The organism is Burkholderia sp. NRF60-BP8, assembly GCF_001522585.2.
Lineage (GTDB): Bacteria > Pseudomonadota > Gammaproteobacteria > Burkholderiales > Burkholderiaceae > Burkholderia.
Genome location: NZ_CP013372.1, coordinates 1 through 55,473 on the forward strand (window position 1 = coordinate 1; position 55,473 = coordinate 55,473).

57 protein-coding genes (1 of these 57 only partly in view) are annotated in these 55,473 nt (G+C 66.3%); 25 read left to right on the forward strand and 32 right to left on the reverse strand.

The features are described 5' to 3' along the window. Positions 1-1,368 carry a replication initiation protein gene (locus tag WS54_RS00005; RefSeq protein ID WP_034205810.1) on the reverse strand — a complete coding sequence of 456 codons (1,368 nt, stop codon included), beginning with the start codon at positions 1,366-1,368 and terminating at the stop codon, positions 1-3. A gap of 1,818 nt (positions 1,369-3,186) precedes the next feature. Between WS54_RS00005 and WS54_RS00010 the strand changes: the two genes are divergently transcribed. Beyond that, a complete protein-coding gene (locus WS54_RS00010; RefSeq protein WP_059786249.1) occupies positions 3,187-4,368 on the forward strand; it encodes a DNA-binding protein in 1,182 nt (393 codons plus the stop codon). A gap of 135 nt (positions 4,369-4,503) precedes the next feature. Here WS54_RS00010 and WS54_RS00015 read toward each other — a convergent pair whose 3' ends face one another. The 3 genes from WS54_RS00015 to WS54_RS00025 all read right to left on the reverse strand — a co-directional run bounded on the left by WS54_RS00015 (position 4,504) and on the right by WS54_RS00025 (position 6,756). Further along, positions 4,504-5,523, reverse strand: coding sequence for a tyrosine-type recombinase/integrase (locus WS54_RS00015; protein ID WP_034205809.1), 1,020 nt, complete (start codon positions 5,521-5,523; stop codon positions 4,504-4,506). A gap of 102 nt (positions 5,524-5,625) precedes the next feature. Beyond that, positions 5,626-6,003: a DUF2471 family protein gene (locus WS54_RS00020; RefSeq protein ID WP_034205808.1), complete on the reverse strand. Its 378-nt coding sequence runs from the start codon at positions 6,001-6,003 to the stop codon at positions 5,626-5,628. A 141-nt stretch (positions 6,004-6,144) separates the two neighbouring features. After that, positions 6,145-6,756, reverse strand: coding sequence for a helix-turn-helix domain-containing protein (locus tag WS54_RS00025; protein WP_034205807.1), 612 nt, complete (start codon positions 6,754-6,756; stop codon positions 6,145-6,147). Between the two features lie 158 nt (positions 6,757-6,914). On the opposite strand from WS54_RS00025, the gene WS54_RS00030 reads away from it, so the two are divergent. From WS54_RS00030 to WS54_RS00050, 4 genes are all read left to right on the forward strand, one after another. Next, positions 6,915-8,114, forward strand: a complete 1,200-nt coding sequence (locus WS54_RS00030) for a glycine C-acetyltransferase (RefSeq protein WP_059786251.1) — start codon at positions 6,915-6,917, stop codon at positions 8,112-8,114. 13 nt (positions 8,115-8,127) lie between these two features. Continuing rightward, the gene (gene tdh / locus WS54_RS00035; protein WP_059786253.1) at positions 8,128-9,156 is read left to right on the forward strand and encodes an L-threonine 3-dehydrogenase; all 1,029 of its coding nucleotides are present in this window, start codon (positions 8,128-8,130) and stop codon (positions 9,154-9,156) included. A 552-nt stretch (positions 9,157-9,708) separates the two neighbouring features. Continuing rightward, on the forward strand, positions 9,709-10,314 hold the full coding sequence (locus WS54_RS00045) for a TetR/AcrR family transcriptional regulator (RefSeq protein ID WP_034205804.1): 606 nt from the start codon (positions 9,709-9,711) through the stop codon (positions 10,312-10,314). Positions 10,315-10,377: 63 nt separating this feature from the next. Beyond that, positions 10,378-10,857, forward strand: a complete 480-nt coding sequence (locus WS54_RS00050; protein ID WP_034205803.1) for a nuclear transport factor 2 family protein — start codon at positions 10,378-10,380, stop codon at positions 10,855-10,857. Positions 10,858-11,335: 478 nt separating this feature from the next. Here WS54_RS00050 and WS54_RS00060 read toward each other — a convergent pair whose 3' ends face one another. Continuing rightward, positions 11,336-12,421 carry a tartrate dehydrogenase gene (locus WS54_RS00060; RefSeq protein WP_059786257.1) on the reverse strand — a complete coding sequence of 362 codons (1,086 nt, stop codon included), beginning with the start codon at positions 12,419-12,421 and terminating at the stop codon, positions 11,336-11,338. Between the two features lie 115 nt (positions 12,422-12,536). Between WS54_RS00060 and WS54_RS00065 the strand changes: the two genes are divergently transcribed. Beyond that, positions 12,537-13,460: a LysR substrate-binding domain-containing protein gene (locus WS54_RS00065; RefSeq protein WP_034205801.1), complete on the forward strand. Its 924-nt coding sequence runs from the start codon at positions 12,537-12,539 to the stop codon at positions 13,458-13,460. A 65-nt stretch (positions 13,461-13,525) separates the two neighbouring features. On the opposite strand, the gene argC is transcribed toward WS54_RS00065, so the two are convergent. Next, positions 13,526-14,467, reverse strand: coding sequence for an N-acetyl-gamma-glutamyl-phosphate reductase (gene argC / locus WS54_RS00070; RefSeq protein WP_034205800.1), 942 nt, complete (start codon positions 14,465-14,467; stop codon positions 13,526-13,528). Between the two features lie 121 nt (positions 14,468-14,588). On the opposite strand from argC, the gene WS54_RS00075 reads away from it, so the two are divergent. Beyond that, positions 14,589-15,473 carry a LysR family transcriptional regulator gene (locus WS54_RS00075; RefSeq protein ID WP_034205799.1) on the forward strand — a complete coding sequence of 295 codons (885 nt, stop codon included), beginning with the start codon at positions 14,589-14,591 and terminating at the stop codon, positions 15,471-15,473. Positions 15,474-15,514: 41 nt separating this feature from the next. Here the strand turns inward: WS54_RS00075 and WS54_RS00080 are convergent, their stop codons facing one another. The 4 genes from WS54_RS00080 to WS54_RS00095 all read right to left on the reverse strand — a co-directional run bounded on the left by WS54_RS00080 (position 15,515) and on the right by WS54_RS00095 (position 18,961). Then, on the reverse strand, positions 15,515-15,979 hold the full coding sequence (locus WS54_RS00080; RefSeq protein ID WP_059786260.1) for a hypothetical protein: 465 nt from the start codon (positions 15,977-15,979) through the stop codon (positions 15,515-15,517). Between the two features lie 60 nt (positions 15,980-16,039). Next, positions 16,040-17,257, reverse strand: coding sequence for a patatin-like phospholipase family protein (locus WS54_RS00085; RefSeq protein ID WP_034205797.1), 1,218 nt, complete (start codon positions 17,255-17,257; stop codon positions 16,040-16,042). A gap of 126 nt (positions 17,258-17,383) precedes the next feature. Beyond that, positions 17,384-18,169, reverse strand: a complete 786-nt coding sequence (locus WS54_RS00090; RefSeq protein ID WP_059786261.1) for a 3-hydroxybutyrate dehydrogenase — start codon at positions 18,167-18,169, stop codon at positions 17,384-17,386. 51 nt (positions 18,170-18,220) lie between these two features. After that, positions 18,221-18,961, reverse strand: coding sequence for an acetoacetate decarboxylase (locus tag WS54_RS00095; RefSeq protein ID WP_006485181.1), 741 nt, complete (start codon positions 18,959-18,961; stop codon positions 18,221-18,223). A gap of 433 nt (positions 18,962-19,394) precedes the next feature. Here WS54_RS00095 and WS54_RS00105 point away from each other — a divergent pair, with 433 nt between their 5' ends. Next, a complete protein-coding gene (locus WS54_RS00105) occupies positions 19,395-19,976 on the forward strand; it encodes an undecaprenyl-diphosphatase (RefSeq protein ID WP_059786264.1) in 582 nt (193 codons plus the stop codon). A 24-nt stretch (positions 19,977-20,000) separates the two neighbouring features. On the opposite strand, the gene WS54_RS00110 is transcribed toward WS54_RS00105, so the two are convergent. From WS54_RS00110 to WS54_RS00125, 4 genes are all read right to left on the reverse strand, one after another. Further along, entirely contained in the window at positions 20,001-20,234 is a 234-nt protein-coding gene (locus WS54_RS00110; RefSeq protein WP_034205794.1) for a hypothetical protein, read from the reverse strand. A gap of 154 nt (positions 20,235-20,388) precedes the next feature. Further along, complete coding sequence (locus WS54_RS00115) at positions 20,389-21,210, reverse strand: siderophore-interacting protein (RefSeq protein WP_059786602.1); 822 nt, start codon at positions 21,208-21,210, stop codon at positions 20,389-20,391. Between the two features lie 38 nt (positions 21,211-21,248). Then, positions 21,249-21,959, reverse strand: a complete 711-nt coding sequence (locus WS54_RS00120; RefSeq protein WP_059786269.1) for a PadR family transcriptional regulator — start codon at positions 21,957-21,959, stop codon at positions 21,249-21,251. A 383-nt stretch (positions 21,960-22,342) separates the two neighbouring features. Beyond that, positions 22,343-23,299 (reverse strand): LysR family transcriptional regulator, encoded by a 957-nt coding sequence (locus tag WS54_RS00125; RefSeq protein WP_059786273.1) that lies wholly within the window; start codon positions 23,297-23,299, stop codon positions 22,343-22,345. A gap of 258 nt (positions 23,300-23,557) precedes the next feature. Between WS54_RS00125 and WS54_RS00130 the strand changes: the two genes are divergently transcribed. The 3 genes from WS54_RS00130 to WS54_RS00140 all read left to right on the forward strand — a co-directional run bounded on the left by WS54_RS00130 (position 23,558) and on the right by WS54_RS00140 (position 26,020). Continuing rightward, on the forward strand, positions 23,558-24,469 hold the full coding sequence (locus WS54_RS00130; RefSeq protein ID WP_059786274.1) for a DMT family transporter: 912 nt from the start codon (positions 23,558-23,560) through the stop codon (positions 24,467-24,469). Positions 24,470-24,531: 62 nt separating this feature from the next. After that, a complete protein-coding gene (locus WS54_RS00135) occupies positions 24,532-25,557 on the forward strand; it encodes an alpha/beta fold hydrolase (RefSeq protein WP_059786279.1) in 1,026 nt (341 codons plus the stop codon). A 100-nt stretch (positions 25,558-25,657) separates the two neighbouring features. Beyond that, positions 25,658-26,020, forward strand: coding sequence for a hypothetical protein (locus WS54_RS00140; RefSeq protein WP_059786283.1), 363 nt, complete (start codon positions 25,658-25,660; stop codon positions 26,018-26,020). A gap of 105 nt (positions 26,021-26,125) precedes the next feature. Here the strand turns inward: WS54_RS00140 and WS54_RS00145 are convergent, their stop codons facing one another. Both WS54_RS00145 and WS54_RS00150 read right to left on the reverse strand, forming a co-directional pair. Continuing rightward, a complete protein-coding gene (locus tag WS54_RS00145) occupies positions 26,126-26,647 on the reverse strand; it encodes a DUF2867 domain-containing protein (RefSeq protein ID WP_059786604.1) in 522 nt (173 codons plus the stop codon). Positions 26,648-26,787: 140 nt separating this feature from the next. After that, the gene (locus WS54_RS00150) at positions 26,788-27,369 is read right to left on the reverse strand and encodes a TetR/AcrR family transcriptional regulator (protein WP_059786287.1); all 582 of its coding nucleotides are present in this window, start codon (positions 27,367-27,369) and stop codon (positions 26,788-26,790) included. Between the two features lie 255 nt (positions 27,370-27,624). On the opposite strand from WS54_RS00150, the gene WS54_RS00155 reads away from it, so the two are divergent. After that, the gene (locus tag WS54_RS00155) at positions 27,625-28,755 is read left to right on the forward strand and encodes an alpha/beta fold hydrolase (protein ID WP_059786291.1); all 1,131 of its coding nucleotides are present in this window, start codon (positions 27,625-27,627) and stop codon (positions 28,753-28,755) included. A 158-nt stretch (positions 28,756-28,913) separates the two neighbouring features. On the opposite strand, the gene WS54_RS00160 is transcribed toward WS54_RS00155, so the two are convergent. The 5 genes from WS54_RS00160 to WS54_RS00180 form a co-directional block, all read right to left on the reverse strand. Further along, the gene (locus WS54_RS00160) at positions 28,914-30,005 is read right to left on the reverse strand and encodes a porin (protein ID WP_059786294.1); all 1,092 of its coding nucleotides are present in this window, start codon (positions 30,003-30,005) and stop codon (positions 28,914-28,916) included. 161 nt (positions 30,006-30,166) lie between these two features. Further along, positions 30,167-30,889 (reverse strand): SDR family NAD(P)-dependent oxidoreductase, encoded by a 723-nt coding sequence (locus tag WS54_RS00165; protein WP_059786298.1) that lies wholly within the window; start codon positions 30,887-30,889, stop codon positions 30,167-30,169. Continuing rightward, positions 30,867-31,988 carry a 2,3-butanediol dehydrogenase gene (locus WS54_RS00170; RefSeq protein ID WP_059786300.1) on the reverse strand — a complete coding sequence of 374 codons (1,122 nt, stop codon included), beginning with the start codon at positions 31,986-31,988 and terminating at the stop codon, positions 30,867-30,869. Before WS54_RS00170 ends, WS54_RS00165 begins: the two co-directional genes overlap by 23 nt. 1 nt (position 31,989) lies before the next feature. Beyond that, the gene (locus tag WS54_RS00175; RefSeq protein WP_059786303.1) at positions 31,990-33,294 is read right to left on the reverse strand and encodes an MFS transporter; all 1,305 of its coding nucleotides are present in this window, start codon (positions 33,292-33,294) and stop codon (positions 31,990-31,992) included. 18 nt (positions 33,295-33,312) lie between these two features. Then, complete coding sequence (locus tag WS54_RS00180) at positions 33,313-33,846, reverse strand: 2,4'-dihydroxyacetophenone dioxygenase family protein (RefSeq protein WP_034205782.1); 534 nt, start codon at positions 33,844-33,846, stop codon at positions 33,313-33,315. Between the two features lie 177 nt (positions 33,847-34,023). Here WS54_RS00180 and WS54_RS00185 point away from each other — a divergent pair, with 177 nt between their 5' ends. Next, positions 34,024-35,004 carry a helix-turn-helix domain-containing protein gene (locus tag WS54_RS00185; RefSeq protein WP_059786307.1) on the forward strand — a complete coding sequence of 327 codons (981 nt, stop codon included), beginning with the start codon at positions 34,024-34,026 and terminating at the stop codon, positions 35,002-35,004. Positions 35,005-35,142: 138 nt separating this feature from the next. Here WS54_RS00185 and WS54_RS00190 read toward each other — a convergent pair whose 3' ends face one another. Next, positions 35,143-36,090 carry an aldo/keto reductase gene (locus WS54_RS00190; protein WP_059786311.1) on the reverse strand — a complete coding sequence of 316 codons (948 nt, stop codon included), beginning with the start codon at positions 36,088-36,090 and terminating at the stop codon, positions 35,143-35,145. 327 nt (positions 36,091-36,417) lie between these two features. On the opposite strand from WS54_RS00190, the gene WS54_RS00200 reads away from it, so the two are divergent. After that, positions 36,418-36,696, forward strand: coding sequence for a hypothetical protein (locus WS54_RS00200; RefSeq protein ID WP_236872721.1), 279 nt, complete (start codon positions 36,418-36,420; stop codon positions 36,694-36,696). A gap of 207 nt (positions 36,697-36,903) precedes the next feature. On the opposite strand, the gene WS54_RS00205 is transcribed toward WS54_RS00200, so the two are convergent. Beyond that, on the reverse strand, positions 36,904-37,524 hold the full coding sequence (locus tag WS54_RS00205; RefSeq protein ID WP_034205778.1) for a LysE/ArgO family amino acid transporter: 621 nt from the start codon (positions 37,522-37,524) through the stop codon (positions 36,904-36,906). Positions 37,525-37,635: 111 nt separating this feature from the next. Here WS54_RS00205 and WS54_RS00210 point away from each other — a divergent pair, with 111 nt between their 5' ends. After that, positions 37,636-38,529 carry a LysR family transcriptional regulator ArgP gene (locus tag WS54_RS00210; protein WP_034205777.1) on the forward strand — a complete coding sequence of 298 codons (894 nt, stop codon included), beginning with the start codon at positions 37,636-37,638 and terminating at the stop codon, positions 38,527-38,529. A gap of 37 nt (positions 38,530-38,566) precedes the next feature. Here WS54_RS00210 and fnr read toward each other — a convergent pair whose 3' ends face one another. From fnr to WS54_RS00230, 3 genes are all read right to left on the reverse strand, one after another. Then, complete coding sequence (gene fnr / locus WS54_RS00215; protein WP_027809557.1) at positions 38,567-39,313, reverse strand: fumarate/nitrate reduction transcriptional regulator Fnr; 747 nt, start codon at positions 39,311-39,313, stop codon at positions 38,567-38,569. A gap of 103 nt (positions 39,314-39,416) precedes the next feature. Continuing rightward, positions 39,417-39,884 carry a universal stress protein gene (locus tag WS54_RS00220; RefSeq protein ID WP_059786319.1) on the reverse strand — a complete coding sequence of 156 codons (468 nt, stop codon included), beginning with the start codon at positions 39,882-39,884 and terminating at the stop codon, positions 39,417-39,419. A gap of 502 nt (positions 39,885-40,386) precedes the next feature. Then, positions 40,387-40,794 (reverse strand): DUF3005 domain-containing protein, encoded by a 408-nt coding sequence (locus tag WS54_RS00230; RefSeq protein WP_059786321.1) that lies wholly within the window; start codon positions 40,792-40,794, stop codon positions 40,387-40,389. Between the two features lie 278 nt (positions 40,795-41,072). Here WS54_RS00230 and WS54_RS00235 point away from each other — a divergent pair, with 278 nt between their 5' ends. Next, entirely contained in the window at positions 41,073-41,306 is a 234-nt protein-coding gene (locus WS54_RS00235; protein ID WP_006480138.1) for a hypothetical protein, read from the forward strand. Positions 41,307-41,443: 137 nt separating this feature from the next. After that, positions 41,444-42,364 (forward strand): serine O-acetyltransferase EpsC, encoded by a 921-nt coding sequence (gene epsC, locus WS54_RS00240; protein WP_059786325.1) that lies wholly within the window; start codon positions 41,444-41,446, stop codon positions 42,362-42,364. Between the two features lie 49 nt (positions 42,365-42,413). On the opposite strand, the gene WS54_RS00245 is transcribed toward epsC, so the two are convergent. The 3 genes from WS54_RS00245 to WS54_RS00255 all read right to left on the reverse strand — a co-directional run bounded on the left by WS54_RS00245 (position 42,414) and on the right by WS54_RS00255 (position 44,874). Further along, positions 42,414-43,217 (reverse strand): SDR family oxidoreductase, encoded by an 804-nt coding sequence (locus WS54_RS00245; RefSeq protein WP_059786327.1) that lies wholly within the window; start codon positions 43,215-43,217, stop codon positions 42,414-42,416. Next, the gene (gene folE, locus WS54_RS00250; RefSeq protein ID WP_034205773.1) at positions 43,217-43,852 is read right to left on the reverse strand and encodes a GTP cyclohydrolase I FolE; all 636 of its coding nucleotides are present in this window, start codon (positions 43,850-43,852) and stop codon (positions 43,217-43,219) included. The genes WS54_RS00245 and folE overlap by 1 nt, the downstream gene beginning before the upstream one ends. A gap of 95 nt (positions 43,853-43,947) precedes the next feature. Further along, positions 43,948-44,874 (reverse strand): LysR family transcriptional regulator, encoded by a 927-nt coding sequence (locus WS54_RS00255; RefSeq protein WP_034205772.1) that lies wholly within the window; start codon positions 44,872-44,874, stop codon positions 43,948-43,950. 163 nt (positions 44,875-45,037) lie between these two features. On the opposite strand from WS54_RS00255, the gene pobA reads away from it, so the two are divergent. The 7 genes from pobA to WS54_RS00295 all read left to right on the forward strand — a co-directional run bounded on the left by pobA (position 45,038) and on the right by WS54_RS00295 (position 52,002). Beyond that, positions 45,038-46,270 (forward strand): 4-hydroxybenzoate 3-monooxygenase, encoded by a 1,233-nt coding sequence (gene pobA / locus WS54_RS00260; RefSeq protein WP_034205771.1) that lies wholly within the window; start codon positions 45,038-45,040, stop codon positions 46,268-46,270. Positions 46,271-46,414: 144 nt separating this feature from the next. Further along, positions 46,415-47,131, forward strand: coding sequence for a 3-oxoacid CoA-transferase subunit A (locus tag WS54_RS00270; RefSeq protein ID WP_034205770.1), 717 nt, complete (start codon positions 46,415-46,417; stop codon positions 47,129-47,131). 19 nt (positions 47,132-47,150) lie between these two features. Next, positions 47,151-47,807, forward strand: a complete 657-nt coding sequence (locus WS54_RS00275; RefSeq protein ID WP_059786330.1) for a CoA transferase subunit B — start codon at positions 47,151-47,153, stop codon at positions 47,805-47,807. Positions 47,808-47,895: 88 nt separating this feature from the next. Beyond that, complete coding sequence (locus tag WS54_RS00280) at positions 47,896-49,269, forward strand: 3-carboxy-cis,cis-muconate cycloisomerase (RefSeq protein ID WP_059786333.1); 1,374 nt, start codon at positions 47,896-47,898, stop codon at positions 49,267-49,269. Next, entirely contained in the window at positions 49,269-50,054 is a 786-nt protein-coding gene (gene pcaD, locus WS54_RS00285) for a 3-oxoadipate enol-lactonase (RefSeq protein WP_059786336.1), read from the forward strand. The genes WS54_RS00280 and pcaD overlap by 1 nt, the downstream gene beginning before the upstream one ends. A gap of 10 nt (positions 50,055-50,064) precedes the next feature. After that, a complete protein-coding gene (gene pcaC, locus WS54_RS00290) occupies positions 50,065-50,451 on the forward strand; it encodes a 4-carboxymuconolactone decarboxylase (RefSeq protein ID WP_006480129.1) in 387 nt (128 codons plus the stop codon). A gap of 192 nt (positions 50,452-50,643) precedes the next feature. Next, complete coding sequence (locus tag WS54_RS00295) at positions 50,644-52,002, forward strand: MFS transporter (RefSeq protein WP_034205766.1); 1,359 nt, start codon at positions 50,644-50,646, stop codon at positions 52,000-52,002. A gap of 131 nt (positions 52,003-52,133) precedes the next feature. Here WS54_RS00295 and WS54_RS00300 read toward each other — a convergent pair whose 3' ends face one another. From WS54_RS00300 to WS54_RS00310, 3 genes are all read right to left on the reverse strand, one after another. Continuing rightward, a complete protein-coding gene (locus tag WS54_RS00300) occupies positions 52,134-52,382 on the reverse strand; it encodes a hypothetical protein (RefSeq protein WP_034205765.1) in 249 nt (82 codons plus the stop codon). A gap of 110 nt (positions 52,383-52,492) precedes the next feature. After that, positions 52,493-53,110 (reverse strand): LysE family translocator, encoded by a 618-nt coding sequence (locus WS54_RS00305; RefSeq protein WP_034205764.1) that lies wholly within the window; start codon positions 53,108-53,110, stop codon positions 52,493-52,495. A 164-nt stretch (positions 53,111-53,274) separates the two neighbouring features. Next, positions 53,275-54,057 carry a TetR/AcrR family transcriptional regulator gene (locus tag WS54_RS00310; protein WP_082725200.1) on the reverse strand — a complete coding sequence of 261 codons (783 nt, stop codon included), beginning with the start codon at positions 54,055-54,057 and terminating at the stop codon, positions 53,275-53,277. A gap of 118 nt (positions 54,058-54,175) precedes the next feature. Between WS54_RS00310 and WS54_RS00315 the strand changes: the two genes are divergently transcribed. Beyond that, positions 54,176-55,473, forward strand: the 5' portion of a protein-coding gene (locus WS54_RS00315; protein ID WP_059786341.1) for a bifunctional 3-(3-hydroxy-phenyl)propionate/3-hydroxycinnamic acid hydroxylase. Its footprint extends 397 nt past the window's final position; the window shows 1,298 of its 1,695 coding nt (coding positions 1-1,298); the start codon lies at positions 54,176-54,178; its stop codon lies beyond the right edge, outside the window.

Genomic DNA, 55,473 nt, shown 5'->3' on the forward strand with positions numbered 1-55,473 from the left:
TCAAGCGGCCCGCGACTGGTTCAGCGTGAACGACAGCAGATCGCCATCCGTCGGCTCGCCCCAGGTCTTCTGCGCCAGCCAGTCGAAAAAGGCCGTCTCGGCCAGCTTGGAATCGAGGCCGCGCTTGCGCCAGTCGTCGCGCAGATGCGAGCCCATCGTCGGCAATGCCTCCGACTCGAACGACTCGCGCGCCACTTCACGCTCCGCGTCGCCCTGCTCTTCGTACAGCACCTTCGCTTCCTTGCGACGGAACGCCGCGAACTCGCTCAGCAAGCGGGCCTTCAGATCGTCCGGTTGCGCCGCCGCGACCTTCGCGGACGGCATGCCGGCCGGCAGCGCGTCGACCGACTCGACCGGCGGCGCATACCCCTTCTTCAGCGCATCCTTGAACAGCGCCGGCGCGCTGCGTACCGGCGGCAGCGTCGTGCTGCGCATCCGCTGCTCGGTCATCTGCAGTGCGGCGCGAATCCGGTTTTCCTCGCTGTCCGCATAGAGCGTCTGCGCTTCCTTCAGCGGAATCCCGAGCTTCACCATCCGGTCGACCAGCGTGCTGTCGAACACGTTCGGGTGTTCGTCGAGCGCGAGCATCGGCTGCTTGCGCTCGGTCACGCGGAACTGGATCTCGGCAACCCGACGCCCTTCGCGATGCTCGATCAGCTCGACGAAGATGTTGGTGACCGCGTTGACTTCCGCGATCGCGGGCCGCAGGTAGTCGCGCTTGAAGTACTTGTACTCGCGCTTCGCTTCGTCGCCGGCTTCCGTGTCGGGCGTGCCCGACAGGATCGGCCGCCACCATTCCCACGGCTCGCGCATCGTCAGGTGGCTCGGGTTCGTCAGGTAGCGCACGCAGATCTCGTACAGCGCGAGACCGGCGCTGCTGCGCAGCTGGCTCTGGAACTGCAGGCTCAGGCGCGCATACTGGACCGGGTCGAGCAGTTTCTTCTTGATCTTCGGTGCGAACGAAAATTCGACCCACACGCGGCGGGTCGTCGGATCCTCGAGAATTTCCGCATCGGCGATCAGCGTGGAGATCCCCCACTTGCGGCCCGGCTTCTGGCTCGAGGTGCCTGTGCTCCATTCGACCTGCACCGACACCATGCGGCGCAGGTGTTCCTTCACCAACGCGGTGTCGTTCGAATCGAAAGCGGAGTTGGCGACGATGTCCGACAGCAGCGCGCGATACGTGTCGCCCGAGTCGTCGGCCTGCTGCGCGACGGCCAGCAGGACATTGAACAACTTGCGAGTGAGGAGCGTGATCTTGCCGCTCTTCGGCTGAATGGCGATCGCCTCGACGGCCTTTCGCAATTCGGCTGAACTGGCACTCACCACATCCACATCGGTTTTCTTGGCGCGCTTCGTCGTGGCCATACGTCGGGTCGGAGGAGAAGTTTCCCGGAAGGATAGCGCCTGCGGTGATGTGCGTCCAGAACGACATGCTCACCATAGCCGGTGAAGCGCGCCGGCAAAACGGCGCTCACCCGAAGCGCTCCCGAAAAGGCTCACCGGTCCGCCAGTGCGGCGTTCCGGACTCTTCCAGACGTGCCGCGGCATGCGCCGATTCACAGAATTTCACCTGTGCGCGACACGTGCGAAATTGGCTCCCGTATCGGCTCACCTTTCGATTTGTCGTAATTTTGCGACTTCACAGCCGTGAGTCCGACACGGGGTCGCAATTGCACAGCCGTTCCTCGCCTCGCGTCGCACATCGGCCTGTATGCATGTACAGGCGCGGCTCCCCGGAAGACCGGTTCGGCTTCGACACGCGCAAAACCGCCGGCGAAACCGGCACGTGCGGTCCGATCGGCGGGCGCTCGGCCGGTCCGGGCGCGCATTGTACAGTGCCGAATCGTGTCCGGTCCCGAAAATGCTCACCTCAGGCACAGTCTGTTGATTCGACCGGATGCCGACGAAGGCCCGACACACGCGGGACTGGCTGCCAACCGCTCCCGAAAACGCTCACCTTTCGGAGAAAATGCGGCACAGCAGCGGGCACGGAAATGGCTCCCGAAAAACCTCACCGTAACCGGCGCGGTATCAAAAACCCCAATCGGTTCCGATACTTATGCATGGAAGGCATTTGGCTGTGCAGCGCAGGGTTCCCCCGAAAAGCCTCACCTTTCGACCAAGATCCTTCATACGACAACCGTATGTCGGCCCCCGAAAAATCTCACCTGTGCCAAAAGGTGGCGCAGCAAAAACGGGATTTCTTCCAGTCCTGGCGGGCTTTTCGGCGAATTCGGCCGGTCACGGCTCCCGAAAAGCCTCACCTTTGACCATTTTTTCAGCAAATCCGGCTCCTGAAAAATCTCACCTGTGAGTCGAGTCGCAGCCTGTGGTCCATGCCCCGAAAAAGCTCACCTTAAGGAGATCGGAGCAGGAAAACCCGCATTTCCCTCCCGAAAAACCTCACCTTTGGGGCATCACAGGCTCTGGAGCGCACTTTTGCTGTGCAAAATGGCGTTCGCGTCCCGGAAATCCTCACAGCAAATTCCCGTGGAGTCCCGTGAAACCTCACCTTTCGCCAAATCTGCCCAAAAGATGGGCAGAATCGGGGCGCGAAGCAGGTCCTGCAAATTCTCACCTATGTCTGCACAGGCAGAAAACTGTGCCGACAGACGCCGCGCGGGTTTCGTGGCTGTGTGGCCCCGAAAACCCTCACCTGTGGGAAAACTCGTGTTTTACTGTGATCCCGAATCCGCTCACGATCTTTCCTGCAACGCCTCACGCAGCTCCCTGAACCCCATCACGTCAGCTCCCGCAGAAGATCACCTTGGCTCCCGTAAAACTTCACCTTGTCGGCCGGAAAGCCTTGCCCCATAAGGCTGTGCCGTGGCGTTAACGTTTTTAACTAAGGGTTCAAGGGTGTTTACTTCTAATACTCTCAAGACATCGGCCGACGAGTTTTCCACAGACACCCCAACCCCTGAACACCCACGGGCAACCGGATCCGTCGTCATGTGAAACAAATGCCCAAATTGGGGGCCCGCCGGAAATTGCTTGTAGAACAAGGGGTTGGCCGACTTTCTTCGCTTTGTTTCACGGAATCCCGGCCTCCTTCAGCAAGATGGGCTCGCAAACCCGATTTCTGTGCAAAGCGACGTAAATTCACAACGGACCCTCGAAACAAGTATCAATAAATACGTATTTCGTTATGATTGCCACATTTCATTGTCTGTGAGTGTGACCATGACCTTGGACGAAATGCGTCAAGTCATTCGGCAAGAACTGGAATCGCTGCGCGCCAGCGGTGCACGGCGCCAGGAATTGTCGCTGCACGCGTGCAAGCGCTTGTTCTTCGATCTTGGTATCCGGCCGTCGGCCGCGAACGTCCGCGATCTCACCCAGACCGGCAGCGCCAGCGATATCCCGAAAGACATCGATCACTTCTGGGAACGCATCCGTTCCGCGTCCAAAATCAGGCTCGACGGCGCGGCGATTCCTAAAGCCGTCGAGGAAAAAGCCGGCGCGTTGCTCGGCGCACTCTACGAAGAGGCATTGAAAGCCGCGCGCGACAGCCTGGATGGAGATCGGGAACAGGTTCGCGCCGACATGGCGGACGCCGAGCAGCGATTGCGGGACGCAACCGTCCGCCAGGAAACGCTCGAGGGAGCGCTCGCGCGCGGTGAAGCGAGAAACGAGCAATTGCAGGCGCGGGTGACCGAACTCGAGGTGCAGCTCGCGTCGCAAACCACCCACGGTTCGGCAAGCGAAGCCACGTTGCTCACCACAGTCGCCCGACTGGAAAAGGAACTGGCCGCGGCTGCCAGCCGGATCGATGCCGAACAGGCACAGAACGCCGCGCTGCGCGACCGCATCGATGCGCTGCAAGCCGAATTGCAGCAGCGCACCGAGCACTACGCGCAACAAATCAAGGATGCGGTGGCCGAAGCCGAACGCCGTGTCAAGCCGATGCTGGTCGAACTGGACTCGTTGCGCAGCATGGCGTCGACCTACCAGAGCGGGTTGCGCGACGTTCAGCGCAAGGAGTTCGATTTCCTGCAGCAATTGAGCTCGGCGAAGGCGCGTGCCGACCGGCTCGAAGAACAGTTGCGCGCCCAGAGCGACGAACTGGACCGCGCAACGCGCGACATGAGCTCGTTGCGTGCGAACCGCGGAATGAATCCGGAAATCGCCGGGTTGCTGCGGCGCCTGGCCGACGCCGGACAACTGGATGCGGATGCGTATGCCGCGATCGGCACCTCGCTGGATCACGAGATTCCGGCGCCGACCCGGTGCCCGCATTGCGATGGCGAGCCGGAACTGTCACATGGCGACGAGGGTTTCGAAGTCACGTGCCCCGAGTGCGAGCACGCGTCGGGCGCATGGCCGTCCCGCTTCGAAGCCGCCGCGCGTTTCGCGCATACCTGACCCGAAGGCCGGCAACGCTGCACAGGTGAGAGGATCCGGGAAGCCAGCGGTGAGGATTTTCGGGAGCTGTGAAAGGGTGAGGCTGCGCCACGCAAGGCTGCTCACGGATCGATCCGCGTGAGCAGCCGTTTCCGATCAGTGAGTTTCGTCGCGGTCGGACGCATCACCGCTGCTATCGGCCAGCCCGTCGCGCCAGTTTTTCCAGGCGCGATGCAGGCGATTCGACGAGATCGGCCGCATGAAGCCCAGCCATTTGCCTACGCGCTCGGGCGGCACGTCGTGCTCGAACAGTTCGGCCGCGTAGGTGTTGCGCAAGGTTTGCGGGCTTGCACGCGCGGTGCGTGACGACGTGAGCCCGGCCGATTCGACGATCGCGTCGATCGCGCGCAGCATCGTCGCCTTGTGCATCGGCCGCCCGGCATGCGATGCGGGGAACACGAGCTCTCCCGGAATCTGCTGGCGTTTGCGTTCGGTGAGCCAGGCTTCGAGCAACGCGATCGCGAACGAGGCCAGATGGGTGTCGCGCGCGTAATCCGGATGCGTCGACTCGATCCGCAGCGACGTCGTGCTCGTATTGATGCAACTAATCGTAAGTGCGCGCGCTTCTCCGGTTTTGATGCCGGCACCGAGAAATGCGGCGACGAGCGCCCGGTCGCGACGTTCCTTCCAGTACGCGGAACCCGATACGCCGATTGGCGAAAACAGATACGCGAGCAACGTCGCGCGCTCCGCCGGCGTGAGGAAACCGGTCGGTTCGTTGTCGCGGGCCTTGCGCCAGTTCGCTTCGCCATCCTGAGCAATGAAGCGGGCCGGGTTGGTCGATGCGTACTCGGTGCGGCGGACATGATCGAGCACACGCTCGATCAGCCGAAGATAGCGCATCCGCTGCGTTTTCTTGATCGGCAACTCGCCGACGAAGTTCGCGATGGTCGGCGTATCGACCGTCGCCAGGTTCTTTTGATGTGCACGCATCCACGCGAGAAACGCGCCCCATTGTGCGCGATAGACATCGGCCGACGAGCGGCGATAGTCCTGCATGGCCAGCCACGCGTCGAACGCGGCTTCGGGCGAGACGACCCAGTCGGACGCATCGCGGTCGAACAGATCCTTTTCTTCCGGCGGGGCAGTGGTGTCGGGAGAGGCGGGAAGGGACATGGTGTTAATTCCGTTAGTTGCGTATATGGTAGCCCTTTCCGCAACGTATCGGGCAGCAAGCGGGTGAGCCGGCCGCGGTGCGCCGCGGCCGGGGCTGGGCCATCAGTCGCCCCACGCCTTGGTTTGGCGGTGAGCGCGCGCGGGACGCGCGGTATCGTGCGTCGTTGCCGCGGCTTCGTACGCGAGAACGGCGAACGAAAAGACCGCGGGCAACGCATTCGAGCGCCCGAAGTCGATCGGATCGTCCGTTTCGGGAAACGTCATGTCCGACGGCCGTTCGAACAGTTGACGCATGCCGGCGTCGTGCCGGCTGGCGAAGCCGAGATCGGCGAGCGCTTCGGCTTCGATCGCGTGCAGCAGGCGCCACGTCAGCGGCACGCGCTGGCGGATGTAGCGCCCGGCGATATGGCGAACGATCAATTCGAGGTCGTGCGCGGCAGCCTTGAAGCTGAGCGCGGCCAAGTCTTGTTCTTCTGTCATTGCAGGCTCCTGTCGACCGGGGCGGGCGCCTCGGTGCGCCCGCCCCGGCCCTTGCATGGCGGAATGTCCGTTTACTGTACAAACATACAGTACTTTCCGCAACTGGCCTGCGATTGACCTTTTGGCTATCTATACGCGCCGTCAGCGATGTATCACGATCAACAAGGCCCGCGCTTCGGTCTTGCCGGGATTGCGGATCGCATGCGGCTCGTCGGCCGGGTAGCGCGCGGTGTCGCCCGCCTTCAGGCGCCGGCTGGCCGCGGCGGCTTCGATTTCCATCGCGCCCTGCAGCACGGTGAGGTGCTCGCGCGTGCCGGGTTCGTGCGCGTTCGATACCAGTGCGCCGCCGCCCGGCAGCGTCAGTTCGTACCACTCGAACTTGCCGGCGAGGTCGATCGGGCCCCATACGCGCAACTGGTACCGGCCGTCGTGGCCCGCGAGCGTCGGAATGTCGTGCGGGCCGTCCACGCGGATCGTCTCGGGCGCCTTCGGTTGCGAGAACAGTTCGTCGAGCGTGATGCCGAGCGCGTTCGTCAGCCGCCACGCGACGGCGATCGTCGGGTTGGCCTTGTCGCGTTCGATCTCGGAGAGCATCGATTTCGATACGCCGGCTGCGCGCGACAGGTCGTCGAGCGTCAGCTTGCGCTCGTTGCGCAGCCGCTGGATCTGCTCGCCCACGCGCGGCGGGGTCGCGGCCGGCGGCTGCGGGGCGGCGTCGGCGCGCGTGCGCCGCGATCCGGAGGAACTTGCCATTTGGATTCCGTTCGCTTAGAGTTGTTCGATATTTCGAATTCTCGTTCGGAATATCGGATAAATGCGGTCAACCGAACGACCGACTATAACAGTAGCAGGCCGCAGCGCCGCCACGAGCCGTGCGCTGCGGAATGCGAATCCCTGTCAGGAGCTTTGCGATGCGTGATGCCTTTCTCGCCCAGGTGCGCGGGACGCTCGACCAGATCCGCGCGGACGGTTTTTACAAGACCGAGCGCGAGATCGCGAGTCCCCAGGCGGCAGCCGTGCGGCTCGCCGGCGGCGCCGGCGTGCTCAATTTCTGCGCGAACAACTATCTGGGTCTGGCGAACGATCCGCGCCTGATCGATGCGGCGAAAGCCGGCCTCGACCAGGACGGCTTCGGCATGGCATCGGTGCGCTTCATCTGCGGCACGCAAACCGTCCACAAGCAACTGGAAAGCGCGCTGGCCGCGTTTCTCGGCACCGAGGACAGCATCCTCTATTCGAGCTGCTTCGACGCGAACGGCGGGCTGTTCGAGACGCTGCTCGACGAGAACGACGCCGTGATCAGCGACGAGCTGAATCACGCGAGCATCATCGACGGCATTCGCCTGTGCAAGGCGAAGCGTCTGCGCTACAAGAACAACGATCTTTCCGACCTCGAGGCGAAGCTCAAGGAAGCCGACGCCGCGGGCGCGCGCCACAAGCTGATCGCGACCGACGGCGTGTTCTCGATGGACGGCATCATCGCCGATCTCAAAGGCATCTGCGATCTCGCCGATCGCTACGGCGCGCTCGTGATGGTCGACGATTCGCACGCGGTCGGCTTCATCGGCACGCACGGCCGCGGCACGCCCGAGCACTGCGGCGTCGAAGGCCGCGTCGACATCGTCACGGGCACGCTCGGCAAGGCGCTCGGCGGTGCCTCGGGCGGCTATGTCGCCGCGCGTCGCGAGGTGATCGAGCTGCTGCGCCAGCGCTCGCGTCCCTATCTGTTCTCGAACACGCTCACGCCGAGCATCGCCGCGGCGTCGCTGAAGGTGCTGGAGCTGCTCGGCAGCGACGAGGGCGCGACGCTGCGCGAGCGTGTGCGCGAGAACGGCGCGCGGTTCCGCAAGCAGATGACCGAAGCCGGCTTCACGCTCGTGCCCGGCGCGCATCCGATCATCCCGGTGATGCTCGGCGATGCCCAGCTCGCGACGAACATGGCCGACAAGCTGCTCGGCGAGGGCGTCTACGTGATCGGCTTCTCGTTCCCCGTCGTGCCGCGCGGCCGCGCGCGCATTCGCACGCAGATGAGCGCTGCGCATACGCCCGAACAGATTGACCAGGCGGTTGCCGCGTTCGTGCGCGTCGGCCAGTCGCTCGGCATCGTCTGACGGAGGCGCGACCATGAAAGCACTGGCAAAGCTCGAACGCGGCCCCGGCCTCACGCTCACGCGCGTGAAGCGCCCCGAAGTCGGCCACAACGACGTGCTGATCAAGATCCGCCGCACGGCGATCTGCGGCACCGATATCCATATCTGGAAGTGGGACGACTGGGCGCAGAAGACGATTCCGGTGCCGATGCACGTCGGCCACGAATACGTCGGCGAGATCGTCGAGATGGGGCAGGAAGTGCGCGGTTTCGCGATCGGCGATCGCGTGTCCGGCGAAGGTCACATCACGTGCGGTTTTTGCCGCAACTGTCGCGCCGGGCGCCGGCATCTGTGCCGCAACACGGTGGGCGTCGGCGTGAACCGCGAAGGCGCGTTCGCCGAATACCTGGCGATTCCGGCGTTCAACGCGTTCAAGATTCCGCCGGAGATCTCCGACGATCTCGCGTCGATCTTCGATCCGTTCGGCAACGCGACGCATACGGCGCTGTCGTTCAATCTGGTCGGCGAAGACGTGCTGATCACCGGCGCGGGCCCGATCGGCATCATGGCCGTCGCGATCGCGAAGCACGTCGGCGCGCGCAACGTCGTCATCACCGACATCAACGACTATCGGCTTTCGCTCGCGCGCAAGATGGGCGCGACGCGCGCGGTCAACGTCGCGCGCGAGTCGCTGCGCGACGTCATGGCCGACCTGCACATGACCGAAGGCTTCGACGTCGGTCTCGAGATGTCCGGCGTGCCGAGCGCGTTCACGAGCCTGCTCGAGGCGATGAATCACGGCGGCAAGGTCGCGCTGCTCGGCATCCCGCCCGCGCAGACGGCGATCGACTGGAATCAGGTGATCTTCAAGGGGCTCGAGATCAAGGGCATCTACGGCCGCGAAATGTTCGAGACCTGGTACAAGATGGTCGCGATGCTGCAAAGCGGCCTCGACCTGTCGCCGATCATCACGCATCGCTTCGCGGCCGACGACTACGAGCAAGGCTTCGCCGCGATGCTGTCCGGCGAAAGCGGCAAGGTGATTCTCGACTGGACGGTCTGAGCCGCGTGTCGAGACGGGGCAGCGCGGCGCATTCGCCGCCTGCCCCGTGTTCGTTCGTACGCGCACCGTCGAACCTCGGAAGCGCGATTCGACGCTTGAGGTGAGAATATTCGGGAGCCGTGTCTGCGCGCCGAATCGCCAGACGATCCCACGTCGGTGACGGGTAATGGCACGTTCGCTTCACCTGTCGACACGCGCGCCGCTCGTTTCCGTCACGCCATTCGGCGCCCGTTTCTCCTCTTCCGCACCCTCCCCCGCTTCGCTTGGCGTGCGAGCGCTCGCATGCCACCGTGTGCGATATCGTGCCGATCCGGCACATCGACCGTGAGTCGCACGCAGCGTCGCGACTCACTGATGCACGATGCGATCGACATCGGTCGATCTCGATCGGTGCGTAGACCGCTACCTGGTCCGTTCACCCTTCGCTCCGCAGTGTCGGGCCGAGGGCTCGACTTGACGCGCCGGCGCGTCGGCCACGATTCGCCCCTCCCACCGGCAGGGCCATTTCATCCGGGTATTGACGACGGAGAACGATCGTTCTACCGTAAACCCATGAACACATCTCCCGACACCTCCGGCGAACCCAGCGTTCGCGACCGGCTGCTCGACGCGGCCGAAGCGCTGATCTATTCGGGCGGCATCCATGCGACGGGCGTCGATGCGATCGTCAAGCGATCCGGTGCGGCACGAAAGAGCTTTTATTCGCATTTCGAATCGAAAGAGGCGTTGGTGGTCGCCGCGCTCGAACGTCGCGACGAGCGCTGGATGCGCTGGTTCGTCGACGCCACGCTGGCGCGCGGCAAGGCGCCGCGCGCGCAGCTGCTCGGCATGTTCGACGTGCTGCGCGACTGGTTCGGGCAGCCCGACTTTCACGGCTGCGCGTTCCTGAATGCGTCAGGCGAGATACCCGACGCCGACGATCCCGTGCGCGTCGTCGCCCGCATGCACAAGGCGCGCCTGCTGGCGTTCGTGCGCGAGCGCTTCGACGCCCTTGCCGATGAAACCGGCATCGAGCGCCGCGGGCTCGCACGCATCGCGCGTCAGTGGCTCGTGTTGATCGACGGCGCGATCGGCGTGGCGCTCGTCAGTGGCGATGCAAACGCCGCGCGCGATGCGCGCGCGACGGCTGAACTGCTGCTCGATACCGTATCGCGGTAGCCGACGCAGCGAATCCACCCGGCTGCGTGCATGCGCAGCCCGAACCCTGAACAGGAGCAACCCATGTCCGCTTCCCCCGAAGTTCGTCCGCCCGTTCCGCCGTTCACGCTCGAAACGGCGCGCCAGAAGGTGCGCGCCGCCGAGGACGCATGGAACACGCGCGACCCGCAACGCGTGTCGCTCGCCTATACGCCGCAAAGCCGCTGGCGCAATCGCGCGGAGTTCGTGACGGGCCGCGACGAGATCGTCGGGCTGCTGCAGCGGAAGTGGACGCGCGAACTCGACTACCGCCTGATCAAGGAGCTGTGGGCGTTCGGCGGCAACCGCATCGCGGTGCGCTTTGCGTACGAGTGGCATGACGATGCGGGCAACTGGTTCCGTTCGTACGGCAACGAGAACTGGGAGTTCGATGAAAACGGCCTGATGGCGCATCGTCACGCGAGCATCAACGATCTGCCGATTCGCGAGGCGGACCGTCTTTATCGCTGGCCGCTCGGCCGTCGTCCGGACGATCATCCGGGACTGTCCGACCTCGGGCTGTGATGCGCGTCTGCGTTCGACGGATCGACGAACGCATCGGCCGGATTCAATGGTGAGGAAATTCGGGAGCCGGCCGCCGAAGGTGAGATTTTTCGGGACGAGGTGAAATGTCGCGTCGAGCTGTGTGCGTTGAACAGATCGACGCGACATCGCACGAGTCAAGCGATGCATGCGTCGGAGTGTTGCGGTGTGCTTCCCTGCGCGATGCATCTCACCGATCGCGCCGAAGCGATCGTGCATCGACGATCGGTGTGGGCGAGCGCGCCGTGCAACTCACCGATCGGATCGTCCTTCGACTTTCAAGGAACAACCTCACGAGCCGTGCGCGTTGCGATGTGCCGTTGCTCACCGTTGGATATCACCGCCGACGCATCGGCGGCATCCGCACAAGTGCGTAACCGCATCGCGTGTCGCTCACCGCAGACGGGTTCTCGAGCGCCGTGCAGCGCTGCCCCGCGCGAACGCCGGGCGCGCCCCTCACTCACCCCGCAATCCGCGCGGCGATCGCCTCGCCCACTTCCTGCGTGCCCGCGTGGCCGCCGAGATCGCGCGTCCGCGGCCCCGTGCGCAGCACGTCCTCGATCGCGGCGACGATCGCATCGTGCGCGTCGCGCTCGCGGCCCGTACCGTTACCGAGGAAGTCGAGCATCATCGCGGCCGACCAGATCATCGCGATCGGGTTCGCGATGTACTGCCCCGCGATGTCGGGCGCCGAACCGTGCACGGGTTCGAACAGCGACGGGAACGTACGGTCGGGGTTCAGGTTCGCCGACGGCGCGATGCCGATCGTGCCCGTACAGGCCGGCCCGAGATCCGACAGGATGTCGCCGAACAGATTCGATGCGACGACGACGTCGAAGCGATCCGGCTGCAGGACGAATCGCGCACACAGGATGTCGATGTGCTGCTTGTCGACCGCGATCTCCGGATAGCGTTCGGCCATCTCGGCCGCGCGCGCATCCCACCACGGCATGCTGATCGCGATGCCGTTGCTTTTCGTCGCGACGGTGACGCGCTTCGCGCGCCGCTGCGCGAGCTCGAACGCGAATTTCAGCACGCGCTCGGTGCCGTGCCGCGTGAAGATCGACTGCTGCATCACGACTTCGCGCTCGGTGCCTTCGAACATCGTGCCGCCGACCGACGAATATTCGCCCTCGGTGTTCTCCCGCACGATCATGAAATCGATGTCGCCCGCGCGGCGGCCGGCGAGCGGTGACGGTACGCCGTCGAACAGGCGCGCGGGCCGCAGGTTGATGTACTGGTCGAATTCGCGGCGGAATTTCAGCAGCGAGCCCCACAGCGAAATGTGATCGGGCACCGTCGCCGGCCAGCCGACCGCGCCGAACAGGATCGCATCCATGCCCGACAGTTGCGCTTTCCAGTCGTCCGGCATCATCGTGCCGTGCTGCGCGTAGTAGTCGCAGCTCGCCCAGTCGATCTCGACGAAGTCGAAACGCACGCCGAAGCGCGCGGTCACGGCGTCGAGCACGCGCAGGCCCTCGGGCATCACTTCGCGGCCGATGCCGTCGCCGGGGATCACGGCAATCCTGTAAGTCCTGTCGGTCATGCAAATCTCCTTGGCTGTTCGGCCGGCTGTCGGGAAGGCAGCGGCCCGTCACGCCATTCTATTTATTTCCATATGGATTAAAATCGCGCAAAAGTTAATCGACTTTCCACGAATCGTGAATAAATCGCCGAACCTCGACGATCTGCGCGTGTTCAGCGTGGTCGTCCGCCTCGCGAGCTTCAGCGCGGCCGCCGAGCAGCTCGCGGTGTCGCCCGCGTACGTCAGCAAGCGCGTCGCGATGCTCGAGGCGCAGCTCGGCACGCGCCTGCTGCATCGATCGACACGCCGCATGACGGTCACCGAAGCCGGCGAACGCGTGCTCGCGCGCGCCGAAAAGATTCTCGACGACGTCGATCATCTCGTCGAGGACGTGTCGACCACGCGCACGGTGCCGCGCGGCACGCTGCGCATGTCGAGCAGCTTCGGCTTCGGCCGGCACGTCGTCGCGCCGGCGCTGCTCGACTTCAGCGCGCGCTATCCGCAACTGAACGTGCGGCTCGATCTGTTCGACCGGCTCGTCGATGTTGCCGGCGAAGGCTACGACCTCGACGTGCGCATCGGCGACGAGATCGCCGATCATCTGATCGCGCGCCGCCTTGCGGCGAACCATCGCGTGCTGTGTGCGTCGCCCGACTATCTCGCCCGCCGCGGGACGCCGCGCTCGCTCGCGGATCTGGCCTCGCACGACTGTCTCGCGATCAAGGAGCGCGATCATCCGTTCGGCGTATGGCGACTGAACGTGCGCGGCGAAACGGCGACGGTGAAGGTCGGCGGCGCGCTGTCGACGAACCATGGCGAGGTGGCCGTGCAATGGGCGCTGGCCGGGCGCGGCATCGTGCTGCGCTCGATCTGGGAGGCCCGGCCGCTGATCGAGGGCGGCGCATTGTGCCGCGTGCTGCCGGATGCGATCCAGCCCGCGAACATCTGGGCCGTGTATCCGGAACGCGTCGCGGCGTCGGCGAAGGTGCGTGTGTGCGTGGATTTTCTGGTGGAGGCGCTGGCCGGCCTGGATGCCGCCGCGGGTGACGATACGGCCTGAAATCGGCTAAAGGTGAGCTTTTACGGGGGCGTGCGCAGGCACCGTCGACGGTGCCTGCGGGCGCATCACGCCGCGTGTCGCGCGCCGAGCATCAAGTCGAGATTCTGCACGGCGGCGCCGGATGCCCCTTTGCCGAGATTGTCGAACACGGCGGACAGCAGCACCTGGGTGCCGTCTGCGTTGACGAACACGCCGAGCCGCAGATCATTGGTGCCGTTCAACGCTTGCGGATCGAGATGCGTTGCCGCGCGTGCGTCCGCGAGCGGCATCACGTCGACGTGACGCGCATCCGCGTAGTGATGCGCGAGACAGGCATGCAACCGCTCGCCCGTCACCCCGGCCGGCAGCAGGCGCAGCTCGATCGGGATGGTGAGCACGATGCCTTGCCGATAGGCACCGTAGGCCGGCACGAAGAACGGGCGGTGCGCGAGCCCCGCGTGCTGCCGGATCTCGGGCACGTGCTTGTGCTCGAGAGCGAGGCCGTAGACCTGCAGCGGCAACGCGCGTGCGGCGGCGTCGCCCGCTTCGAATGCATCGACGGCGGCCCGCCCGCCGCCCGAATAACCGGACACCGCATGGATGCTCACCGGGTAGTCGCGCGGCAGCAGCCCTGCCTGCAGGAGCGGGCGAAGCAGGCCGATCGCGCCCGTCGGATAGCAGCCCGGATTGGTCACGCGCTTCGCCTGCGCAATGTGTCGCGCCTGTCCGTCGGCCATCTCGGGGAAGCCGTAGACCCATTCGGGTTGCGTGCGGTGAGCTGAACTGGCGTCGATCACGCGTACTGCCGGATTCCGGATGAAGCCGACCGCTTCGCGCGCGGCCGCGTCGGGCAGGCACAGGATCGCGATATCGCACGCGTTGAGTGCGTCGGCGCGCCGCGCGGGGTCCTTGCGTTCGGCGGCGGGAAGCGTGAGCAGCCGCACGTCGGTGCGCTCGCGCAGACGCGCGTGAATCTGCAACCCGGTCGTGCCCTGGTCGCCGTCGATGAAGATGGTGGGGAAGCGCATGATGGTCGTGTTCGTCGCGTTCGGTCGTCGGGGGAAACCGTATCGTCCACCGAACGCCTAGAATAGGAAAAGTTGAATTTGCTGATCGTCCGATTCAGCTTTTCTGAACGAGAGGTGTGTGATGCGCGAGATCAGTCTGGACCGCCTGCGTACGCTGGTCGCGATCGCGGACCAGGGCTCCTTCGTGGCGGCGGCGCAATGGCTTCATCTCGCCCCGCCGACCGTCAGCCTGCATGTCGCCGAGCTGGAAAGCCGCGTCGGCGCGCCGCTGCTGTCGCGTACCCGCGGCAACGTGCGCCCGTCCGTGATCGGCGAAGTGCTGGTGGAGCGGGCGCGGCGTCTGCTGGCGGAAGTCGAATCCACGCTGGACGACGTGCAGCGACAGGTGCAGGGATTGACCGGGCGCGTACGCCTCGGCGCATCGACCGGGGCGATCGCGCATCTGTTGCCGCAGGCGGTGGCCGGATTGCGCGCACAGCATCCGGATATCGATGTGCAGATCGCGGTGCTCACGTCGCACGACACGCTGTCGCGGATTGCACAAGGCACGCTCGATGTCGGGTTGGTCGCGCTGCCGCAAGCGCCGGTCGCGGGGCTGACGATCCGCCCGTGGCGCCGCGATCCGGTGATGGCTTTCCTGCCCGCGGACTGGCCGCTTCCGGCCCGGGTGACGCCCGCGTATCTGGCCGCGCGGCCGCTGATTCTCAACGATGCGACGACGCGCCTGTCGCGGCTCACGACCGAATGGTTCGCGCTCGGCGGCCACCGGCCCGAGCCGCGGATCGCGCTCAACTACAACGATGCGATCAAGAGCCTGGTCGCCGCAGGTTACGGCGCGACGCTGCTGCCGCACGAGGCAGGCGCCCCGTTGCCGGATGCGCGCATCGTCATGCGGCCGCTACGCCCGGCGTTGTGGCGCGAGTTGGGGATTGCCCATCGAGCAGGCCCGGTCGAACGGGCGACGCAGCACGTGCTCGATGCGCTGCGGGCGCTCGGCGCGCGATAGCGGGTCGTCGCGCGGCTGGGCCGTGCGGCCCGCACGCGCGTTCAGAGCCGGTTGTCCTTCGCGAGCATCAGCACGCGCGCCCAGCGCTGCGCATCGCGCTTGTCCATCATCGGCAGCTTCCATTCGCCGCGCACGGCGTCGCGCACGCGCACGACGAGATGCCAGCGGCCGTCGATCGGCGCGGCCTCGCAACCGTCGAGCTGCGACAGCGTATAGCGGCCGTCCGCGCCGTCATGCGACAGCCACAGCAGCCCTTGCGTCGCGGACACGCGCAACTCGCCCCATGCGCGATGCACGATATGCGTCCAGCCTTGTTCCTTCGTGTTCGGTGCGATGTCGCGGCGGCGCTTGAGCCACCATGCGATCAGTGCGATCAGGAGCGCGGCGGCCAGCACGGCGGCCGCGATCGCGACCGGCTGGCCGAACTGCGCGGCGATGACGTGAAACAGGTGAACGGCGCCCCATCCCAGGGCGATGAGCGCGAATAGCGCAATGAAAATCGGCATGTCGAATCGGAAAGGAGGACGGGCCGGCGCATGCAGCGCGCCGGCCCGTTGCACACGGCATTACCGGCGGCGGTGAATGTCGTGCGTGACGAAGCCCGCGTCGTTGACGGGCAGCGCGAGGCCGTCCTTCACCGCGAGCGTCTTGCGGATGTCGTCGAGACCCGCGGACCAGTGGTCGCGCATCGTCGACAGACCGAACTGATAGTCCTTGTAGTGATGCTCGTACGCTTTCTGCTGATAGATCAGATGCTGGATGTTGTACTTCTTCCCGCTCGACATCTCTTCGGCCTCGACGCACCACGGGTCGTTCTTGCGCTGCTCTTCCGGCACCTGGTCGAGCACGTGGCGCAGCACGTTGCGGTAGCGCTGTTCGCGCTGCAGCGTATCGGTGACGAAACGCGTGCGGCTCGAATACTGCACGTCCTTCGTGCGCTCGGCGACGTCGGCCATCGTGCGCGGCAGCGGCCCGCGCGCGCTCCACAGATCGACCTGGAACGCGAGCGTGTCGCGGCGCGGCCGGGCGCGGAGTACTTCCATCAGCGGCGTGTTCGACACGACGCCGCCGTCCCAGTAGTACTCGCCGTCGATCTCGACGGGCGGGAACGCGGGCGGCAACGCACCGGACGCCATGAAATGCTCGGGCGCGAGACGGATGCGCGAGTTGTCGAAGTACACGAAGTTGCCGGTGCCGACGTTGACCGCGCCGACCGACACGCGCGTCTCGCCCGAATTGATCCGGTCGAAGTCGCACAGTTTCAGCAGCGTCGTGCGCAGCGCCGACGTGTCGTACCAGCTGATTTTTTCCGGATGGTCGGACACGCCGGGCAGCGGCGGCGGAAAGCGCGGCACGAAGAAGCCCTGCTGGCCCTGCATCATCGCGCTGGCGGCCTGCGACGCGGTGAAGAACGTGCGGATTTGATCGATGCTGTTGAACAGCGCGAATTCGAACGCGGCCGGAATCGCCGGAAAGAACGCCGGCTGGCAGATCGTTTCCCAGAATTCGCGCAGGCGCTCGACGCGATGCTCGGGCGCGTTGCCGGCGATCAGCGCGGTATTGAGCGCGCCGATCGAGATGCCCGCGATCCAGTCGAGCGGAATGCCTGCTTCATGCAGCCCTTCGAATACGCCGGCCTGATACGCGCCGAGCGCGCCGCCGCCTTGCAGGACGAGCGCGATCGTTTCGTACGGCAGCGACCGCGCAGCGGCCGGCGCACCGGCTTCGTGGTGCAGGTCCGCCGCATCGACGGCCTGCTTTTCTGTACGCGCGTGCGGTTTCATCAGTTGCTCCGAGAAATCCCGCCGTGGACGGCGGTGATGGAGGGCGTGGCGTCGATCGCCGACGGCACGCCATCGCAGGAATGACGGCGGCGCGGAAAAGCGCCTGCCGTCGGGGAAGCGTCGGCGTTACTGCATGAACCAGCCGTGGCTGACGATGAACGACTGGCCCGTGAGCGCGGCGCTCGGGAATGCCGACAGGAACAGCACCGTCTGCGCGACGTCCTGCACCGTCGTGAACACGCCGTCGACCGTGTTGCCGAGCATCACCTTCTTGATCACTTCCTCTTCGCTGATGCCGAGCTCCTTCGCCTGCTCCGGAATCTGCTTGTCGACCAGCGGCGTGCGCACGAAGCCCGGACACACGACGTGCGAGCGCACGTTGTGCTTCGCGCCTTCCTTCGCCAGCACGCGCGCCAAGCCGAGCAGCCCGTGCTTGGCCGTCACGTACGCCGACTTCAGCGGCGACGCTTCGTGCGAGTGCACCGAGCCCATGTAGATCACGACGCCGCCGCGATCGTCCTTGTACATGTGCTTGAGCGCGGCCTTCGTCGTCAGGAACGCGCCGTCCACGTGGATCGCCTGCATCTTCTTCCAGTCGGAGAACGAATAGTTCTCGATCGGGTTGACGATCTGGATACCGGCGTTCGACACGAGGATGTCGATCGAGCCGAACGCTTCGGCCACCTTGTCGATGCCGGTGTTCACGGCTTCCTCGCTGGTCACGTCCATCGCGACGCCGATCGCCTTGCCGCCTGCCTTGTTGATCTCGTCGGCGACCGCGTTCGCGCCGTCCTGGTTCAGGTCGGCGATCGCGACGGCCGCGCCTGCCTTGGCCAGCTCCAGCGCGATTTCCTTGCCGATGCCGCTCGCGGCGCCCGTGACGACGGCGGTCTTGCCATTCAGGTTGCTCATGTTCGAATTCCCGTGGTGAAAGGATTGACAGGGAGAAGGACTACGGACGTGTTACTGGGCCAGGTAATCGTAGACGACTTCGCCGAGGCCCAGCGTCAAATCCGCGACGAGGTGGCGCGCTTCGACGATCTCGAGCACGGGCAGATCGGCCACCGGCGCGAGCGCGTGCGGCGCCAGCTCGAGCGATGCGGGGCCCGTCCACGCGCCCTTCATCTTGATGTCCTGCATGTAATAGCGCACCAGTTCGCAGACGCGTGCGGTGCCGTCGACGTGCGGGATGATCTTCAGCAGGAAATTGGGGCCGGCGAGCCGCTTCGTCTGCTCGTCGATGTCGAGCTCCTTGTGCTTGTAGCCCATCGTGCCGGTCGCGACGCGCACCTTGCCGTAGTCGAGCGTGCCCAGGATGTGATCGGTGTTCACGTGCAGCGTGGGCGACGCGAGCTTCTTCGGGAAGCCCCACAGCTCGCGGCCGCCGGCGATCGGCGGGTGATCGTCGAGATACATCGCCAGCGTATAGCCGCCCGCCTGGCCGTTGTATTCGACGGGGATCACCTGGCCGCTTTCGGTGTAATCGCCGAAGCCGGTCGAATCGGCCATGCGGATGAATTCGTAATGCACGAGCGGCTCGGTGACCTGCAGCGGCTCGGGGACGATTTCGCGGAGGCGGTCCGGATCGGTGCGGTACGTGATGATCAGAAACTCACGATCGACGAAACGGTACGGGCCCATCGGGAACGCAGGGCTGGTCAACGGCATCGCAAACGCTTTCGATCGGACATCGCTGGGTTTCATGCGGACTCCTTGTTGTTGATCGCTTCGTGGATGAGTGGTCGTAATCGTATGCCTGTGCGTTGCCGTTGTGCGATGCCGCATCTGGAATTAATTGTTGCCGATTTCGAATAATTCGACGCGTAAATATTGAGATGAACGATGCAAACGGCCTGACGGCACGCCGGCCGGGCGATGGTGGCACGTGTCGATGACGCCATCATGTGAAAAAGGTGAGCCTTTACGGGAGGCGTGGTGAGCTTTTACGGGGACGTTCGCGCGGCAATATGACAATTGTGTGAACTTGTGTTGCAGTGCAGGCTCTAAGTGCGTTCACCGCTCGGCCTTGGTTCGAGCGGCTGCCGCGTTAAGCATCGCTTAAGCGGCCACGCCCTAGCATTCGTTCGCCTCCGGCCGGGCAACCGGCCGATCTTTTACGCGCCACGCAACCGGATTCATGCAGAACCTCAATCTCGCCCTCTTTTCCGCCATCAATGCCGGGGGTGCACCGCACCCGGGCGTCGCCCGCCTCGCGATCTTTGCCGCCGACTGGCTCGTCTATGCGCTGCCCGCGATGCTGCTGCTGACCTGGATCGTCGGCGCGCGTCCCGCGCGGCGCCAGGCGATCGAAGCCGGCGTGGGCGTGTGCGTGGCGCTCGCGCTCGCGCAGCTGCTCGGGCATGTGTGGTTCTCGCCGCGCCCGTTCATGGCCGGCGTCGGCACGCAGCTGATTCCGCACGCGCCGGACAGCTCGTTTCCGAGCGATCACATGACGTTCGCGTGGAGCATGGCGGTCGGGCTGCTGCTCGGCGGCACGACGCGGGTCACCGGTTTCGTGATGGCCGCGATGGCCGTCGCGATCGCATGGGGGCGTATCTATGCGGGCGTGCACTGGCCGTTCGACATGGCGGGTGGCGTGCTGGTCGGCACGGCGGGCGCGCTGGCCGCGCACCTGTACGGGCAACGCGTGACCGCGCTGCTCGAACGGCTTGGCGATTTGGTGTACGCGGCCGTGATGGGGCGCCGGCAGGCGCCGTAAGCGAAAGAAAGCGGCAGGACGCGGTCAGCCGGACGAGCCGGCTGTGCGGGCCGATTCGGCCGAGGCGGACGGGCCGCCGCCCGCGTCGTGCAGTTCGGGCGTATCGGCCGGATGCCGCGCGGCATCGCGGTCGCGGGCGCTTTCCGTCAGGATCGCGCACATCGCGACGAACAGCGCGAGAACGACTGCGGCGAGGCCGCAATAACCGGCGATCTTCAGGTGGCGAAGGAAAGGCGAAGCGTGGCTTTCTTTTGTCATGACCGGGCGCTCCTGGGCGGGCTGCGGCGGCTGTCGCCCGACAGCGGCGTCGCAGACGTAGATATATACCAGCCGCGATGCCGATGCCAAGCCCGCCGCTGCGCCGGCGCCACGATTGTTTCAGCCGCCCGGCAAGCGGGCGCCCATTCTCCGGTCAGTCTTCCAGCGTTTCGTGCACGGCCGCCGCGCCGCGTTTCCAGTAGGCCGACGCGCGGATACGCGACTTGTCGACACCGCGTTCGCCGGTCAGGTGCTGACGCACCGCGCGCATCGACAGCGCTTCGCCGGCCGCCCAGACGTAGCCGTCGCCGGACGACGGCAGCGGCAGGTCGCGCACGGCATCGAGCAGCGCGTCGCCGTTCGCCGTGTCGGCTTCGGCGCGAAAGCGCCAGATTTCATGCACGTCGGCGCGCGTATCGAACGAGATCTGCGCGGTGCGATCCGCGACTTCCAGCACGACTGCCGCCCGCGCACCGGCCGGCAATTCCTCGAGACGCCGCGCGACGGCCGGCAGCGCCGTATCGTCGCCGATCAGCAGATGCCAGTCGAAATCGGTCGGGACGACGAACGAACCGCGCGGGCCGCCGATGCCGAGCCATTGGCCGACGCGCGCCTGTGCGGCCCATTGCGAGGCAGGGCCCGGATGGTTCAACACGAATTCCAGATCGAGTTCGCAGGCGGCGCGGTCGAAGCGGCGCGGCGTGAAGTCGCGCGCGACCGGTTTGGGTTCGCCTTCCGGAAACTCGGGGCCGTTCGCGCCGAGCGTCGGCAGCGCGGGCCGCTGCGCGCCCGGTGGCGGGAAAAAGACCTTCACGTGATCGTCGAACGACGCGGATTCGAAATCGGCGAGGTCGGGGCCGCCGAGCGTGACGCGCAGCAGATGCGGCGTCACGGTATGCACGCGCAGCACCTGCAGCAGGCGGAACTTGAGGGGGTGGCGCACGCGGGTGACGGTGCGCTCGGACGTGTTCTGCATCGATCCGTTCTCCTTGAGTGGTGGGGCGGCGGCGCGGATCACGCGCCGGTGCCGCCCTCGATTTCGGCCGTCGCGCGGCGCATGATGGCCGCGATGCGGCGCTGTTCGTCGGCATCGGCGGCGCTCTTGTGCAGCAGCGCGCGCTTGAGGGCGAGACGCGCCTCGACGAATTCCGGCAGCCAGCCGGCCTGCGACTCGTCCTGCGCTTCGCTGCCCGCCGATTCGCCGGCGAACGCGCGGCGCATGAATTCCATCTTGCGAGCGAGGTGCGTGAGGCGCGCGAACAGCGTGTCGACGCGCTCGCGCTGCGCGTCGAGATGTGCGCGGCCTGCGTCGGTCAGCGCATAGCGCTTGCGGTTGCCTTCCGCTTGCGACGCGACGAAGCCGACTTCCTCGAGATACGTGAGCGCCGGATACACCATGCCGGGGCTCGGGCTGTAAAAACCGTTCGAGCGCGTGTCGAGCGCCTTGATCAGTTCGTAGCCGTGGCTCGGCTGTTCGGCCAGCAGCGCGAGCAGCAGCAGCTGGAGATCGTCGGAGCTGAACTGGCGGCCGCGCGGCATGCCGTCGTCGCCGAAATCGCCAAAGCCGCCGCGCCCGCCCCGGCCGCCGAACGGGCCGCCACCGAACCCATCGTGACCGCGACGGTGGCGGCCGATCGCGTACCAGAGACCGGCGAACCAGTCGGGGCGGGCATGCGCACCATGACCGTCGCATCGGGCATGGCCGCGGAAGTGGTTGTGTCGCATGATCGTGTCCTATATGTCGTAAAACATATCTAAAGATATATATCGAAAGATAGGGCGTCAAGGGGAATTATTGGGGTGGGATGGGAGTGCGGGGCGGTGCCGATTGGCGCGTTGTCGGGTCTCAATACCCAAAACGGTGTCCGAAGTCGATTTGAAGCCGGTTACGGCCACGCGCTATACCGCGATGCAGGCGCATGGGTAAGAAGGAGCCGGCGAGCTGCCCAACGCGCCGGGCTTGGCGACGTAGCGGTAGCACCGAGGTGCGCCTCGAACGCTTGAAAACGCACGACAGGGGGTCGATGCGATTGTCATGTGCGTGGTACTGGGCGATCCGCGGCTTCGCGTGGATGCTGCTCCCACGTGCCGGCAGCGTGCTTGCGGATTCAACCGCCCCTTTCCACGAACAGCGGGTCGATATTCGCGTTCAGGCGCTCGGCCCCGCGCCAGGTTCGGCTGTCGACGATTTCGTCGACTATCCCGACGATCATCCGTTTCCCCTCGAGCACCGCTTGCGAATGCGAGCGCGCCGTATTTTCACAGAGCGCCCAGGTGATGTACGCGCCCCGGATCGGACTCCACGAGATCGAATCTTCCCAGAACGCATTGCCGCTGACCGCGCAACATGGCGTGACGGTGTCGGCGATACCTCGCCGGGCGAGTTCCATCGAGAGATGCATCGCGTCGAGTTCGAACAGGATGTCGAGCTCGAAGTTGCGACGGACCATCGCGTGCTCGATGGTCGAGCGGATGACGTTCTGTTTTCCCGCCAGCGCGAGTTTGCGATCGCCGAGACGCGCCAACGGCACCGCCTTGTCGGGCCTCAAGCCGGCGTCCCTGGCGCTCACGAGAACGAGGGGCTCCCGAACGAGGGGTGTATGGACATAGCCCTGCGGCGGCGACGCTTCGAACGGGACGATAGCGAGATCCAGCATGCCGGAATGCATGACGTCGCGCAGCTCGTGGCTCACGCCCTCGTGAACACGAAGCCTCACGCGCGGATAGTCGGCGACCAACCGCGCCACGAAATTCGTTGTGAAGAGATTGCGCCAGGACGGTGCGACGCCTATCGCCAACTGGCCCGCGGCGCGGTCGCCGACCTGCTCGACCAGGGAGGTCAACTGACGAAGAATGGGTCTTGCTCGCTCCGCCAGCAGCATGCCGGCCTCGGTCGGCTGAACGCCGCCGCGCGTTCGCGTAAAGAGCTTCGCGCGAAGTTGATGCTCGAGCAGCGCGATGTGGCGCGACAGCGCCGGCTGGGAGAGCCTCAAGTCGATGGCGGCCTTGTTGATACTGCCGAGTTCGGCCACACGCAAGAAGTACTCGATAAGACGGGAGTCCACTGGCGCCTCCGTGAGTTCCGGCTCGATCCATTGCAGAAGTAAAGCTGGCGTAACGCGGTTATTCAATAAGCGGATAACGGCGATAGAAACTCCACATTATCGGGATAACGAAGTGCTCGCTAGCATTGAAGCAATCGCATACGAGGTCATCGACAGAAACAGCCCCATGGCAGCCCCTTATATCGAGCATTTCAGGAGCCTGTGCCTCCGCAGCAAGGAGGTGACGATCGCCGCACTCGGCGGGCGGAAGGGTAGCCCGTGACGGCGGCAACCACGACCCATGTCAGTTGGAGCGCCCGCCGCGGCTGGGTCGCGCTCGCCGTCGGCTATCAATGGTTTTACAACGGCGCCAATTTCCTGGCTTTCAAGGTCGCCGGGAACGCGTTGCATCCGCTGATGGTGGCGACATTGCGCTTCTCGCTTGCGGCGCTGGTCGTTGCGCCTTTCGCGCTGGCTCGCTGGCGCCGTTCGCCTGCGTCGGTCCGCGAGTCGGGTGGGGCGGCGTCGATCGGCGTCATCATGCTGGTGGCCAGCCAGGCGCTCGCGATCTGGGGCACGCATTTTCTGCCGGCAGGGGTGGCCGCGGTATTCGGTTCGTCTTCGCCGCTCTTTCTGGCGTTGTTCGCATGGGCGGTGTTTCATCGGCCGCTGAGAGGCCGTCAGGTCGCCGGGGTCGCCATCGGCTTTGCCGGTCTCGCGCTGATGGGCTGGACCTCTGCCACCGGCGGCGACTTCCGCCCGATGGGCGCCGCACTTGCGCTTGCCGGGACGGCCGCGTGGGCAGCCGGATCGCTGCTCGCGCCGCGACTGGCGTTGCCTCGCGATCCCGTCATCGGCTTGGCGATACAGCTGATATCGGCCGGTGCGGTGCTCGGCGCGATCGTCGCCGTGTCGGGGATCGCTGCGACGACGCATCTTGCGCGCGTATCGCCGGCGGCATGGGCTGCACTCGCGTTTCTCGTCGTGGCGAGCACGCTGATCGGTTACGCCGTGTTCCTGACGCTCAACGCCCGGGTCTCGACGACGCTCGCCAACACCTTCAACTATGCGGCGCCGGTGATCGCGCTGGGTCTCTCGGCGCTTTTGCTGCACGAGCCGTTGACGCGCGTGAAGCTGATGGCCGGCGGCATCGCGTTGGTGGGTGTGGCGCTGATGATCGAACGCAAGTAGCCCGGCGAACGGCAGCCCTTTCGCCTTCGGCAAACCTCTGAAATCAACCGGAGCTTCGGATCATGACGGAGACATCTCGACACTCGCTGGTATCGCGCACGCTCGACGTGACGGGTCGGCCGACGCACTATCTCGAGAGCGGGCCGGCCGAGGGACCGCCGATATTTTTTCTGCATGGCTGGCCGAGCTTGAGCTTGATGTGGCGCGCCCAGATGGAGGCCTTTGCCGCCGACGGCTGGCACTGCGTTGCGCCGGATCTGCGCGGCTACGGCGGCTCTTTTGCGCCTGAAGCCCACGACGCCTATACCATCGAGGCCGTTGTGAAGGACATGACCGAACTCCACGATCATCTCGGCGGCGAGCCTGCGATCTGGGTGGGGCACGATTGGGGTAGCGTCGTGGCCGCCGAGTTGTCCGCACATGAGCGCGAGCGCAGCCGTGGCGTCGTGCTGACGTCGCTGGCCTATCAACCCGACGGGCACGCGCTGAGCACGGTCGTTCCGCTGATCGACCGGACGATTTATCCTGCCGACGCGTATCCCGATGGCCAGTGGGACTACTACCGCTACTACACGACGCATTTCGACGCGGCGGTAGCCGACCTGGATGCGGACCGGACAGCATCGCTGGCGTCGATTTTTCGACCGGGCGACCCTGACGGGATCGGCAAGGTGTCGTCGAATGCGGTCGTCACGCGCAACGGAGGGCGGTTCGGTGCCGCGCATCGTGCGCCGCCGACTCGCCCCGATCCGGCTCTGTGGCCGCCGGCGGACTTTGACGCGCTGGTAGCGTCGTTCGATACGCATGGCTTCCGTCCCGCCTGCGCGTGGTATCTGAACGATGAGGCCAACATCGCTTACGCACGCAGCGCGCCGGATGGCGGCCGTCTGTCGCAGCCGGTACTGTTCGTCAACGGCGAATTCGATCAGATTTGCAGCATCACCGGAAATCGCCAGGGCGACCCCATGCGTGCGGCATGCGCGGACCTGACCGTGACGACGATGCCGGCGGGACACTGGTTGCCGCTGGAATGCAAGGCCCGGCACATCGAAGCGCTCCGTGCGTGGCTTCGGAGCAAGAACCTTTGATGCGGCGAGACATCGCTCGGACCGCGAACCGTAAAATGCCGGAATCAGCGCCGGCCGCGACGGCGGCGTCAGGTATCGTCAGCGACATGTGGATCCGCAGATGGGCTGGATTGATCGCATCAACGCACGATTGACCCGCTTCGCCCGCCGCCATGAGCCAGCGAGGTACATCGAGACCGATGGTGTGCGGCTGGTTTTCCCGAACGGCACGGAAAAGCGGCTGCCCTTCACTGTGCTCGTCGGCGCGCGGGCCGAACTGCGCGACATCTTCGTAGGCGACATCGTTGTCCTGATGCTGCGCTTCGACGACGGCACGCGCGTCGAGTTCGGGCAGGACGATCCGAACTGGTGGGCGCTGATGGAGGGGCTCGACCGCTCAGGCCGCATCGCCAGGCCCTCCGCCGAATGGCAGCCCGAGGTGATCGCCGCCTCGGGCGATTCTGCCGCCATCGACTTGATGTAGCGGACCTGGCGATATCGACATGCTCTGCGCCCACCTGGCGGCGAGCGGGCGTGCGATGATCCGGTGGATCCGGTGGAAACGGATCGCGATGCCTCGTCTTCGCCGCTATCGGCCGGGCCATCCGAGCTTCTGTGCCTGGTCGAGCGAGGCTCGCACGACGAGGCGATGGAAAGGCGCGATCACGCCGAGATAGGCGCGGCCCAGCAGACGATTGTAGAAGACGAGCGTAGTGAGTATCAGTTGCCGGGGCCGATCCTCGGCGGCAGGCTGCACGAGAACCGACACGCGGAAATCGAGATGGGCGTCGTCCTCGCCCAGAATGATCTCGTCTTCGTGCCGTTCGAACACGCGGAAAATACTGAGCCGGTCGTCCTTCGCGGCTTTCAGGTCGATCGTCGTTTTAAGGCCGAAGGGCCGGACGGCAATGTCGCGAACTCCCTGCAGCATGGCGATCCATTGGGGTTGTCCTGCGAAGACGTATCGCGCGAGAGATTCTGCGTCGTTGCAGGCCGTCGCCGGCAACTCCACCGAAAACGCGTCGACAAAATCGGCGGTGCCGTACGACCGGCTCAGCCTCGAGGTCGCCGGCGGGCCGACCTGCTCGGCCTTTTTCGGTTGCTTCTGCATGCCCACTCTCCATGCACTCAAGTTGTCCGGCTGCCTCGGCGCGCCCCGAATGGACGCAGTCGGGAGAATAAGCGCGACGTGCTCCTGCTCGAGCCGAAGCAAACCCAACGTAGTGGTCCGGCAACGAGCATCGGGCCGGATCACCCCTCCGGCGCGGCCCACCTTTGGCCGCTGACCTCTGCCAGCGCTTCGAATACAGCCGGCGTGCGTTCCAGGCGGGCGATCGTTCGTGCGCCTTCGAGGGCGGCCACCAATGCGGCTGCGGCAGAGGACGCGCGCGCGGGAGCGAAACCGCACCCCCTGAAATGCGCCGCAATAATCGCGGTCGATTCGGCAAATCCGCGCGCCACGCGTTGGGTCAGCTCGGCGTCGAGCGCGGGCAGCTCATTCGCGAGATTCTGCATCAGACATCCATACTGGAAATCGGAATCGACCATTTCGGCCGCGAACGCGCTGAAAAGTCGATGAACGAAATCCAGCGCATCGCCCGCCGTACTCCCCGAGATATCCCGTAAGACAGCCATTCGCTTCGCAACATAGTTGTCGATGGCTTCTTCCGCGAGTTGCGCCTTGCCCCGTGGGAAATGAAAGTAGAACGACCCTTTAGGCGCGCCGCTTTCTTCGAGTATCTGGGTCAAGCCGGTCGCGGTGTAGCCCTGGATGCGGAATAGTCGCTCGGCCGTGGCAATGGCGCGAGCGCGCGCGTCAGTCTTGCGTGTCATGCCGACAACCTACCACGTTCCGCTTGACGTGGCTATGGTGATCGCCATAGTATGGTGATCACCATAGATCGGAGATGAGCGATGTCCCGTTATGCAATCCAGCCATCGGCATCCCGACGAGCGGTGCTGGCGATGGGCGCGGCCGGCCTGGTTGCGGCGTTACTTCGACCGGCCCGCGCAACCCCTCAGGGAGGAACTGATTTGGGCACGTCGACATATGGCGAAGGAACGCTTCCCGGCGGGGTTCGCTCACGCATGATCCACGGGGTCAACGGCCTCGATGTCCATATTCTCGAGGCCGGCTACGAAAGTCCCGGCCGGCCGCTCGCGTTGCTTCTGCACGGCTTTCCGGATCTGGCTTACGGTTGGCGGCACCTTCTCCCGATCCTGGCTGACGCCGGGTATCACGTCGTTGCGCCCGACCAGCGGGGTTTCGGGCGCACCACCGGCTGGGTGAACGACTATGATGCCCCTCTGGAGCCATTCGGTCTCCTGAATATGCCGCGCGATGCCCTCGGACTGGTTTCGGCGTTGGGATATCGGCGCACGACGATGCTCGTCGGGCACGACCTCGGCTCGCCGGTCGCGGCCTATTGCGCGCTGGCGCGACCGGACGTCTTTCCGTCGGTCGTGCTGATGAGCGCACCGTTTCCCGGGCCGCCGGCCTTTCCGTTCGACACCGCGCAAAGCGACGCACCGTCGGCTCATCCGAACACCGAGAACCAGAAGTTGGCGGCCGCGCTGGCATCGCTCGACCCGCCGAGGGAGTATTACCAGCAATACTTGAGCACACGGCAGGCGAACGACGACATGTGGCACCCGCCTCAAGGCTTGCACGCCTTTCTTCGTGCGTTCTTCCATGTCAAGAGTGCGGACTGGCCGGGAAACAAGCCGTATCCGCTGAAGGCGCGGACCGCCACGGAGCTTGCACGGATGCCCACCTATTACGTGATGGATCTCGGCAAGACGATGCCCCAGACCGTCGCGCCATTCCAGCCGTCCGCCGCCGAGGTCCGGGCCTGCAAGTGGCTCACCGAGCCGGAACTCGCGGTGTACACGGCGGAGTACGGCCGCACGGGATTTCAAGGCGCCCTGCAGGCTTATCGGGTCTTTTCCGATCCTGATCTGAACGCCGAGTTGCGCCTGTTTTCGGGCAAGACCATCGATGTCCCGTCGCTCTTCATTGGCGGAAAGAGCGATTGGGGTACCTATTCGGCGCCGGGCGCGCTCGACCTGATGAGGACGAAGGCGACGACGAGAATGAGCCGCATCGAGCTGATCGACGGCGCCGGGCACTGGATTCAGCAGGAGCAACCGGATCGGCTCGGCGAGCTGCTGCTCGCCTTCGCCAAGGAGGTCGGTGCGGCGGAGCGTGCCGGCGATTAGTTCGGGAGCGGCGGCCGTCATGGCATCGGCTTCCGGCCCCGCGGCCTTCGAACGCCGAGTGAAACGTGAAGGACGACGGACGAACGCAGCGGCCGAACCGGCGGCGCGCGTTCGTCGTCTGCCGCGCGGAGGCCGGAACGCCGGCGGCCCGCGCCGGATCAGAACCGCGTACTGAATCCGATCCGCGCGATCGACTGCAACGCGCCGCTCGACGCGCCGTCCGCGTCCATCACGCCGTTGATCTGCGCGTGGCTGCCGCGGCTTGCGCGTTGATGCACGCCCGCGACGTACACCATCGTGCGCTTGGACAGCCAGTACTGCACGGCAGCGAGCAACTGATGCGCGTGCGCGTTGTCGAGCGTATCGTTGCCTTTCATGTACGTGTAGCTCGCGCCGATCACCCATACCGGCGATGGCCGCCAGGTGGCGCCGGCTTCCGCCGACCACGCGCCCGCGCCGTTCTGCGCGTTGCGCACGGTCGTGAAGAGCGCCTTCCCCGTGACCGTGCCGACCGTGTAGTGCACACCCGCGCCCCAGTTGCGCACGCTGGTGGGCGGCAGGCCGTCGGCCGCGCCGTATTTCTGGTTCGTATAGGCAGCGCCCGCGCCGAACGGGCCGTTGTCGTAGCTGACGCCCGCACTGACCGTGTTGTTCGCGCCGATCGATCCCGCGACGTTGCCGAAGCCGTACAGCGCGCCGAAGGTCAGGCCCGACAGCGACGGGCTCGTGTACTTGACCGAATTCGCGACGCGATTGCTGCCGGCGACGCGGTCCCAGTCGAATGCGCCGGTCGGGTTGTTCGGCAGCGCGAGCCGGTCGAACGGCCCGTTGCGAAAGCCGTACAGACCGACGAGATCCTGCGCGATCTCGTTGCCGCCGGCAGCCAGCGAATCGACCATGAACTCGTACTGGTTGCCGAGTGTCAGCGTGCCGTAACGGTCGTTCTGCAATCCTACATAAGCCGTGCGCGCGAACAGCCCGCCGCCGATGATCGAGCCGTTGCCGAGCGAATACTGATTGACGAGCCGGAAGATCGCACGCGTGCCCGCGCCGAGATCCTCCTTGCCTTCGAAGCCGAGCAGGTTCGGAAAGAAGATGTTGTCGTCGAATTTCGCGCTGCCGTGGCCGCCTTGATTGCCGACGTAGCTGATGCCGGCATCCATCAGCCCGAACATCGTCACACTGCTCTGGGCGAGCGCGGCGGCCGGAAGCGTGCAGGCCGCGAGTGCCAGAAAGGTCTTTTTCGTCATCTCCAAAGTGCTCCTCACAGGGTCCGATCGAGTCGGATATTTTTAGTCGGACTACTGATTGATATGAAGAAACCCGAGCCGGGCGACCCGGCTCGTCGACAGTCGAAGAGCGCCGCGCAATGCGCATCGGCAGGTCGCGTCGATCCGCCGTGCTCGGCGTGCTAGACCGTCGAATACCCGCCGTCCACCGGTACGATCGCGCCGGTGACGAACGACGCGCCGGGCGAGCACAGGAACAGGATGACTTCCGCGACTTCGTCGGCCGTGCCCCAGCGCCCGAGCGGCGTGCGCTCGAGGATGCGGCGCGACGCCTGCGTGTCGGCCATCAGCCCGCTGCTGAGCGGCGTGTCGATCCAGCCCGGTGCGACCGCGTTCACGCGGATGCCGCGATCGGCCCACGCTTGCGCGAGCGAGCGCGTGAGTTGCGCGATGCCGCCCTTGCTCGCGCTGTACGCGGGCCTGTCCTTGCTGCCGAAGTACGTGTACATCGACGCGACATTGACGATGCTGCCGCCGTTCGCCGCCAGCGCGGGCCGCGCGGCGTCGGATGCGCGCATGACCGACGTCAGGTTCACGTTCAGCACGTGCTCGAACTGGTCCATCCGGTACTCGTCCGCGTGGCGGCTGATGCCGACGCCGTTGACGAGCACGTCGAGCAGCGGCAGCGCGGCGATCGTGCGCGTCAGGGCGGCGCCGTCGGCCACGTCGAGTTCGACGCAGCGGATGCCCGCATGCACGGGCGCATGCGGGCCGGCCGCGTCGAGCCCCAGCGCGACGACCGATGCGCCGGCCTGGGCGAAGCGCAGCGCGGTGCGCGCGCCGATGCCCGAGGTGCCGCCCGTCACGACGACCGACTGCCCGTCAAACGCCCACTGACGATTCATGCTCGACACTCCCGGTGGTGGAGGCGCGACGGGCCGGCCGCTGCGCGAGTGAAACGAGAATCTTGATCTGCGTGCGGTCGGCGAGCAGTGCGTCGAAGCCGTCGGCGACGGCATTCTCGAGCGAGACGGTGCGGGTGACGATCGACGTGAGATCGAGCGCGCCCGACGCGACGATGCGCAGGAGGTCTTCGTACGCATGCCGATAGCCGACGCTCGCGGTGAAGGTCAGCTCGTCGTTGACCGCGCGAAACGCGTCGAAACCCGCGTGCGGCATCAGGCCGACCATCACGACGCGGCCGCCCTTGCGCAGTGCCCGCATCGCCGATTCGAACGTGGCCTGCAATCCGGCCGCTTCGAAACTCGTATCGACGCCGAGCCCGCCCGTGGCCGCGCGAATCGCGTCCTGCAACGCGGACGCATCGAGCCCGCGCGCGTCGAACGCATGCGTCGCACCGAAGCGCGTGGCGGCCGCGAGCCGTTCGGGCGACACGTCGACGGCGACGATCGTCGTCGCGCCCTGCAGCTTCGCGAGCATGATCAGCAGCAGGCCGATCGGCCCGAGCCCGAACACCGCGCAGGTCTCGCCGAGGCGCAGCTCGCCGCGCCGCAGCGCGTGCAGCGCCACGGCGGCCGGTTCCATCACCGCGGCCTGTTCGAGGCTCACGCCATCGGGCAGGCGATGCAGCATGTAGGCCGGCACGACCGCGAAGTCGGCCATCCCGCCGTCGCCCATCAGCCCGGCGAAGCCCATCGACTCGCACAGGTTGTACGACCCCGAGCGGCAGTACGCGCACTGGCTGCAGCGATACTCGGGCTCGACCGCGACGCGGTCGCCCGTGCGCAGCGTCGTTACGCCTTCGCCGATCTCGACGACGGTGCCGCAGAACTCGTGGCCGAGCGTCAGCGGCGCGGTGCGGCGCGACAGAGGATGCGGCGCGTCGACCGGAATCGCGTGCGGGCCGTCCGCATATTCGTGCAGGTCGCTGCCGCAGATGCCGCAATACGCGACCGCGATGCGCACGTCGCCGGGGCCGACATGCGGCGTGTCGATTTCCACGAGACGGACGTCGCGCGGGCCATGCCATTGAAGTGCGCGCATGTCAGCGTCCTCCGAGGTTCCGCGCATCGAGGCGGCCGGCGGCGGCGCCTGCGAGCGCGCGTTTGCGCAGGACGGCCGGCGCGGTTTCGACGAGGCCGAACGACAGCACGCACGCGAGGACCGCGCCGGCGGTCGACGTCCACATCGCGAACTGCAGGCCGTACCGGTCGGCCGCGAAGCCGGCGACGGTCGGCGCGACGAAGCCGCCGATCAGCTCGCCGGCGCCCATGATCAGCCCGAGCGCGCTCGCGATCGCGTGCGGCGGCACGGTTTCGGCGGGGATCGTCGCCATGAACAGCGTGAAGCAGCCGAGGCCCGTGTACGTGACGAACACGAGCGCGCCGAGCGCCCAGACCGAGCCGACGTGGATCAGCACGACCGGGCACGCGGCCGCGATCAGCGCGAACACGATCATCGTAGGCTTGCGGCCGATCCGGTCGGAGATCGCCGGCACCGCGAAGCCCCAGAACACCCACGCGGCGCCGAGGCAGGTCATCACGACGCCCATGTCGGACGGCGACAGGTGGCGGCTTTCCACGAGGAACACCGGCGCGAACGAGATGATCACGACGAACCACGTGAGGAAGAAGCAACTGATCAGCACGCACAGCAGGATGTTGCGTTCCTTCAGCAGCGCCCAGCGGCTGACCGTCGCGCCGGCGGCGGCCGGTGCCGCGGCGATATCGGCCTGCGCGTGGCGCACGCCGCCGGGCGGTACTTCGCGCACCCAGCGCCAGATGCAGAACGCGATCAGGAAGCCGGGAATGCACGACACGTAGAACGCCTCGCGCCAGCCGTATGCGGTGGCGATGCCGATCACGACCGGCGGGCCGATCATCGCGCCGAGCAGGCCGGCGGCCGAGCCTTGCAGCAGGCCCATGTTCAGCCCCCGGCGGCTCGGCGTCGAACTCTCGACCATCAGCGATTGCGACAGCGGCAGCACGGGGCCTTCGGCGATACCCATCAGCGCGCGAAACGCGATCAGGCTCGCGAAGCCGCCGACGAGGCCCGACAGCGCCGAGCACACGGAAAAGCCGAGCACGGCCGCGATCAGCAGCGGCTTGCGCGTGCCGCGCGCGTCGGACCATGCGCCGGTGACGGCGCCCGACAGCGCCCACGTGAGCGCCAGCGCGGAAGACACCATGCCGAGCTGCGTGTTCGTCAGGTGCAGCTCGGCCGACATGAACGGAAACAGGAACGACAGCGCGAGGCGGTCGAAGAACACGAAGCCGAACGTCATGAACAGGATCAGCAGCAGCCTGTTCTCGTACGTCCATGCGGGGCGGGAGGAGGACGGGGAAATCATCGCGAGCCTCGCTGCGCGTCAGCGGAACAGCTTCTCGATCGCTTGCGCGCCGAGGCCGACCTTCTCGTAATGCGCCTTGCACATCGCGATGTACGAATGCACGTCGAAGTAGCCGTCGGGATTGCCGGCGTCGTCGAGCCAGATCAGCGGGCCCTTGACGATGAAGAACGCGCGCATCGGCTCGGGGTGATCGAACGCGACGAGCGTGTGGCCTTCGCCCGGCGTCTCGTACACGAAATCGCCGCGCGTCGCGGTCCATTCGTGTTCGAGGTAGCCCCATTTCCCCGACAGCGTGTACGCGAACACCTCGTGCGGGTGATAGTGCCGGTTCACGAGCCCGGCTTCCTTCGCCATCAGGATGTCGCACCATTTGTTCTGCGACGGCGAGATCCACAGCGGCCGCGACGAAACCGTTTCGGTGAACGGAACGTAATAGCGTTCGTCGTCGGTGGCCGCGTTCGGGATGTAGGCTTCGGGCAGCGCATCGGGCTTGAACGGATTGGCAATCGCCGGGATGTTTTGCCAGAATTCGGATACGGCTTTGTCGACCACGGTGTGTCTCCTGGTGTATGGGTGTCGTGGGCTCGACTTTAGCCAGCCGGTGCGCGCCGCTCTTGACTGGGCCGGACGAATTGCTTGACCGCGCCGGACATTGCATCGCACCAAAAACCAGACGGACCATCCCCCAATCCGTGCCGCCGCGCACGACAGGCGCCAGCAGGAGGCGACGTGACGAATTCGACCGTTTTTTCACGCACGCGAGGCTCGACCGCCGACGTGCCGGCGCGCGACAGGATGGCGTACTGGGATGCGTTCAACGCGGCGACGCTGGTCGGCCTGCGCTGCTCGTCGCTGTCGCCGGCCGGGCTCGACGTCGAGAAGACCGACATCGCGCTGCCGGGCCTCGGCATCGCCGACATCAGCGGGCAGGATCACGTGATCGAGCGCAGCCCCGCGCTGGTGCGCCAGTTACCGAAGGAGTCGCTGTTCGCGTGCCAGATCGTGAGCGGGCGCGCATATTTCATCCAGCGCGATCGATGCCTGCTCGCGGAAGCCGGCGATGTCGTCGTCTACGACACGCGCGTGCCGTATCTGTTCGGATTCCTGACGCCGATGCGGCAACTGCTGATCGACATCCCGATCGCGACATTCGACGACCGGCTCGATGCGGAACTCGCCGCGCTGCCGCTGCGGATCGCGCCGAAGCCGGGCGCGGGCGCGATGCTCGGCGCGACGTTGCGCGCGAGCGTCGAGCGATTCATGAAGACGCCGGTCGAGCGCGACGCCGAGCGGTTCGCCGAGCACACGCGCACGCTGATCGCGGAGCTCATCGACGCCGAAGTGAACGGTGCGGGTGCGTCGCGCGCGTCGCTGTCGTATCTGCTGACCGCGAAGCAGTACATCGCGACGCATCTCGGCGAACCGGGACTTGCGCCGCAGGCCGTCGCCGATGCGGTCGGGCTGTCGCTGCGGCATCTGGGCCGCCTCTTCGCGGCCGAAGGCGAGTCGATCACGCAGCACATCTGGTCGGAGCGGCTGTCGCACGCGCATCGCGAGCTGACGGATGCGCGGCTGCGCAAGACGAGCATCGGCGAGATCGCGTTTCGCTGGGGGTTTTCGAGCCAGGCGCATTTCAGCCGCGCGATCCGCGAGCGCTACGGCGCGTCGCCGATGGCGCTGCGCGACGCGGTGCGCGCGGCCGCGGAGTGATGCCGGTTTTCCGACGGTTCGGCGGCGCGGTCGACGCAAGCGGCCGTGCGAGTCAAGACATCCGTGCGGCGGTGGAGTCGGCGCTGCCGGTTCACTTCGACGAAGACGACGGCAGCGTGCCCACCGTCGTCACCGGCTTCAGGGCGCGCTGGCTTCGTCGATTCGGCGGATGTCGTCCTGATCGAGCGTGACGCGGATCGCGTCGCCGAGCACGGCGAGCTGCGCGAGCGACGTCGCGCTGGCGATCGGCGCGGTGATCGTCGGCCGCGCGATCTGCCACGCGAGCGCGATCGCGGCCGGCTGCGTGCCGTGCTTCGCCGACACCGCGTCGAGCGCGGCGAGGATGCGCAGGCCGCGTTCGTTCAGATAGCCGGCGACGCGATCGCCGCGCACGCTCTTCTTCAGGTCGGCCTCGCTGCGGTACTTGCCCGACAGGAAGCCGCTCGCGAGCGCGTAGTAGTTGACGACGCCGAGCTTCAGGTCGCGCACGACCGGCTCGAGATCGCGTTCGTAGTCGGCGCGGTCGAGCAGGTTGTATTCGGGCTGGATGACCTGATAGGCGGGCAGCCCGTCGCGCGCGCTGATCGCGGCGGCTTCGCGCAGGCGCGCGCCGCTGTAATTCGACGCGCCGATGATGCGCACCTTGCCCGCGTCGATCAGCGTTTGATAGGCGCCGAGCGTTTCTTCGAGCGGGGCCGTGTCGGCCAGATCGCGGTGCGAGAAATACAGGTCGATGTAGTCGGTCTGCAGGCGGCGCAGCGAATCGTCGACGGCTTTCAGGATGTTGTCTTTCGACAGCCCCGCGCGGGCGCCGAGCAGGCCGACCTTGGTCGCGATCACGACCTGCTCGCGCTTGCCCGAGCGCTTCAGCCACTTGCCGATGATCGTTTCCGATTCGCCGCCGTGATTGCCGGGAACCCACGCCGAATAGACGTCGGCCGTGTCGATGAAATTGATGCCGGTGTCGGCGAGCGCGTCGAGCAACGCGAACGATGCGTTTTCGTCGACGGTCCAGCCGAAGACGTTGCCGCCGAACGCGAGCGGCGAAACCTGGATGCTGGAGGTACCGAGGGTGCGATGTGCCATGTTCTGCTCCGATATCTGCAGGGTGACGGGAGGGGACTGCGCGACTGAAGCCGGTCGCGTTGAGACGGCGCAGCGCGTGGCGAGGTTCCGCTGGCGCTGCACCGACCTGCAGGTTTCGTGCTCGCGTGCCGGCATGGCGGACGACGCGACGGGATCGCGGCGGTGCGATCCGTTCGAGCGCCGGTCCGGCACGCACGAAATGTTGTAGTTATTACTGATTTTCGTGAAGGACGAGAGGAAGGCGATGGCCGCCGTGTTCGACGAGGTGGCGCAGGGGCAGGCATTCCGGAGGCGCTGGCGCTGGGGCCGGCGGAGGATTGGCGGCGGATGCAGGAAGCGACTCGAATGAAATCGCCCCGGGATGGCATGGTGCGAGGCGAGATCACGATTGCGCGCCCGCCCGTCAAGGGCAAGAGCGGCGGCATCGTGCTGGACTTTTTCCCCGACGGCGCGGTGGAAGGCGACAGGGATTCCGGAGTCGACGGCCCGGCCCCGAAGGTGACCCTTTCGAAGCGCGACGCGCGGCGCAAGCTGACCGATCGCGCGTGCCTGAAGGAAATTCCCAGTCCGTTCCATGGGCGCAAGAAGCCGCCCCGGTGGAATTGACGCTGGACGCCTGGCCGGAATCTCTCCCATTCGACGCATCGCGCGATTTCGCGCCGGTCAAGGATTCGATCCGCAGCGGGCACACTCGATCCGCTGCGGGGCGGGCAATGAAAGGAGGGACCGAAGCCTGGCGGTTCACGGCCGGCTTAGATGGCACAGGCAACGACTACGACCCGAACGACGGAATCGGCCGCGACACTTCCCTCCCTACCGCAACTGCACGGCCGCGAGAAACAGCACCATGCTGCCGATCGCGCCATCCAGCACGCGCCACGCGACGGCCTTGCGGAACCACGGGGCCAGCAATCGCGCGCCATAGCCGAGCCCGACGAACCACACGACGCTGGCCGTCATCGCGCCGATCGCGAACGCGAGCCGCCCGCCTTCCGGCTCGCGCGCGCCGGCCGTGCCGATCAGCAGGAACGTGTCGAGATACACGTGCGGGTTGAGCCACGTGAACGCGAGCGTCATCAGCACGATCGCGAGCGCGCTCTGCGGCGGCGGCGCGACCGCGTCCCCGCGCACGTCGAGCGTGTCGTGGCCCGGCTTGAACGCGCGGCGCAGCGCGTTGATGCCGAACCACGCGAGATACGCGAGGCCGACGTACAGCACCGCATGGACGAAGGTCGGATAGCGTTCGACGAGCACCGATGCGCCGCCGACGCCCGCGCCGATCAGGATCATGTCGGACAGCGCGCACAGCAGCACGATCTTGCCGACGTGCGAGCGCATGATGCCCTGGCGCAGCACGAACGCATTCTGCGCGCCGATGGTGACGATGAGCGACGCGCACAGTGCGGCGCCGTGGGAAAAAGCGAGCCAGTTCATGATGAGGGGACAGCCGTGGAAGCGGTAGACGAATGAATCGGGTAGCGCTAGTCTGCGAGCAGCACGGAAATAAGAGAAGCTAAATCACCTAATGCAGATTAAGGAAATCTAATGCTCGACTACGCGTTGCTCGATGCGCTCGCGGCCGTGATCCGCCACGGTTCGTTCGAGCGGGCGGCCAAGGAGCTGAATATCACGCCGTCGGCGGTGTCGCAGCGCGTGAAGCTGCTGGAGGAGCGGGTCGGCAGCGTGCTCGTCAAGCGCGGGCAGCCGTGCGTCGCGACCACGTCGGGCGCGCTGCTGTGCCGGCATACCGAACGCGTGCAGTTGCTGGAAGCCGAACTGGGCGGCCGGATGCCGGCGCTGCCGGGCCAGATCGCGAGCGCGTGGCCGACGTTGCGCGTGGCCGTCAACGACGACAGCGTCGCGACGTGGTTCATCGACGCGGTCGGACCGTTCTGCACGGAACGCGAGACGCTGCTCGACCTCGTGATCGACGATCAGGATTACACGGCCTCGCGCATCCGCGACGGCAGCGTGCAGGGGGCCGTGACCGCGCAGGCGGAGCCGATCCAGGGATGCCGGTCGGAGCGGCTCGGGCGGATTCGCTATCGCGCGGTGTGCGCGCCGGCGTTTTACGCACGTTATTTCGACGCGGGGATCACGCGCGATGCGCTGCGCCGCGCGCCGTGCGTGATGTTCAATCCGAAGGACGGGTTGCAGGCGCGCTTCATCCGGCGCGTGACGCGTGCGGATCTCGATCCGCCGCAGCACTGGATACCGCACGTCGCGGGCTATTTGCGCGCATGCGAAACGGGATTGGGATGGGGGATGTGCCCGGACCGGATGGTCGACCGCCAACTGGCGGCGGGTGAATTGATCGACATGTCGCGCGGGCGAACCATCGACATCGATCTGTACTGGCAGAGCTGGCGTCTGTCGATCGGCTGGCTCGACGATTTCAGCGCGGCGCTGAAGGCGCGTGCCGCGCTGTTTCTCGATTGACCGGCGACGTGACGCAAGCGGCGCGCGCCGTGCGGTGTCAGAGGTGCTGCAGGCCGTCGAAGTCGACGATCTGCACGTGGCGACCCTGCATTTCGATCAGGCCGCGCTTCTGGAACTTCGACAGCGTGCGGCTGACCGTTTCGAGCGTCATCCCGAGATAGCTGCCGATGTCTTCACGCGTCATCCGCAGGTTGAATTCCGACGGCGAGTAGCCGCGCTTCAGGTAGCGCGACGAGACGTCGAGCAGGAAAGCGGCGACGCGCTCTTCGGCGTTCAGCGAACCGAGCAGCATCGTCTGCGACGTTTCGCGCACGATCTGTTCGCTCATCAGCTTGTGCATGCGCAACTGCATCGAGCCGGCTTCCGAGCACAGCGCCTTGAGCGCGCTGTACGGAATCACGCAGACCGAGCTGTCTTCCAGCGCGACCGCGGTGCGCGGGTGCGTGTCGTCGCAGATGCCGTCGAGGCCGAGCGCTTCGCCGGCGAGGTGCAGGCCCGTGACCTGTTCGCGGCCGTCGTGGCGTGTCGCGACGGTTTTCAGCGAACCGGAGCGCACCGCGTACAGGTTGTCGAATGCGTCGCCTTCGCGGAACAGCGCTTCGCCGCGCTTGACCGGGCGTGCCGCGCAGATGACCGACTCGAGGCGGCTGAGCGCTTCGGGCGCCAGGCCCTGCGGCATGCACAGGTGCCGCATCGCGCACGACGAGCAGTGCGGGGCCTGGCGGGGAGCCCAGCTACCGGCATGGGGCGTGGCGGCGGGGCGGGTGGCGACGGGCGTCAGCATGATCGTTTACTCCGGCGTTGAATCGACGAAATCATTGTCCCACCGCAAGTTGCCGCTGTCGGGTGACAAAACGTCGCGACCGGCCACGCCCGCCGAACGCCGCTCAGGCGGCCGGCTCGTCCGCGTTGGCGGCCGCCGGAATCAGCAATACCGGCAGCGTCGCGTGGCGCACGCATTGTTCGGCGATGCTGCCGAGCACGAGGCGGCGAAAGCCGCGGCGGCCGTGCGTGCCGAGCACGAGCAGATCGGCGCCGAACGTCTTCGCGCCGTCGAGGATCAGCGACGATACGTCGTTGAGGGACGTCGCTTCGTTCAGCCGCGTTTCGCCTTTCACGCCGGCGGCCTGCATCAGCTTCGCGAAATCCTGCGCGAGCGCGTTGCCTTGCGCGACGAGTTGATCGCGCAGCACCGACGGATCGTAGCCGGGCACGTTGTAGTAGATCGCGGCGTTCTCGACGACGTAGAACGGCTGCAGCTCCGCGTCGTGCGCTTTCGCGAGCGCCAGCGCGGCATCGAACGCATGGCGGGACGTGTCGCTGCCGTCGACGGCAACCAGAATACGCTTGTACATAGTGTCTCCGAGTGGCGGGTTGAAACGCAGTCGGCCGGATGGCCGATCGGGCCGGGCAATGCTGCGAGGCAGAGTAAACCAACGGGCACGATCGTGCAGCGAGATGCCCGCCGTGCCGCGCGGCCTCGCCGTTCCTGTCGCCGTCGCGCATGGCCATGCGCGCGACGCATGCCGCACCGCGCGACGCGGGTCGTGTGTTCGGCCGCATCGTCGGCGACAACGCATGCGCACGCATCGATCCGGCACGGCGACCATGCCGATGCGCCGCACGCATCGCCATTCAATCGCATTCGCGCCGGGGCGAGCCATGACTTCGGTCAATGCATGTGCGTCGATACGATGCGCGACATGCATGACGCCGAATGCCGATGCCCATGCGCGGAATCGTTCGCGCCCGCACCATTCGAGCGCGTATCGGCGCGCGGTCGACTCGCACGCGCCGATTCACGCCATCGATCGACGGCGGCTCGCGAACGAACGATCGATTCAAACGCCGTACCGGTTATCCCGGCGCGACCGTCAACTCGATGACGCGCTCCGGCCGGCGGCCGTGGCCGGGCCAGTACGCGCTGCCGTGCATCCGGTGAACGGGACCGTACGGCGCGTCGACCGCGGGCGGCGTGTCGAAGCCTTTCTCGATCACCCTGTAGCCGGCGCGCAACGCGAACGCCGGATGATTGCCGTCGGCTCGGCTGTCGAAACCGGCGAAGCCGTCGCCGGCTTCCGGCATCGCGTTGACGAGCGACGCGTTGCTGCGCGTGACCTGGTCGGGCGAGATCGGCCCGGCTCCGGCGAGGCGCGACGCTTCGCGGTTCTTGCCGTCGGTGTCGACCGTGCTGTCGTGCGTGTCGTCGTTGTCGAGTTCGATGCTGCGCGGACGCGCGTGCGCTGTTCGAGCGGATGATTCCATCGCGGCTCTCCTGGCGGCGATACGCTCCGGATCAAAGCAAATCCCGTTCCGGGCGCGACGGGAAAAGGCGCGCGGGCGATCGCCGCGGTCGCGCGACGCGCACTGATTTGTCATGATTTATTTCAGCTAGAAGACGCGTTTTCTACAGAGTATGATTCTTTTCCTGCGAAGCGGCGACAGGGGATGAAGTCTCGCCGCCTCTGCCCGCGCCGGGGCGCCGCAGCACCCTTACAGACGGGTAGCGAACAACAAAGCAAGGGACTAGAGGTGGCGGACTCATGCAAGCGACTACTGCCTTCACGCACCGCGGTTATCTGTTGAATTGCGCGCCCGCGCGCGCCAGTGACGGTTCGTTCAAGCCCTACGTCGTGATCTCCCGATCGAGCGACGGGGAGCTCGTCGCGAACCGTTTTTTTCCGATCGAGCTCCAGTTCAACGACGAAGGCGACGCGATCGCGCACGCGCGCGACTGGGCCGTACGCTGGATCGACGCGAGCAGCATCTCGATGTGACGCCGTCGCGCCGATGCGGCGTCGGCCGTCCGGCCGATCCCCGGGGTGCCGCCCCCGGACAAGAAACGCGGTAATCTTGCGGAACCCGTCACTTTATTAGCGGCCGTGCAACCGAGCGCGGCTGCCCGCATTGGCCTATGTCGACATCACCCGCCCGTCAGTGGGGCCTCGAAGAAATCGTCGCCGGCTTGCGCGAATCGCGCGAGGAACTCCATCGCACGCGCCATCCGCGCGGCATCCGCGAACTGCCGTCACGCGATGCGATCTGCAAGATCGTGACCGGCCTGCGCGCGTCGATGTTTCCGACGCACTACGGCGCGCCCGACCTGACCGACGAAAGCGTCGACTACTACGTCGGCCACACGCTCGAAAGCACGCTGCGCGTCCTGTCCGAGCAGATCCGCCGCGCGTTGCCGTTCCTGCCGGAGCATGTCGATACGCCGTTCGCCGAGCTCGACGAACGCGCGTTCGAGATCGCGCGCGAATTCGGCCGGCAGTTGCCGGCGATCCGCGCGCTGCTCGTCAGCGACATCCAGGCCGCGTACGCGGGCGATCCGGCCGCGCAGCACATCACCGAGATCCTGCTGTGCTATCCCGGTGTGCTCGCGATGATGCACCATCGGCTCGCGCACGCGCTGCACCGGCTCGGCGTGCCGCTGCTCGCGCGGTTCATCAATGAAATCGCCCATTCGGCGACCGGCATCGACATTCACCCGGGCGCGCAGATCGGCCCGAGCTTCTTCATCGACCACGGCACCGGTGTCGTGATCGGCGAAACCGCGATCATCGGCGAGCGCGTGCGCGTGTATCAGGCCGTCACGCTCGGCGCGAAGAGTTTCCCGGCCGATGGCGACGGCGCGCTGGTGAAGGGCAATGCCCGGCACCCGATCGTCGAGGACGACGTGGTGATCTACGCGGGCGCGACGATTCTCGGCCGCGTGACGATCGGGCGCGGCTCGGTGATCGGCGGCAACGTGTGGCTCACGCACAGCGTGCCGCCCGGCACGAGCGTCGCGCAGGGCAAGGTCCGCGAAGGCGGCAGCGCCGAGAAGCCGTAACACGGCGGGAGGCGGCGCGCTCGGTTCGAGCGGGCGCGCCGCGCGTGCGTTAGTGCTTGCCGTCCGGCGAGCGGTGCTTGTACAGCACGTCCTGGTCCACGCGGATCAGGTTCTGGCCCGCATCGACGACGAAATCCACGCCGTTGTACGCATTGCCCGTCAGCAGCAGGATCGCGCTCGCGACGTCGTCGGGGCCCGCGATGCGCGCGAGCGGCGTCGATGCGCGGCTCGCGTGTTCGAAGTCGGCCTGCGTCTGATCGTCGCTCGGCAGCATCAGCCCCGGGAACACCGCATTCACGCGCAGCACCGGCGCGGACGACAGCGCGAGCATCTGCGTGAGGTTGCCGAGCGCGGCCTTCGCGACCGTGTAGCTGAAATGGTCGCGATGGAAGTTTTCCTTGATCTTCTGGTCGACCACGTTCACGACGACACCCTGCGTGCCGGCCGCGCGGGCCCGCTCGTAGAACGCACGCGTGAGCAGGATCGGCGCGCGGCAGTTGACGGCCCATGCCTGGTCGAACGCCGCGAGATCGAAGCTCGGGAAATGGTCCTGCCAGAACACCGACGCGTTGTTGACCAGCACGTCGAGGCGCCCGAAGCGCGCATAGACCCGATCGATCAGCGCGGCGATCTGCGCGGCATCGGACAGGTCGGCCTGCAGCGCGGCCGAATCGTGCCCGCGTTCGGCCATCGCGCGGGCGGCGGCCTGCGCGGCATCGGCCGAACGGTCGTAGTGCACCGCGGTGCGATAGCCGTGCGCGGCGAAATACTCGGCGAACGCGCGCCCGGCCCGGCGCGCGGCGCCGGTCACGAGCACGACGGGCGCGTGCGCCGTTTGCTTCGTCTGCTCCATCAGGTATTCGTCAGGTTGACCGAGGAAGGATTCGCGACGATCGACAGGAATTCGCGACGCGTCGACGGATCGGTGCGGAACGTGCCGAGCATGCGCGACGTGACCATCTCGACGCCCGGCTTGTGCACGCCGCGCGTCGAGATGCACTGGTGCGCGGCTTCGAGGATCACGCCGACGCCCTTCGGCTGCAGCACGTCGAACAGCGTGTCGGCGATCTGCACGGTCATCTTTTCCTGGATCTGCAGGCGCTTCGCGAACGCGTCGACGAGGCGCGCGAGCTTCGAGATGCCGACGACGCGATGGTTCGGCAGATACGCGACGTGCGCGCGGCCGATGATCGGCACCATGTGGTGCTCGCAGTAGCTCTCGAAGCGGATGTCCTTCAGCACGATCATTTCGTCGTAGCCGTCGACTTCGCTGAACGTGCGCGCGAGGATGTCGCGCGGCTCCAGCGCGTAGCCGGCGAAGAACTGCTCGTAGGCGCGCACGACGCGTGCGGGCGTGTCGAGCAGGCCTTCGCGCGCGGGATCGTCGCCGGCCCAGCGCAACAGTACGCGCACGGCGTCTTCCGCTTCTTCACGGCTCGGCCGCGAGGCGACCGGCTGGGCCTGTGCGGTTTTCTTTCCCTTACCCATGTAGTGGCTCCATCGAAGGCCGCCTGCGGCGGCCGATATCCGGGCATTGTTTCATGCTTTCGCCGCGCGTGCGTGCGGCCGCCGCGCCCGCTTCCTCACTTCGGCCATTCGTCCTGCTCGTCGTTGAACAGCGACGCGACGACGCCGCGCAGCCACGCGGTGCGCGGGTCGTTGTGATACTTGCGATGCCAGTGCTGCTTCAGGTCGAAGCGCGGCAGCGCGAGCGGCGGCTCGACGGGCACGATGAACGCGTGCTCGGCCGCATACGCATAGCCGATCGCGTGCGGCACCGTCGCGATCAGGTCGGTGCGGCTCAGGATGAACGGCAGGCTCATGAAGTGTGGTGTTTCGAGTACCGCGCGGCGCTGCATGCGCTGCTTCGCCAGATATTTCTCGAGTACTTCCTGGCTGCGCCCTTCGGCGCGCACCACCGCGTGCCCGCACGCGAGGAACTGCTCGACCGTGAACGGCGGCGCCTGCTCGAACGGATGGCCGCGCCGCATCAGGCAGACGAACCGGTGCGTGAACAGCCGCTGCTGGAAGAAGTTGTTGCCGTCGAGATCGGGGAAGTAGCCGACTGCGAGATCGATCGACCCGGCTTCGAGGCCGCGGCCGACTTCGTCGTGCGCGAGCGAGACCGAACGCAGGTTCGCGCGCGGCGCGAGCGTCGCGAACGCCTGCAGCAGCTTCGGCAGGAACACGATCTCGCCGACGTCAGACAGCGCGATCGAGAACGTGTGCGTGCTCGCGGCCGGATCGAAATCGTGCGGCGCGACGAGGCCGCGCTCGATCTGCGCGAGCGCGTCGCGGGCGGCCGGCAGCAGCGCGAGCGCGCGCGGCGTCGGCTCCATCCCGCGCGACGTGCGCACGAACAGCGGATCGCCGAAGTACTCGCGCAGCCGGCCGAGCGCCGTGCTCACGCGCGGCTGGCTCACGCCGAGCAAGTCGCCCGCGCGGCTCACGTTGCGCGTGTCGTCGAGCGCGACGAGGTAGGGAATCAGGTTCAGATCGAGCGCATCCATCGTCGGACCAGTATCGCGGAAACGTATACAACTTATCTCGGTAATCGCGTTGCCGCATAGTCGGGAAAGCGCTGAAATGCGTTCACTACTCGAACCAATGTTCAATTTCGCATAGGCCCGAAGCGTGCGCGCAAGCGCCGATCGCGGCCGTCAGGAGACAAACATGCGCACCCAGGTCGCCATCGTCGGCGCCGGCCCGTCCGGCCTTCTGCTGTCCCATCTGCTGCGCCTGCAAGGCGTCGATTCCATCCTCGTCGAAGCGCGTTCGCGCGAATACTGCGAGAACCGCATCCGCGCCGGCGTGCTGGAGCAAGGCACGGTCGACACGCTGAACGAAGCCGGCCTCGGCGAGCGGATGCGCCGCGAAGGGCTCGAACATCACGGCATCGAGCTGCTGTTCGACGGCCAGCGTCATCGCATCGACCTGTCCGGGCTGACCGGCGGGCGCGCGATCACCGTCTACAGCCAGCACGAAGTCGTGCGCGACCTGATCGCGGCCGGCGTCGAACACGGCCATCAAATGCATTTCGAAGTCAGCGACGTCGCGCTGCACGACGTCGAAAGCGAGCGTCCGTTCGTCACGTTCAAGCACGCGGACGGGCGGGCCGATCGCATCGACTGCGACTACATCGCCGGCTGCGACGGCTTCCACGGCATCGCGCGCCAGACGATTCCGGCCGAGCGGCTGAAGACGTTCGAGCGCGTCTACCCGTTCGCGTGGCTCGGCATCCTCGCCGACGCTGCGCCGTCGCTCGACGAGCTCGTGTACGCGCACCACGACAACGGCTTCGCGCTGTTCTCGATGCGCTCGCCCACGGTCACGCGCCTGTACCTGCAGTGCAAGCCGGATGAAGACCTCGCCCAGTGGTCCGACGCACGGATCTGGGACGAACTGCACACGCGCTTCTCGAACGACACCGGCTGGACGCCGACCGAGGGCCGGATCACGCAGAAGAGCGTGACGCCGATGCGCAGCTTCGTGTCGGAGACGATGCAGCACGGGCGCTTGTTCCTCGCCGGCGACGCTGCGCACATCGTGCCGCCGACCGGCGCGAAGGGCATGAACCTCGCGGTGGCCGACGTTCGCGCGCTGTCCCGCGCGCTCGGCGCGCGCTACCGGACGGGCGACGCGACGCCGCTCGACGCCTATTCGGCGACCTGTCTCGAACGCGTATGGCGCGCCGAGCACTTCTCGTACTTCATGACGAACATGCTGCATGCGTCGCCGGACGATTCGCCGTTCGTCAATCGCCTGAAGTTTGCCGAGCTGAAATACGTGACGCGTTCGCGGGCGGCCGCGCAATCGCTCGCCGAAAACTACGTCGGCCTGCCGTTCGACGACGCGACGGCCCCCGAGGCAACCCGCCTTGACAACGCGCTGTGCGCGCCTCTATGATCGGCCCATCGTTCGCTAATCGAATCTAGGTTCGAATAGCGAACAAAAGCCGGGAGTCGACGAGGGCCTCCGGCGCGGCACGCGGCACGCGCGTGTCCCCTCGACAGGCCGCGCACGAGCCGCGGGTTCGCATCAGGAAGAGACATGGTCAACAAGATTTTCGAATCGCTTCAGTCGGCGGTTGCCGACGTCCACGATGGCGCGACGATCATGATCGGCGGCTTCGGCACGGCCGGCATGCCGTCCGAGCTGATCGACGCGTTGATCGAACAGGGCGCGCGCGACCTGACGATCGTCAACAACAACGCGGGCAACGGCGAGACGGGTCTCGCGGCGCTCCTGAAGGCGAAAAAGGTGCGCAAGATCATCTGTTCGTTCCCGCGCCAGAGCGATTCGCAGGTGTTCGACGCGCTGTACCGCGCGGGCGAGATCGAGCTGGAACTCGTGCCGCAGGGCAACCTCGCGGAGCGCATCCGCGCGGCGGGCGCCGGCATCGGCGGTTTCTTCACGCCGACGGGCTACGGCACCAAGCTCGCGGAAGGCAAGGAAACGCGTGTGATCGACGGCAAGCCGTATGTGTTCGAAACGCCGATCCACGCCGATTTCGCGCTCGTGAAGGCGTACAAGGGCGATCGCTGGGGCAATCTCGTGTACCGCAAGACCGCGCGCAACTTCGGGCCGATCATGGCCAGCGCCGCGAAGGTCGCGATCGTCCAGGTGTCAGAAGTCGTGCCGCTCGGCGCGCTGAACCCGGAGCACATCGTGACGCCGGGCATTTTCGTCCAGCGTGTCGTCGAGGTGCCGCAGGCCGCGCACGCGGCCGAATTGGCCGCCGAACACGCTGCATCGCAAGCCGCCTGATCGCCTTGAGGAAACCGACATGAAACGACTGACCCGCGATGAAATGGCCAAGCGCGTCGCCCAGGACATCCCCGAAGGCGCGTACGTGAATCTCGGCATCGGCGTGCCGACGCTGGTGGCGAACCACCTCGATCCGGCCAAGGAAATCTTCCTGCACAGCGAGAACGGCCTGCTCGGCATGGGCCCGGCGCCCGCGCCCGGCGAGGAAGACGACGAACTGATCAACGCCGGCAAGCAGCACGTGACGCTGCTCACCGGCGGCGCCTATTTCCACCACTCGGATTCGTTCGCGATGATGCGCGGCGGCCACCTCGACTACTGCGTGCTCGGCGCGTTCCAGGTGTCGGCTGGCGGCGACCTCGCGAACTGGCACACGGGCGCGCCCGATGCGATTCCGGCCGTCGGCGGCGCGATGGACCTCGCGATCGGCGCGAAGCAGGTGTTCGTGATGATGGAGCACCTGACGAAGCAGGGCGAGAGCAAGATCGTCGCGCAGTGCTCGTATCCGGTCACCGGCGTGCAATGCGTGAGCCGCATCTACACCGATCTCGCGGTGCTCGACGTGACGGCCGACGGCCTCGCGGTGAACGAGATCTTCACCGACCTGTCGTTCGACGAGCTGCAGAAGCTGACCGGCGTGCCGCTGATCGACGCGACGCAGAAGGCCGCCGCCTGAACGGCAAGCATGCCGGTGCGCGCTTTCGAGCGCACGCCGGCGCGCTTGGGTAGACAATAGGCGCACGCCGTTTCCCCATTCCGATGCCATGCTCGAAGACAGCGCCCGCCTGACCTCCCTGATCTGCGGCACCGAGCCGCTCAACCGGATCTGGTCGCCCCGCGCGACGATCCAGCGAATGCTCGACGTCGAGGCCGCGCTCGCCCGCGCGCTCGCCGCGCAGCAGGTGATTCCCGCCGCCGCGGTCGCGCCGATCGAACGCGCGTGCGACGCCGGCCGGCTCGACGCCGACGCGCTCGCGCACGGCGCGGCGCTCGGCGGCAATCTCGCGATTCCGCTCGTCAAGCAACTCACCGCGCAAGTAAAGGCCGACGACCCCGAGGCCGCGAAGTTCGTCCACTGGGGCGCGACGAGCCAGGACATCATCGATACCGCGACCGTGCTGCAGTTGCGCGACACGCTCGACGTGTTCGAACCGATGCTCGACGAAGCCTGTGCGTCGCTCGCGGCGCTCGCGCGCGCCCATCGCGCGACGCCGATGATCGGCCGCACGTGGCTGCAGCAGGCGCTGCCCATTACGCTCGGCCTCAAATTCGCTCAATGGCTCGATGCGCTGCTGCGCCATCGCGCACGTTTTGCCGAGTTGCGCGAACGTGTGCTCGTGCTGCAGTTCGGCGGCGCCGCCGGCACGCTCGCGAGCCTGCGCGAACACGCAGCCGGCGTGAGCGCCGCGCTCGCGGCCGACCTGAAGCTCGCGGTGCCGGCCGTGCCGTGGCATACGCAGCGCGACCGCATCGCGGAAGCCGCGTCGTGCTTCGGGATGCTGATCGGTACGCTCGGCAAGATCGCGCGCGACGTGTCGCTACAGATGCAGACCGAAGTCGGCGAGCTCGGCGAACCGGCCGCCGCCGGCAAGGGCGGTTCGTCGACGATGCCGCACAAGCGCAACCCGGTCGGCTGCGCGGCCGTGCTGACGGCCGCGGTGCGTGCGCCGGGCCTCGTTGCGACCGTGTTCGCGGGGATGGTGCAGGAGCACGAGCGCGCACTCGGCGGCTGGCAGGCCGAATGGGATGCGTTGCCCGATCTCGCACGCCTGACGGGCGGCGCGCTCGCGCAGATCGCGCAGATCGTCGCGGGCCTCGACGTGAATACGGAGCGCCTCGCCGCGAACCTCGAGCTCACGCACGGGCTGATCCTCGGCGAAGCCGTGATGCTCGCGCTCGGCGACCGCATCGGCCGGCTCGATGCGCACCACGTCGTCGAGCACGCGTCGAAGGAAGCCGTGCGCACCGGGGCGACGCTGTTCGACGTGCTCGCCGCCGATACGACCGTGTCGGCCCACCTGTCGCGCGACGCGCTCGCGCGGCTGCTCGATCCCGCACATTACGTCGGCGAAGCGCAGGCCTATGTCGACGCCGTGCTCGCGCTGCATGCGGGTGCGAAACAACCAGGAGAACATTGATGCCTTTCGCCACTGTCAACGGCGTGACACTGCATTACCGGATCGACCGTGCCGCACGCGACGACGCGCCGTGGCTCGTCTTCTCGAATTCGCTCGGCGCCGACCTGCAGATGTGGGCGCCGCAGATCCGCCCGCTTGCCCAGCACTTCAACATCCTGCGCTACGACACTCGCGGTCACGGCCACTCCGACGCGCCGGCCGGTTCGTACACGATCGAGCAACTGGCGGGCGACGTAATCGGCCTGCTCGACCACGTCGGCATCGAGTGCGCGCATTTCTGCGGCATCTCGATGGGCGGGCTGACCGGCGCCGCGCTGGCCGCACGCTACCCGTCGCGCATCGTGCGCGCGGTCCTGTCGAATACCGCCGCGAAGATCGGCTCGCCGGAAGTGTGGGCGCCGCGTGCGCAGAAGGCGCGCGCCGAAGGCATGGCCGCGCTCGCCGACGCCGTGCTGCCGCGCTGGTTCACCGACGCATTCGTCGAACGCGAGCCGCGCCTGTTCGATGCGATTCGCGACACCTTCGTACATACCGACAAGGACGGCTACGCGGCCAACTGCGACGCGCTGAACGCGGCCGATCTGCGCGCGGAAGTGAAGGGCATCGCGTTGCCGGTGCTCGTCGTGACCGGCGCGAAGGACATGTCGACGCCGCCCGACCAGGGCCGCGCGCTTGCCGCCGCGATTCCCGGTGCGCTGCACGTCGAATTCGACGCTGCGCACATTTCGAACATCGAATGCACCGCCGGCTTCAACCGCGCGCTGCTCGATTTCCTGATTGCGTGAGGTGCCGGCGATGGACGACCAGGAACGTTATGAAGCAGGGATGAAGGTGCGTCGCGCCGTGCTCGGCGACGCGCACGTCGACCGTTCGATCGAGAACCGCACCGAGGTGACCGACGAATTCCAGAACCTGATCACGCGTTATGCGTGGGGCGAGATCTGGACCCGCGACGGGCTGCCGCGCCATACGCGTAGCCTGCTGACCATCGCGATGATGGTGGCGTTGAACCGCGGCGAGGAACTGGCGCTGCACCTGCGCGCCGCGCGCAACAACGGCGTGACGCGCGACGAGATCAAGGAAGTGCTGCTGCAGACCGCGATCTATTGCGGCGTGCCGGCCGCGAATTCTGCGTTCCATCTCGCGGACAAGATCTTCAAGGAGCAGGATGCAGCCGGTTAAAGGCCGGCGGTGATCCGATCGGGCGGCCCGCCGAGGTTGGCGGGCCGTCGTCGATGAAGAACGCACCGGCAGCGAATCGGTGCGTGAACGAAGGAAAGGCGCGGCCACGAGGCCGCGCTTGTTGCATATATCAACGTTGCATGGGACCGGCAGGCGCCGACGCGCGCGTTTCGGCCGACAAGGAGACAAGCGATGAATCGCGCACCCGTGGTCGATGTCCAGACCTTCATCAACGAGCAGCCGTTCGGCGGCTTTCAATGGCTCGTTTTCCTCATGTGTTTCGTGATCGTGCTGCTCGACGGCTTCGATACGGCCGCGATCGGCTTCATCGCGCCGTCGCTGCTCGGCGAATGGAACCTGACCAAGCCCGATCTCGCGCCCGTGCTCAGCGCCGCGCTGTTCGGCCTCGCGTGCGGTGCGCTCGTGTCCGGCCCGCTGTCCGACCGGCTCGGCCGCCGCTCGCTGCTGCTCGGCTCGGTGTTCCTGTTCGGCGCCGCGTGCCTGATGTCCGCGTTCTCGAACACGATCGGACACCTGACGATCCTGCGTTTCGTCACCGGCGTCGGGCTTGGCGCCGCGATGCCGAACGCGGTCACGATGATGGGCGAATTCTGCCCGGACAAGCGCCGCGCGACCGTGATCAACCTGATGTTCTGCGGCTTTCCGCTCGGCGCCGCGTTCGGCGGTTTCCTCGCCGCGTGGATGATTCCGCATTTCGGCTGGCGCAGCGTGCTGGTGCTCGGCGGCGTGACGCCGCTGCTGCTCGCCGTGCTGTTGCTGCTGAAGATGCCGGAGTCGGTGCGCTTCATGGTCGCGAACGGCCAGGGCATCGACAGGATCCGCGCGACGCTCGCGCGCATCTCGCGCGACGCGCTGAACGCCGGTTCGTTCGCGTTGACCGAAGCCGCGCCGCAGACCGGCGGCAAGGGCCTCGGCGTCGTGCTGTCGCGCTCGTACATCGTCGGCTCGGTGATGCTGTGGCTCGCATACTTCATGGGGCTCGTGATCTTCTACGCGTCGATCAACTGGATGCCGATCTTGCTGAAGGATGCGGGCCTGACGCCGAAGAGCGCGACGCTGATCTCGGCGCTGTTCCCGCTCGGCGGGGTGGGCGCCGTGCTGTGCGGCGTGCTGATGGACCGCTTCAACGCGAATCGCGTGATCGCCGTGTGCTACGCGCTGACGGCGGTGAGCGTGTATGCGATCGGGCAGGCGGCCGGCAACGTCGGGCTGCTGGTGCTGGTCGTGTTCGTGGCCGGCGTGCTGATGAACACCGCGCAGTCGTCGATGCCGGCGCTGGCCGCCGCGTTCTATCCGACCGAAGGGCGCGGCACGGGTGTCGCATGGATGCTCGGCGTCGGCCGGTTCGGCGGGATCGCCGGGTCGTTCCTCGTCGCCGAACTGACGCGCCGGCACTTCTCGTTCGCAGGGGTGTTCGCGACGATTGCCGTCGCGGGCGTACTCGCGTGCGTCGCGCTGCTGATCAAGCAGATGGCGCGGCCGCACGGCGTTGTGCAGCCGGCAGGCAAGATCGAGTCGCTCGGGCATTGAGCGGCGTTCGGGCCGGGCGATGCACCGGCCCCGAGCCTGATCGATTCAGGCCGGTCGCACGCCGACCGACCGGCGCGCGACGACAGACCGGGCCGCGTTCGCGGCCCGTCGACATTCCGGCCGTCGCACCGTTACTCCTCCGCGTCGTGCTCCTTGACGAAGTTGCGCAGGTACGCGCGCAACGCGGCTTCCCGGCCGCGATGATCGTCGTGGTTCGCGGCGCCCATTTCTTCCTCGTCGCCGAACAGCGTCGGCGGCGCGCAGTACGTGCCGACTTCGATGTTCTCGCGCAGCACGCGGATATCGTGCGTGAGCGGGTGATACTCGGCGATCCAGTGCATTCCTTCGATGTACTCGCCCGTTCTCAGCATTGGCTTCATCGGCAATCTCCATGCAGAGCGGCGGTGCAACCGCCGAAGCGGTTGCATGCGCCCGTACCGAAAGGGTACGCCTGCCTCACGTGAAGCTCAACGGGCGGGCTTACGAGGGTTCAGCGTGGCAGCAGGTGCGCGACGAGCGGGTACAGCGACAGGATCAGCAGCACGGCCATCGTCACGTTGAAGATGCGCAGCGCGCGGGGATTGGACAGGAAGCGCCGCAGGCCGAGGCCGAACGCGGCCCACAGGCAGATGCACGGGAAGCCGATCAGGATGAACACGACGGACATCCACGCGGCGTTCATTCCGTAGTCGGCGGACAGGCGGATCGTCGTCGCGGCGGTCAGCACCATCATCCATGCCTTCGGGTTGACCCACTGGAACGCGGCGGCTTCGATGAACGTCATCGGCCGGGGCTTGGCGCCGTGCGCCTTCACTTCGCCGGACGTACCGATCCGCCAGGCGAGGTACAACAGGTACGCGACGCTCGCGGCTTCGAGGATCGTGTACAGCAGCGGCAGGCGCTTGAACGCTTCGCCGAGGCCGAAGCCGACGCAGAGCATCAGGATCGCGACGCCGATGCTGATGCCGAACAGGTGCGGCATCGTGCGGCGGAAACCGAAGTTGACGCCCGACGCGAGCAGCATCGTGTTGTTGGGGCCGGGCGTGATCGACGTGACGAGTGCGAACAGCATGCCGGCGGGCAACGCGCTGAGGGTGAGGAATTCCATCGCGGATTCTCCATTCGGTTCGAGGCTGGGATGGAGATCAGTTTAGCGACGGTTTTCTGTACAGTACCGGTACAGTTGGCTTGACGAATGCCGGTACGGGGGACGTGCGAGTGCTACGCGGGTACCCGGCAGGGTTCTGCCTATCACAGGCGAACGATAGGCCGCTAACGTTCTTGCGATTCGTTGGGCCCAGACGTCCCAGCGGGCGGCAATGGGCGATTCGCAATCTCTATCGCTTCAGTTTGCGGCACACCCAAGGTCTGCAACAGGGATGAAGCTGCGCGCTCGGCAAAGCCGTTCTGACTGTACCCGATCATGTTCAACATGTCGGTAACCGGCTTCTCGTCCGCATCGAATCGGAGCTCGATCGCAATGGCGGTCAGTACCGCACCCCCGACCGTGATCACGCTCATCAGCGGGTCGCTTGCCGAGAATCTCCCCGCGAGGATGCCTTTCTGAATATCCCTCAACAACCTGGGTGCGAGGCCGCGGCTGAGCGCTCGCATGGACAACCCTTCGCGGAGGAGAAATTGTCCCCAAACCGGCTCACTTCTGGCTCGCAGCAACGTATGGCGCAGCGATACAGAAATGATCTCGGCGGGGTCGGTGAGGTTGCCTGCAATGCGGTCCAGGGTATCCGCGAACTCCTCGAACACGATTTCCAAAACCGCGGCATGAATCGCTTCTTTCGATTCGAAGTGGTTGTAGAACGACCCGAACCCCACGTCCGCGGCTTCCGTAATTTCATTGATCGCGACGCCTTCCATCCCCTTTTGCGCCATGAGTACAAAGGCGGCATCCAGCAGGCGCGCCCGCGTCTCGCGCTTTCGGCGCGCGCCTCGAGGCTCGCGAACCTCAGGGCTCGACGGCGCTTGCCCGTTCGAGAAGACGGCCGGCGACGGTGTTCTGGTGCGACGGGAAGAAGTGTTGGGCATCGGCGTGCGCATGGATTCGGTGTTTGAGTATACGTTCGAACGTCAAAATTGACAAAATCATCAATTATGATTTCAATGTCATAAAGGCGGCCGGCAGTGGCCAGTCTCAAGAACTGGAGATGGAACGGTGGTGGAGACAAACCTGACGTGCGAGCCGGGCGTCCATGAAGGCAACGACGGCATGAGCTCTTCGGGCGGCCGCGACTTGCCGTCGGATGTAGACGTGCTCGTGGTGGGCTGCGGTCCCGTCGGCGCGGCGATCGGTGCGCTTCTTGGCCGGGACGGCGTGCGCGTGCTTGTCGTCGACAGGGCGGCGGAGATCTTCATGGCGCCACGTGCGATCGCGCTCGACAACGACGCGCTTCGCATCCTGCAGTACATCGGGGTGAACGAAGCCGACCTCGATACAGTGGCGATCCCGTACGTCCGGATGCGCTCTCCCTGGTTCGGAGAGTTCGGGCGCATCAATACGCTGGGGAGCATCGATGGCCATCCGAAGCTCGTGACGTTCTATCAACCGGACCTGGAGCGATGCTTGCGTTCGCGACTAGCCGCGCACCGCACGGCCCGAATGGCGCTCGGTGTGACGCTCGTCTCGCTCGACGAGCACGCCGATTACGTCGCCGCCACGCTCGACAGCGGGCCGGGCGCACGGCACGTCGTGCGCGCCCGCTACGTCGTCGGTGCCGACGGCGCCAGCTCGATCGTGCGCCAGCTGATCGGACAGGATTTCAAGGGCAAGACGTTCGCGGAGGACTGGTTGATCGTTGACGCGCGAAACGTGCGCCGACCCATCGACCATGTCGAGTTCATCTGTGATCACCGGCGGCCAACGCCTCATATGACCGCCCCCGGGGGGCGCGAGCGTTGGGAGTTCATGCTCCATCCCGACGAGACGCGAGAAGAAATGGAATCCGACGAACGCATTCGCGAACTGCTCGCGCCGTGGGGCGGCATCGAGGACATGGTGATCGAACGCAAGGCCGTGTACCGTTTTCATGCCCGAACCGTCACGACGTTCAGCAAAGGGCGCGTTTTTCTCGCGGGTGACGCCGCCCATATCACTCCGCCGTTCGTTGGCCAGGGGCTCGTCGCCGGCCTGCGCGATGCCGCGAATCTCGGCTGGAAACTGGCGTGGGTCGTCAAAGGCCACGCAATCCCGAAAATCCTGGATTCCTACGATCAGGAACGACGACCGCACGCCAAGGCGATGATCGGCGTCGCGAAATTCATGGGCAAGCTCGTGATGCCGCGAAACGCCGGGATCGCGTTGTTCACGCATGGTCTGATGCGATTGACGCGGCTCGTTCCGCCGCTGCGGAATCACTTCGACGAACTCGGGATCAAGCCGAAGAATGCGTTCCGGAGCGGTCTGTTCGTCCCCGGCCATTCGTCCACGCGGCTCGTGCGCGGCGCAGCCCTGCCGCA

Coding starts and splice junctions, on each gene's coding strand:
- WS54_RS00205 (WP_034205778.1), bottom strand. CDS start 37,524: ATGAACTGGCTCGCTTTTTCCCACGGCGCCGCACTGTGCGCGTCGCTC.
- WS54_RS00085 (WP_034205797.1), bottom strand. CDS start 17,257: ATGAAACCGCACGCGCGTACAGAAAAGCAGGCCGTCGATGCGGCGGAC.
- WS54_RS00145 (WP_059786604.1), bottom strand. CDS start 26,647: ATGCAGAAGCAACCGAAAAAGGCCGAGCAGGTCGGCCCGCCGGCGACC.
- WS54_RS00020 (WP_034205808.1), bottom strand. CDS start 6,003: ATGACAGAAGAACAAGACTTGGCCGCGCTCAGCTTCAAGGCTGCCGCG.
- WS54_RS00150 (WP_059786287.1), bottom strand. CDS start 27,369: ATGACACGCAAGACTGACGCGCGCGCTCGCGCCATTGCCACGGCCGAG.
- tdh (WP_059786253.1), top strand. CDS start 8,128: ATGAAAGCACTGGCAAAGCTCGAACGCGGCCCCGGCCTCACGCTCACG.
- pcaD (WP_059786336.1), top strand. CDS start 49,269: ATGCCTTTCGCCACTGTCAACGGCGTGACACTGCATTACCGGATCGAC.
- WS54_RS00220 (WP_059786319.1), bottom strand. CDS start 39,884: ATGTACAAGCGTATTCTGGTTGCCGTCGACGGCAGCGACACGTCCCGC.
- pcaC (WP_006480129.1), top strand. CDS start 50,065: ATGGACGACCAGGAACGTTATGAAGCAGGGATGAAGGTGCGTCGCGCC.
- folE (WP_034205773.1), bottom strand. CDS start 43,852: ATGGGTAAGGGAAAGAAAACCGCACAGGCCCAGCCGGTCGCCTCGCGG.
- WS54_RS00230 (WP_059786321.1), bottom strand. CDS start 40,794: ATGGAATCATCCGCTCGAACAGCGCACGCGCGTCCGCGCAGCATCGAA.
- WS54_RS00115 (WP_059786602.1), bottom strand. CDS start 21,210: ATGCAGAACACGTCCGAGCGCACCGTCACCCGCGTGCGCCACCCCCTC.
- WS54_RS00275 (WP_059786330.1), top strand. CDS start 47,151: ATGAAACGACTGACCCGCGATGAAATGGCCAAGCGCGTCGCCCAGGAC.
- WS54_RS00160 (WP_059786294.1), bottom strand. CDS start 30,005: ATGACGAAAAAGACCTTTCTGGCACTCGCGGCCTGCACGCTTCCGGCC.
- WS54_RS00165 (WP_059786298.1), bottom strand. CDS start 30,889: ATGAATCGTCAGTGGGCGTTTGACGGGCAGTCGGTCGTCGTGACGGGC.
- WS54_RS00080 (WP_059786260.1), bottom strand. CDS start 15,979: ATGCCGATTTTCATTGCGCTATTCGCGCTCATCGCCCTGGGATGGGGC.
- fnr (WP_027809557.1), bottom strand. CDS start 39,313: ATGCTGACGCCCGTCGCCACCCGCCCCGCCGCCACGCCCCATGCCGGT.
- WS54_RS00190 (WP_059786311.1), bottom strand. CDS start 36,090: ATGGCACATCGCACCCTCGGTACCTCCAGCATCCAGGTTTCGCCGCTC.
- WS54_RS00135 (WP_059786279.1), top strand. CDS start 24,532: ATGACGGAGACATCTCGACACTCGCTGGTATCGCGCACGCTCGACGTG.
- WS54_RS00280 (WP_059786333.1), top strand. CDS start 47,896: ATGCTCGAAGACAGCGCCCGCCTGACCTCCCTGATCTGCGGCACCGAG.
- pobA (WP_034205771.1), top strand. CDS start 45,038: ATGCGCACCCAGGTCGCCATCGTCGGCGCCGGCCCGTCCGGCCTTCTG.
- WS54_RS00245 (WP_059786327.1), bottom strand. CDS start 43,217: ATGGAGCAGACGAAGCAAACGGCGCACGCGCCCGTCGTGCTCGTGACC.
- WS54_RS00110 (WP_034205794.1), bottom strand. CDS start 20,234: ATGACAAAAGAAAGCCACGCTTCGCCTTTCCTTCGCCACCTGAAGATC.
- WS54_RS00030 (WP_059786251.1), top strand. CDS start 6,915: ATGCGTGATGCCTTTCTCGCCCAGGTGCGCGGGACGCTCGACCAGATC.
- WS54_RS00140 (WP_059786283.1), top strand. CDS start 25,658: ATGGGCTGGATTGATCGCATCAACGCACGATTGACCCGCTTCGCCCGC.
- WS54_RS00170 (WP_059786300.1), bottom strand. CDS start 31,988: ATGCGCGCACTTCAATGGCATGGCCCGCGCGACGTCCGTCTCGTGGAA.
- argC (WP_034205800.1), bottom strand. CDS start 14,467: ATGCGCTTCCCCACCATCTTCATCGACGGCGACCAGGGCACGACCGGG.
- WS54_RS00200 (WP_236872721.1), top strand. CDS start 36,418: ATGCAGGAAGCGACTCGAATGAAATCGCCCCGGGATGGCATGGTGCGA.
- WS54_RS00025 (WP_034205807.1), bottom strand. CDS start 6,756: ATGGCAAGTTCCTCCGGATCGCGGCGCACGCGCGCCGACGCCGCCCCG.
- WS54_RS00095 (WP_006485181.1), bottom strand. CDS start 18,961: ATGAAACCCAGCGATGTCCGATCGAAAGCGTTTGCGATGCCGTTGACC.
- WS54_RS00175 (WP_059786303.1), bottom strand. CDS start 33,294: ATGATTTCCCCGTCCTCCTCCCGCCCCGCATGGACGTACGAGAACAGG.
- WS54_RS00045 (WP_034205804.1), top strand. CDS start 9,709: ATGAACACATCTCCCGACACCTCCGGCGAACCCAGCGTTCGCGACCGG.
- WS54_RS00105 (WP_059786264.1), top strand. CDS start 19,395: ATGCAGAACCTCAATCTCGCCCTCTTTTCCGCCATCAATGCCGGGGGT.
- WS54_RS00300 (WP_034205765.1), bottom strand. CDS start 52,382: ATGAAGCCAATGCTGAGAACGGGCGAGTACATCGAAGGAATGCACTGG.
- WS54_RS00120 (WP_059786269.1), bottom strand. CDS start 21,959: ATGCGACACAACCACTTCCGCGGCCATGCCCGATGCGACGGTCATGGT.
- WS54_RS00050 (WP_034205803.1), top strand. CDS start 10,378: ATGTCCGCTTCCCCCGAAGTTCGTCCGCCCGTTCCGCCGTTCACGCTC.
- WS54_RS00255 (WP_034205772.1), bottom strand. CDS start 44,874: ATGGATGCGCTCGATCTGAACCTGATTCCCTACCTCGTCGCGCTCGAC.
- WS54_RS00075 (WP_034205799.1), top strand. CDS start 14,589: ATGCGCGAGATCAGTCTGGACCGCCTGCGTACGCTGGTCGCGATCGCG.
- epsC (WP_059786325.1), top strand. CDS start 41,444: ATGTCGACATCACCCGCCCGTCAGTGGGGCCTCGAAGAAATCGTCGCC.
- WS54_RS00015 (WP_034205809.1), bottom strand. CDS start 5,523: ATGTCCCTTCCCGCCTCTCCCGACACCACTGCCCCGCCGGAAGAAAAG.
- WS54_RS00060 (WP_059786257.1), bottom strand. CDS start 12,421: ATGACCGACAGGACTTACAGGATTGCCGTGATCCCCGGCGACGGCATC.
- WS54_RS00310 (WP_082725200.1), bottom strand. CDS start 54,057: ATGCGCACGCCGATGCCCAACACTTCTTCCCGTCGCACCAGAACACCG.
- WS54_RS00270 (WP_034205770.1), top strand. CDS start 46,415: ATGGTCAACAAGATTTTCGAATCGCTTCAGTCGGCGGTTGCCGACGTC.
- WS54_RS00210 (WP_034205777.1), top strand. CDS start 37,636: ATGCTCGACTACGCGTTGCTCGATGCGCTCGCGGCCGTGATCCGCCAC.
- WS54_RS00090 (WP_059786261.1), bottom strand. CDS start 18,169: ATGAGCAACCTGAATGGCAAGACCGCCGTCGTCACGGGCGCCGCGAGC.
- WS54_RS00235 (WP_006480138.1), top strand. CDS start 41,073: ATGCAAGCGACTACTGCCTTCACGCACCGCGGTTATCTGTTGAATTGC.
- WS54_RS00305 (WP_034205764.1), bottom strand. CDS start 53,110: ATGGAATTCCTCACCCTCAGCGCGTTGCCCGCCGGCATGCTGTTCGCA.
- WS54_RS00010 (WP_059786249.1), top strand. CDS start 3,187: ATGACCTTGGACGAAATGCGTCAAGTCATTCGGCAAGAACTGGAATCG.
- WS54_RS00295 (WP_034205766.1), top strand. CDS start 50,644: ATGAATCGCGCACCCGTGGTCGATGTCCAGACCTTCATCAACGAGCAG.
- WS54_RS00005 (WP_034205810.1), bottom strand. CDS start 1,368: ATGGCCACGACGAAGCGCGCCAAGAAAACCGATGTGGATGTGGTGAGT.
- WS54_RS00155 (WP_059786291.1), top strand. CDS start 27,625: ATGATCCACGGGGTCAACGGCCTCGATGTCCATATTCTCGAGGCCGGC.